Origin of the sequence: Oscillatoria sp. CS-180 (genome assembly GCF_028330965.1) — a bacterium.
Lineage (GTDB): Bacteria > Cyanobacteriota > Cyanobacteriia > Phormidesmidales > Phormidesmidaceae > Halomicronema.
The window spans coordinates 1-47,997 of sequence record NZ_JAQMUB010000090.1; the positions used below are offsets into that span (position 1 = coordinate 1).

General features: G+C 49.1%; 38 protein-coding genes. 20 read left to right on the top strand and 18 right to left on the bottom strand.

Annotated elements, in window-relative coordinates:
- Positions 1–335 precede the first annotated feature (335 nt).
- The 3 genes from PN498_RS23760 (at position 336) to ligA (ending at position 4,249) form a co-directional block, all read left to right on the top strand.
- Positions 336–1,373 carry a DNA/RNA non-specific endonuclease gene (locus PN498_RS23760; RefSeq protein WP_272065910.1) on the top strand — a complete coding sequence of 346 codons (1,038 nt, stop codon included), beginning with the start codon at positions 336–338 and terminating at the stop codon, positions 1,371–1,373.
- Positions 1,374–1,510: 137 nt separating this feature from the next.
- The gene (locus tag PN498_RS23765) at positions 1,511–2,083 is read left to right on the top strand and encodes a Uma2 family endonuclease (protein WP_272065911.1); all 573 of its coding nucleotides are present in this window, start codon (positions 1,511–1,513) and stop codon (positions 2,081–2,083) included.
- A gap of 90 nt (positions 2,084–2,173) precedes the next feature.
- Positions 2,174–4,249, top strand: a complete 2,076-nt coding sequence (ligA, locus tag PN498_RS23770; RefSeq protein WP_272065912.1) for an NAD-dependent DNA ligase LigA — start codon at positions 2,174–2,176, stop codon at positions 4,247–4,249.
- 25 nt (positions 4,250–4,274) lie between these two features.
- On the opposite strand, the gene PN498_RS23775 is transcribed toward ligA, so the two are convergent.
- Positions 4,275–4,586, bottom strand: coding sequence for a hypothetical protein (locus PN498_RS23775; RefSeq protein WP_272065913.1), 312 nt, complete (start codon positions 4,584–4,586; stop codon positions 4,275–4,277).
- A 276-nt stretch (positions 4,587–4,862) separates the two neighbouring features.
- On the opposite strand from PN498_RS23775, the gene PN498_RS23780 reads away from it, so the two are divergent.
- Together PN498_RS23780 and PN498_RS23785 are read left to right on the top strand one after the other, a co-directional pair.
- The gene (locus PN498_RS23780) at positions 4,863–5,468 is read left to right on the top strand and encodes a pseudouridine synthase (protein WP_334312284.1); all 606 of its coding nucleotides are present in this window, start codon (positions 4,863–4,865) and stop codon (positions 5,466–5,468) included.
- 238 nt (positions 5,469–5,706) lie between these two features.
- Positions 5,707–7,770, top strand: coding sequence for a serine/threonine phosphatase (locus tag PN498_RS23785; protein WP_272065914.1), 2,064 nt, complete (start codon positions 5,707–5,709; stop codon positions 7,768–7,770).
- Positions 7,771–8,156: 386 nt separating this feature from the next.
- Here the strand turns inward: PN498_RS23785 and PN498_RS23790 are convergent, their stop codons facing one another.
- From PN498_RS23790 to phnF, 8 genes are all read right to left on the bottom strand, one after another.
- Complete coding sequence (locus PN498_RS23790; protein ID WP_272065915.1) at positions 8,157–10,427, bottom strand: DUF4347 domain-containing protein; 2,271 nt, start codon at positions 10,425–10,427, stop codon at positions 8,157–8,159.
- Positions 10,428–11,743: 1,316 nt separating this feature from the next.
- Positions 11,744–12,280 carry a phosphonate degradation HD-domain oxygenase gene (locus PN498_RS23795; protein ID WP_272065916.1) on the bottom strand — a complete coding sequence of 179 codons (537 nt, stop codon included), beginning with the start codon at positions 12,278–12,280 and terminating at the stop codon, positions 11,744–11,746.
- 50 nt (positions 12,281–12,330) lie between these two features.
- A complete protein-coding gene (locus PN498_RS23800; RefSeq protein ID WP_272065917.1) occupies positions 12,331–13,479 on the bottom strand; it encodes an alpha-D-ribose 1-methylphosphonate 5-triphosphate diphosphatase in 1,149 nt (382 codons plus the stop codon).
- Positions 13,480–13,615: 136 nt separating this feature from the next.
- Positions 13,616–13,975, bottom strand: coding sequence for a sulfite exporter TauE/SafE family protein (locus tag PN498_RS23805; protein WP_272065918.1), 360 nt, complete (start codon positions 13,973–13,975; stop codon positions 13,616–13,618).
- A 27-nt stretch (positions 13,976–14,002) separates the two neighbouring features.
- Positions 14,003–14,836 carry a phosphonate ABC transporter, permease protein PhnE gene (gene phnE / locus PN498_RS23810; protein ID WP_272065919.1) on the bottom strand — a complete coding sequence of 278 codons (834 nt, stop codon included), beginning with the start codon at positions 14,834–14,836 and terminating at the stop codon, positions 14,003–14,005.
- 106 nt (positions 14,837–14,942) lie between these two features.
- Complete coding sequence (gene phnD, locus PN498_RS23815) at positions 14,943–16,004, bottom strand: phosphonate ABC transporter substrate-binding protein (protein WP_272065920.1); 1,062 nt, start codon at positions 16,002–16,004, stop codon at positions 14,943–14,945.
- A 91-nt stretch (positions 16,005–16,095) separates the two neighbouring features.
- A complete protein-coding gene (phnC, locus tag PN498_RS23820) occupies positions 16,096–16,926 on the bottom strand; it encodes a phosphonate ABC transporter ATP-binding protein (RefSeq protein ID WP_272065921.1) in 831 nt (276 codons plus the stop codon).
- Positions 16,927–17,145: 219 nt separating this feature from the next.
- Positions 17,146–17,868: a phosphonate metabolism transcriptional regulator PhnF gene (phnF, locus tag PN498_RS23825; RefSeq protein ID WP_272065922.1), complete on the bottom strand. Its 723-nt coding sequence runs from the start codon at positions 17,866–17,868 to the stop codon at positions 17,146–17,148.
- Between the two features lie 291 nt (positions 17,869–18,159).
- Here phnF and phnG point away from each other — a divergent pair, with 291 nt between their 5' ends.
- The 7 genes from phnG to PN498_RS23860 all read left to right on the top strand — a co-directional run bounded on the left by phnG (position 18,160) and on the right by PN498_RS23860 (position 24,809).
- Entirely contained in the window at positions 18,160–18,627 is a 468-nt protein-coding gene (gene phnG, locus PN498_RS23830; protein ID WP_272065923.1) for a phosphonate C-P lyase system protein PhnG, read from the top strand.
- Positions 18,628–18,629: 2 nt separating this feature from the next.
- The gene (gene phnH, locus PN498_RS23835) at positions 18,630–19,226 is read left to right on the top strand and encodes a phosphonate C-P lyase system protein PhnH (RefSeq protein WP_272065924.1); all 597 of its coding nucleotides are present in this window, start codon (positions 18,630–18,632) and stop codon (positions 19,224–19,226) included.
- 18 nt (positions 19,227–19,244) lie between these two features.
- Positions 19,245–19,688, top strand: coding sequence for a GNAT family N-acetyltransferase (locus PN498_RS23840; RefSeq protein ID WP_272065925.1), 444 nt, complete (start codon positions 19,245–19,247; stop codon positions 19,686–19,688).
- A 43-nt stretch (positions 19,689–19,731) separates the two neighbouring features.
- Positions 19,732–20,892: a carbon-phosphorus lyase complex subunit PhnI gene (locus tag PN498_RS23845; RefSeq protein WP_272065926.1), complete on the top strand. Its 1,161-nt coding sequence runs from the start codon at positions 19,732–19,734 to the stop codon at positions 20,890–20,892.
- Positions 20,893–21,027: 135 nt separating this feature from the next.
- Positions 21,028–21,945: an alpha-D-ribose 1-methylphosphonate 5-phosphate C-P-lyase PhnJ gene (locus tag PN498_RS23850; RefSeq protein ID WP_272065927.1), complete on the top strand. Its 918-nt coding sequence runs from the start codon at positions 21,028–21,030 to the stop codon at positions 21,943–21,945.
- Between the two features lie 525 nt (positions 21,946–22,470).
- On the top strand, positions 22,471–23,940 hold the full coding sequence (locus PN498_RS23855) for an ATPase, T2SS/T4P/T4SS family (RefSeq protein ID WP_272065928.1): 1,470 nt from the start codon (positions 22,471–22,473) through the stop codon (positions 23,938–23,940).
- A gap of 155 nt (positions 23,941–24,095) precedes the next feature.
- On the top strand, positions 24,096–24,809 hold the full coding sequence (locus PN498_RS23860) for a TIGR02466 family protein (protein ID WP_272065929.1): 714 nt from the start codon (positions 24,096–24,098) through the stop codon (positions 24,807–24,809).
- 6 nt (positions 24,810–24,815) lie between these two features.
- Here the strand turns inward: PN498_RS23860 and PN498_RS23865 are convergent, their stop codons facing one another.
- Positions 24,816–29,492: a glutamate synthase-related protein gene (locus tag PN498_RS23865; RefSeq protein WP_272065930.1), complete on the bottom strand. Its 4,677-nt coding sequence runs from the start codon at positions 29,490–29,492 to the stop codon at positions 24,816–24,818.
- 543 nt (positions 29,493–30,035) lie between these two features.
- Between PN498_RS23865 and PN498_RS23870 the strand changes: the two genes are divergently transcribed.
- Positions 30,036–31,856 (top strand): phosphodiester glycosidase family protein, encoded by a 1,821-nt coding sequence (locus PN498_RS23870; protein ID WP_272065931.1) that lies wholly within the window; start codon positions 30,036–30,038, stop codon positions 31,854–31,856.
- A gap of 5 nt (positions 31,857–31,861) precedes the next feature.
- On the opposite strand, the gene PN498_RS23875 is transcribed toward PN498_RS23870, so the two are convergent.
- On the bottom strand, positions 31,862–32,743 hold the full coding sequence (locus tag PN498_RS23875; protein WP_272065932.1) for a tetratricopeptide repeat protein: 882 nt from the start codon (positions 32,741–32,743) through the stop codon (positions 31,862–31,864).
- Between the two features lie 286 nt (positions 32,744–33,029).
- On the opposite strand from PN498_RS23875, the gene PN498_RS23880 reads away from it, so the two are divergent.
- A complete protein-coding gene (locus PN498_RS23880; RefSeq protein WP_272065933.1) occupies positions 33,030–34,265 on the top strand; it encodes a hypothetical protein in 1,236 nt (411 codons plus the stop codon).
- A gap of 188 nt (positions 34,266–34,453) precedes the next feature.
- Here PN498_RS23880 and PN498_RS23885 read toward each other — a convergent pair whose 3' ends face one another.
- Complete coding sequence (locus PN498_RS23885) at positions 34,454–34,954, bottom strand: sterol desaturase family protein (protein WP_272065934.1); 501 nt, start codon at positions 34,952–34,954, stop codon at positions 34,454–34,456.
- Positions 34,955–35,267: 313 nt separating this feature from the next.
- Here PN498_RS23885 and PN498_RS23890 point away from each other — a divergent pair, with 313 nt between their 5' ends.
- From PN498_RS23890 to PN498_RS28665, 6 genes are all read left to right on the top strand, one after another.
- Entirely contained in the window at positions 35,268–36,923 is a 1,656-nt protein-coding gene (locus PN498_RS23890; protein ID WP_272065935.1) for a DUF6930 domain-containing protein, read from the top strand.
- A 42-nt stretch (positions 36,924–36,965) separates the two neighbouring features.
- On the top strand, positions 36,966–37,115 hold the full coding sequence (locus PN498_RS23895) for a hypothetical protein (RefSeq protein WP_272065936.1): 150 nt from the start codon (positions 36,966–36,968) through the stop codon (positions 37,113–37,115).
- 68 nt (positions 37,116–37,183) lie between these two features.
- Positions 37,184–38,620 (top strand): 9,9'-di-cis-zeta-carotene desaturase, encoded by a 1,437-nt coding sequence (gene zds / locus PN498_RS23900; RefSeq protein WP_272065937.1) that lies wholly within the window; start codon positions 37,184–37,186, stop codon positions 38,618–38,620.
- A gap of 3 nt (positions 38,621–38,623) precedes the next feature.
- On the top strand, positions 38,624–39,076 hold the full coding sequence (locus PN498_RS23905) for an SRPBCC family protein (protein WP_272065938.1): 453 nt from the start codon (positions 38,624–38,626) through the stop codon (positions 39,074–39,076).
- Between the two features lie 14 nt (positions 39,077–39,090).
- Positions 39,091–40,932 carry a hypothetical protein gene (locus PN498_RS23910; RefSeq protein WP_272065939.1) on the top strand — a complete coding sequence of 614 codons (1,842 nt, stop codon included), beginning with the start codon at positions 39,091–39,093 and terminating at the stop codon, positions 40,930–40,932.
- A complete protein-coding gene (locus PN498_RS28665) occupies positions 40,883–41,110 on the top strand; it encodes a metal ABC transporter permease (protein WP_442951443.1) in 228 nt (75 codons plus the stop codon). The genes PN498_RS23910 and PN498_RS28665 overlap by 50 nt, the downstream gene beginning before the upstream one ends.
- Before the next feature lie 175 nt (positions 41,111–41,285).
- On the opposite strand, the gene PN498_RS23915 is transcribed toward PN498_RS28665, so the two are convergent.
- From PN498_RS23915 to PN498_RS23940, 6 genes are all read right to left on the bottom strand, one after another.
- Positions 41,286–42,089 (bottom strand): Uma2 family endonuclease, encoded by an 804-nt coding sequence (locus tag PN498_RS23915; protein ID WP_272065940.1) that lies wholly within the window; start codon positions 42,087–42,089, stop codon positions 41,286–41,288.
- Positions 42,090–42,173: 84 nt separating this feature from the next.
- Positions 42,174–43,520, bottom strand: a complete 1,347-nt coding sequence (locus PN498_RS23920) for a helix-hairpin-helix domain-containing protein (RefSeq protein WP_272065941.1) — start codon at positions 43,518–43,520, stop codon at positions 42,174–42,176.
- Positions 43,521–43,537: 17 nt separating this feature from the next.
- Complete coding sequence (locus PN498_RS23925) at positions 43,538–43,915, bottom strand: DUF2513 domain-containing protein (RefSeq protein ID WP_272065942.1); 378 nt, start codon at positions 43,913–43,915, stop codon at positions 43,538–43,540.
- The gene (locus PN498_RS23930) at positions 43,912–44,154 is read right to left on the bottom strand and encodes a hypothetical protein (RefSeq protein WP_272065943.1); all 243 of its coding nucleotides are present in this window, start codon (positions 44,152–44,154) and stop codon (positions 43,912–43,914) included. The genes PN498_RS23925 and PN498_RS23930 overlap by 4 nt, the downstream gene beginning before the upstream one ends.
- Positions 44,155–44,169: 15 nt before the next feature.
- On the bottom strand, positions 44,170–44,856 hold the full coding sequence (locus PN498_RS23935; protein WP_272065944.1) for a hypothetical protein: 687 nt from the start codon (positions 44,854–44,856) through the stop codon (positions 44,170–44,172).
- A 15-nt stretch (positions 44,857–44,871) separates the two neighbouring features.
- Positions 44,872–47,469, bottom strand: coding sequence for a DNA polymerase III subunit alpha (locus tag PN498_RS23940; RefSeq protein ID WP_272065945.1), 2,598 nt, complete (start codon positions 47,467–47,469; stop codon positions 44,872–44,874).
- Positions 47,470–47,997: the final 528 nt, after the last annotated feature.

Here is a 47,997-nt window from a genome sequence, read left to right on the forward strand (position 1 = left end):
CGGCGGGCGCGGGAAACTGGTTTTGGAACTTGGAAATAAGTTGCTTCAGCATAGTGCCTTGCGTTCTGTTGGTTTTCAAAATGAATGCCAGTGATTACTTAAAATGTGAGGCTGCCTGTAGAGCGTTCGCTACATAAAGATCTTATGAGAAACGCTAGGGACAAAACAAGCGCAACACATTTCTGTCCACCTAATATTTTTAAAGACTTGTGGTCAAGGCCGCAACAGTTCATGGGTAATCTCTGCTGTGGAGTTCATCAACAATAGTTGAGAGGTCCAATTTTTATCAGAAATAGTACATTTGTTAGAGCAACTCGTGAGGCAGCGATCGCACAATGTCTATACCCGTAATCCGTAATTGGCCCGTAATCCGTAATTGGATAGTGAAGCTAAGCTGCTTGGCGCTAGCAGGGTGTGGTCTTTTGCCGATGAGTGAAACGTCACCACTATCGCCTCAGATCAATTCGTCAGCGCTTCCTCCGTGCGTCAACGATGATTGTAACTGTGCTGATTTTCGAGATCAGGCGCTGGCGCAGACGGTGCTGGATGCCTTTTCAGGAGATCCGTTTTCCCTCGATCAAGACGGTAATGGAGCTGCCTGCGAATTATTACCTCCAGTCTCCTCAGGCAGCGATCCAGCAGTCCCGCTCAGTGATAGTCTTCACCTAGTTCTTGGCAATCCCAGTAATGCCGGATCAGGAAACTTGGACAATTATTTGATTGAGCGATCGCAGTATGCGCTGTCCTATAACCATGATCGTGGCATCGCAAATTGGGTCAGCTGGCAGCTTAGTGCTGACTGGTTAGGCAACACTGAACGCCAAGACAATTTTCGGCAAGATGGCGGTCTGCCCACGGGAGTTTATCAGGTGACGCCCAACGATTACCGCAATACGGGTTTCAATCGGGGACATATTGTGCCATCGGGCGATCGCACTCGCAGCCCTCAAGACAACAGCGCCACATTTTTGATGACGAATGTTTTGCCACAGGCACCTGCGAATAATCAAGGTGTCTGGCGTGAGTTAGAGGAAGCTAGCCGTGAGCAGGTCTATCAATATGACAAAGTGCTTTGGGTCACTGCTGGGGGATATGGCGATCGAGGACGAATTGCTGACGGTCAAGTGACCATCCCATCTCGTCTCTGGAAAATTATCGTGGTATTAGATCCCGGAGAGGGCGCAGAGAATATCGATCTAGGAACGCCCATCATTGCGGTCGATATGCCCAATCAGGATGCGGTCAATTCGGACTGGCGTGTCTATCAAACCACCATCGATCAGCTAGAGCTGGCTACAGGCTACGATTTTTTGTCTCAAGTTCCCAGCGACATCCAAGAGATTTTAGAGTCCTCTCCCTATGAGGTGAAATGAGGATAATGGTATTAGGCTGAGACGAGAAATTTAGGTGAGTCAGGATTCAGAAGCCAAGAGTCAGTATTTCCTGCTTCTGATGAGTACTGGTTCATTGTCTATGGGGCGATCGCTTTCAACGGTAATCGATAAGCATCATGGTTCAAACAACTTCAAAACTGAGTGCCTTTGCTGATTTGCTGTCTTATGACGACGGTACGGACAAGTGCTACGAGCTGACTTACGGAGAGTTGATTGAGGTGCCACCAGAATCGGACGAGAATGTAGTGATTGCCAGGGCCTTAGATCGTACTTTATCCGAGTTGGTAGGGTTTCGACGGGTTAGAACGCATCAATTAGCTGTAGAGATGCTGGGTCAGCCCAAAAACCGATTTCCTGATGTTACGGTATTGCGACCTGAGCATGTGGAGCAGTTGCAGGCACTGGGAAAGTCGGCTATTACGCTGGAAATGGCCCCGCCCCTGTTGGTGGTTGAAGTCGTGAGTCCAGGACGCGAGAATCAGCGGCGTGACTATTTTGAAAAGCGCAATCAGTACGAGTGGCGCGGCATCAGTGAATACTGGATTGTCGATCCTCAACAGCAGCAGGTGACAGTGTTTGCAATGGTTGAGGGGGCTTATCAGGAGACTGTCTTTGGCGTCGAGGAGGCGATCGCCTCTCCCACTTTTCCTAACTGGAAGCTCACCGTACAGGCAGTACTGGCTGGATAAGCTGTTATCAAAACACTTCTGGTGTTTCTGTTTTTGCCAGTGCTAAAGCCGTAGAATACCTTCCGTTAAATGACAGCTATCTTCCACACTATGAGTTCAAGTGACACTAGGGGCAAAACTGTAGAACAGCAGGTTCGTCAGCTCAGGGAACAGCTCCAGAAGGCGAGCTATGCGTACTACGTGCTGGATCAGCCGGTCATGGAAGATGAGGTCTACGATCGCCTCTATCGCCAACTGCAAGACCTTGAAACCGCGCATCCCGAATTAGTGACCCCTGACAGTCCGACTCAACGGGTGGGAGAACAGCCGGCAAGCCAATTTAATTCCGTTCGCCACAACATTCCGCTCTACAGCTTGGAGAATGCTTTTGGCCTAGAGGAATATCGGGCTTGGGAAGAAAAGTGGCGACGGCTAGCTCCCGATGTAGGTGAGGCGATAGCTGTGGCAGAACTTAAGATTGATGGATCAGCAATGGCGTTGACCTACGAGAACGGCCTGCTGGTGCAGGGACTGACTCGCGGCGATGGAACGACCGGAGAGGACATTACTCAAAACGTCAAAACTATCCGGTCTATTCCTCTCAAACTTCAAACAGACAATCCACCCCCGGTTGTTGAGGTGCGCGGAGAGGCGTTTTTGCCCCTGAGTGAGTTTGATCGCATCAACCAGCAGCGAGAAGCCAACCGTGAGGCTCTTTTTGCCAATCCTCGCAACGCCGCAGCAGGAACCCTGCGTCAACTGGACTCCCGCATTGTGGCCGACCGCCGCCTGGACTTTTTTGCCTACACGCTGATCATTCCTGAGACGACACAGCGACCCGACTTGGTATTGCCCTCAAGCCAGTGGGATGCCCTGAGGCTGCTACAAGATTTTGGGTTCAAAGTGAATCCTAATCGTCAGCGCTGTCAGACGGCGGACAATGTAGCTGCTTTTTATGAGGCTTGGTCAACTGAGCGGCACAACCTGCCTTATTTGACGGACGGCGTTGTCGTCAAGCTAGATGATTTTGCCCTACAGCGACAACTCGGTTTCACGCAAAAGTTTCCGCGTTGGGCGATCGCCCTCAAATATCCCGCTGAAGAGGTCCCTACCCAGATCAGAGACGTCACCGTTCAGGTGGGACGCACTGGAGCAGTGACCCCCGTTGCAGAACTCAACCCCGTTCAACTAGCGGGCACGACCGTTTCCAGAGCCACTCTGCACAACTCGGATCGCATTGCAGAATTGGATATTCACTTTGGCGATACAGTTGTGGTTCGTAAAGCTGGGGAAATCATCCCCGAAGTGGTGCGTGTGCTGGCGGATCTACGGCCTGATGACGCTAGGCCCTTCCAGATGCCGACTCACTGTCCTGAATGTGATGAAGTGCTGGTCAAACCTGACGACGAAGCGGTGACGCGATGTATCAATGCTTCTTGTCCGGCGATCGTCCGTGGCGCACTCATTCACTGGGCTAGACGCGACGCGATGGATATCAACGGGGTTGGCTCAAAATGGGTTGAGCAGTGGGTCGAACAAGGTTTGGTAAGCTCTGTCGCTGATTTGTATGATCTCACGGTGGAGAAGCTGCTGCCGCTGGAGCGCATGGGGGAGCAACTGGCGAAGAAGCTGGTGGAGGCGATCGCGGCTTCCAAACAGCAGCCCTGGTCGCGAGTGCTTTACGGACTGGGTATCCGGCATGTGGGTACGGTCAACGCTCGGACTCTGGCTCAGGAGTTTCCCTCGGTGGAGGCTTTAAGGGAAGCCAAAATTGAATCTATTGAAGCGGTTTACAGCATTGGTCCGGAGATTGCTCAGTCAGTTTATGAGTGGCTCCGTAATTCGGCTAATTGGCATTTGGTTGAAAAACTGAAGGCTGCTGGAGTTCAAATGGAGAGGGGACAAGCTGAGTTATCCCAATCACCTTTGGCGCAGCCATTTGAGGGCAAGACCTTTGTGCTAACGGGAACGTTGCCCACACTCAGTCGCAGCGAAGCAAAGGCTTTGATCGAAGAAGCCGGTGGCAAAGTCACTAGCAGCGTCAGTGCTAAAACCAGCTTTTTAGTCGCAGGAACAGAGGCCGGCTCAAAGCTTCAGAAAGCTGAAAAATTAGGTATCCCAAAGCTATCAGAAGAGGGCTTACAAAAAATGCTCAAAGCGCCAGATTCAAACGAATCTGGCGCTTAAAACGCTTCAATAGTACGACATAGCATTATCCAGCGGCTTGAGCAGGTCGCTGGGAGACGCTAGAAGACGTTGTCTTTGCTTTATCCTCTACGGGATCAACCGTAACAAACTCAATGTGGTTTACCAGGGTGGTCACGAAGGCAAATAGCAGGAATGGCAAAGACAAAACCAGAACCAAACCGACAGAAACAAGGGCATAGAGTGGTTGACGAGCACCCATCAAGCCCATGGCAGCTGCTAAGCTGATGAGAAGCACCACCAGCCAAGCAATCACCTGACCGTAGATATCGCCAAACGTCAGGGTACAGTTGAATCGATATCGCTGTAGCTTATCCATAATTTTTCTGAGACAAGTCCAATTTATTTTTCAGCATATCGATTTCATCTCAGAAGGCAGTGTTTCTCAACATTTTTGAACTTATCGAATAGAAGAGTTACATAAGTTGGAGTGGTGATATCAAGATCTTCTCGGAATAACCTGTAGCCTCAGATTCGGTCATTTATGGCCATAGGCCACGTTAACCCGCCCAGCATAGAGTGAATCCGTATTAAGTCGAAAAGATTAGTGAGAAAACCTGCAAAGCGATCGCATCGGTCTAGAGTTGCTCACAGAGTGTCTCGTGGGTCTCAAAAGCAGCCCTATCGCTACCTTATTTTTTATAAGCCGTATAACGTACTGAGCCAATTTACAGACAATGGTGGCGATCGCGCTACGCTCAAAGACTTTATTCCAGTTTCTGATGTGTATCCTGTTGGGCGATTGGACAGGGATAGTGAAGGTCTGTTGCTGCTCACTAACCATGGTCGGCTACAACATCGTTTGAGTGATCCTCGGTACGGTCATTCGCGTACTTACTGGGTGCAGATAGAGGGAACACCGGAGGAAACAGCTCTACAGCAGCTACGTCAGGGAATCTTGATTCAGGGGCATCGCACCCGCCCAGCCCAGGTTACCCAGCTTAAAGAACCCACTATGCCGCCCCGAAATCCTCCTATTCGCTATCGCAAAACGGTGCCAACCAGCTGGTTAAGCTTGGTTCTGCAGGAGGGGCGAAATCGTCAGGTTCGGCGGATGACCGCTGCTGTCGGGCATCCCACTCTCCGGCTGATACGAGTTGCTATCGAGCATCTAACGCTGGATGGTTTGAGGGTTGGGGAATGGCGATCGCTTACACCAGATGAACAACAGCGATTGCTAACGGAGAGTGCATTGAACTAACTGTTCAAATATCTCTTCTTGAACAGTCATTGAGAACTCCTGCGAATTTCCGGACCTCTATGGGTAAGTTAAGGAAGCTTTGATAGGGTTTGTGGTTATCATCTACAGAAAAACAATCTGAGTGACCTCGTTGAAAATCTGAATCCTAGACTTTTCAACTGCCATAAGGTTCTTCGGGTAAACTATGGTATCCAAACTTTTATAACGCTTCGCCAGATAGATACTTAGGTTCCTGGCTATGGTTGCTTGTCCAGAGTGTCAGTTTGAAAATCCGGTTCAAAATCGTTTTTGTCAACGATGTGGTAGCCCCTTGAAACAATTGCGGGCTGTGATTACCCCTACCCAATTCACAACAGCTGCGACAACATCACAGCCCAATGAAGCAATTTCATCTAGCAAAGCGACAGCCTCGGTCCTTTCTGTCGTTTCGGACGAATCCGCCGTTTCAACAACAGTCGGCCAACTACTGACTCAAGATAATTGTCTCAAAGGGGGCGAGCGATATCAGCTACGTCAGCCTGTCAATTCCCAACAGTCGCTGTCTTCTGAAATTGTGTTGGATATTCTCGACTGTGAGCCTGCAGCAGAGTCCCCATTCACACATTTGCTGAGTACGGCTGAGGAAGAGGTCTTCGACAGCTTAGTCCCAGCATTAGCCCTTCCTTATTGGAAGCTGCAAGAGCATTTTTTCCCAATGGTGCCTGATCTCCAAGCAGCTTGGGAAATTGACAATTACACGATTGTCATTCTAGAGGACCGCTCTACTTGGCGAACCTTGGCGGATTTTGAGACGTCTGAGGATATCGAACCGCTAGAACTGGTCCATTGGGTCTATGAAATCATCAATCTGTGGGATGCACTGACTGTCTTCGACGCCGTTCCTAGTCTGCTATCGGAAGACAACTTACGGATGGATGATGATCAAATCTTGTGCATCCAACGGCTGATATACGCTTCTGGTGGCAACACCTATACGCTCAAAGATTTGGGGTTGTTTTGGCAAGCGGTTTTACGCAAGCTCGACAACATTCAGATTTCAGCTTTAGAGAATCTAGTGGTAGACATTGGGGCTGGAGCTATCACCAACTTAGCCACTATCAAGGGCCTATTGGCGAATATTGCTGACAATCTTCAAGACAAAGCCGATTCTATGACTTCGGCAGATTTCACTGTTTCTGAGCTCGATGACGAAATGATCTCGGAGTCTGAAGCAGATGTCGATCTGTCATTTGAGGAAACTCCTGCTGACCTAGAGTCTAGTTTTGGTGATGAGGAAACGACTCAGCCTTCTCAGGGGGCGTCTCTATCCCTAAGGGAAGACGATAGTTTCTCGATTGCCGTTGATGACCTATTGCTTTCGGAAGAGGGTCTGGAAGACTTAGAGGAAACTGAGGGCTCTAGTACTGAGAGTATCGAAGAGAGCATTAGTGATTTGCCAACGATGGCGTTGCCGATGAAGCTGTTTCGGCTGGATGAAGTTGGCCGTACGCATGTCGGGCGCCAGCGATCGCACAATGAAGATTTCTTCTTTACAGAAACTCAGTTAAAGCGTATAGACAGTCCATCTGGAACTCATCTCAATGCTCGTGGGCTTTATATTCTATGTGACGGCATGGGAGGACACTCTGGCGGTGAGATTGCAAGTACCTTAGCGGTGAATACCCTGCGGGATTTCTTTGCTGAGCGCTGGACGACTGACCTTCCTGATGAGGCAGTCGTTAAGGACGGTATTCTCAAAGCGAATCAGGTCATTTTTGAGCGGAATGAAGAAGAAGGGCGATCAGGTAATGCCCGTATGGGTACGACCTTGGTTATGATCCTGATCTCAGATAATCAGGCAGTCATCGCCCATGTTGGTGATAGCCGTTTATACTGCTTGAATCGGCAAGGATTGTGCCAGCTAACAGTCGATCATGAGGTAGGGCAGCGAGAAATTAGTCGGGGTGTGGAACCTGCGATCGCGTATGCTCGCCCCGATGCTTATCAACTTACTCAAGCATTAGGCCCCAGAAACAACGACGAAGTTGCGCCCTCTATTAGTACTTTGTCTCTCAATCAAGATGCGCTTTTCATCCTGTGTTCAGATGGATTGAGCGACAACGATTTGATAGAGACCTATGCGGAATCTCATGTAGAGCCAATGCTACGCTCTCGTCACGATTTGGAAGATGGCGTTGCTGCTCTGATCGATTTGGCTAATGAGCACAACGGTCACGATAACATTACTGCGATCGCCGTCAGAATTAAGATGCGTCCTAATTTGGAAGCCGCTAAAGAGGCTGATCAATCTCTAGGGGGATAGCAAAAACAGATGCTTGCAGAGAATTCAGTACTGCGTCCACATGCAGGTTTTACTCAGGTTGCTTAAGTACGGTCCAAAGGGAACAGGGAGTAGCTGACAGGGAACAAAGTGCACTTGTATGGCTAAAGCTATAAAAGCCCCCTTTGAGTCTGTAAAACCTAGAGGGGGCTTTCAATAAATAAGAACTTTCATCAGCAAACTGTTCTGCCTTTAGGGATGGTGCAAGTCGGGCAGTACCCACCCTACCTGTAGACATTTTGCGTGAGTCTTATCGATGCCATGTAGTTTGTATTAGCCTGAGTTCATGGGGTCAACCCTTAAGAAGCTTCACTTCCAAGATTTCTGTTGAGCTATAACCAGGAACTCAAGATTCAAACAGCTGTGTTTTAGACTGCCGTTGAGATTGGCTCGGCTGGTCGACCTTCCTGTCGACCGAAGCGGAAGTAGTGCTCCATGCCACTGGAAAACTGTCCTGCTGCGATCGCCGTAGCTACGTCAGGATTAGAGCCAAGGTAAGCACTCTCATCAAAGAGCGGCCCTGGATCACGTGCTTCGCCCTGTCCGAATGGGACATAGTGTTCGAATCCAGTCGGGAAAGTGCCCGTGTTGACTGCGTTAGCGACATCGGGGAACGTATTCAAATAGAACGCTTCTTCGTAAAGCAACGTGTTGATTCGACCTTCGCTAGCCCCGTGCTCGATGTAATGGTCGAAACCGCTATCGAAATCGCCTGCATTAACAGCTGCCAAAACATCGGGATTAGAGAGTAAATAGTCTGAGGCATCAAACAGTGTGCTGGGATCCCTTTCCTCACGATGACCGAATGCAAGGTAATGCTCAAGACCACTACTAAACGAACCACTGTTGACAGCAGTAGCAACATCACCATTATTGGCTAAGTAAGTCGCCTCATCGTAATAGAGGCTGGGATTGCGTCCTTCGAGAACCCCGAACTTTACGAAATGCTCGAAGCCGTAGATAAAATCTCCAGCTGCAACCGCAGTATCGACATCGCCGTACAAACCTAAGTAGTAAGTCTCATCAAACAGAGAAGCAATTTTCAGTCCACCAATCTCTAAGTTGAGCGGTAAGGTACTACGACCTTCACTCGCTCCAAAGAAGCTATAGTGGTAGCCGCCATTGCTAAATACGCCGTTGTTAACAGCGGCCTGTATGTCTGGGTTAGTCAATAAGTAGACTTGCTCATTGAATTCAGCATTGCCGCCTTGATAAGGAATGCCCTCATCCATTTCTTCAAAGCGAACAAAATCTTTGAATTGGAAGACCGATACAGGATTGTCCCCTGCTACGGTTCCTACAACAAAAGTGTCTGTTGCTAAAAGCTCAAGTTGGCCGGTGTCGATGTTGAATACACTAACGTCAATACTCCAAGTACCAGGCACTGCGTCATCGGGAAGGTCAACATCCCACGTAAACGCATCAGCATCGTCATTACCCGTAATCAAAACGTTACTCGATTCTGGCCGAGTATCGAATGCCACAGCCATACCATTTGGATCCCGCAGAATAGCTTGAATCTCAACGTTCTGATTAGGTGTTACTGTCGTATCAATATCCGCTCTCAGTTGTACTGTATCGCCACCTTCATAGGTAGGCTGATCTGTATCAATTGTGTCTAAAAAAGCCGAACCACCTGGAGCAGTTGCGCCACTTTCATAGTTGACGACTAGTTCCGCCCTCTCGATCTCTGCTTCCCAATTAGCTGCATCGCCAAGAACGTTAATGTCAATTTGAACGAGGTTATTGCCACTTAGAACCAACTCATTAGGAACACGAAAAACTGACCTGAAGGTCAATTCGTTTTCCCCTTCCAAAAGACCCAATTCAGTGCCATTAAATGTGACAAGATTTGCCTCTCTTGGAGCATCAACGTCAAAAACAGAGAGGAAGAGAAGTGCCTCTCCTACGATCGCGTCAGTAGCTCCTGTATTGATGAAAAATTCAATGGGTTGAATTGCGCCCAAGTCTTGTCCAGTGTTGGTGTTTCTTGCGCTATTGGCTCCAATTCGAATGCCCTTACCGAAGTCTCCATCGGCACCCGGAACACCGCCGTTGCTAGCATTATCCTCTGTTTGTACAAAGACCTCAGTTACGAAGCTGCCGAAGTAGTTGTCTGCTAAGGCAGGGGTTACAAAAGACGATGCTTGGACGTGACCTAATTCGACATCGAGATTCCATGTGGCGCCTAGTGTGCGGTGACCCACTTTATGGGTAGACGCCGCAATATTAGCCTGAGTAAGCGATTGAATCTTCTGAAGGAATTCCTCACCTGCGTCACCAGCAGCAACGTTACAACCGTAGATAAAGAGATCGCGAATCGGCCAAGACTTGAGCTGTTCTGAATAGTGATTGAGTGTGCTTAGACTGAGCTCGCTATTTCCCAGGGAAAGTGTACCGGGAGCACCATGGGAAACCAAATGAAGCGCTTCGGGGGCAGAGTTCGTCGATCGCAGTAGGCTAGTGATTTGCTCAACACCATCTTGAGTATTGTCAAGCAAAAATACGTCGTTGTTTTCGACGGCAATATCTAGCAGGATTTGTAAGTCATCTATATTAGAGTCAACAATAATCCAACTTTTGGGTGACGGATGCGCTAGTGTGCCTGCTCGCATAGTCGAAACGATCTGATTAGCCATAAATGAACTCCTAGGTTAACTGATATCCCAAAAACGATTTCCTTGGGATGGATTTTTTTCTGCGGAACCCGCATTATCTCGCACAAATATAGTGTCAAGGTAGATATTCCCTAATCTCTGATTAATAAAAGAATACACTATGAGATCAGGGCACTTTCATAGAGAGTGTTGAATTTCATGAAGACTTCAAGGGTAAATCGTTTTTATACATAGCATTTCTAGTTTCACTTTTGAAAATTAGTCCCCCTTTTGCAAGAAGCTTTGTCAGTTAACTTAAGCTATTAATCAACCTATAAATTCGAGGGGTTGCTGGGCTATTAGTAACAAGTTAGTTTGCTGAGTACAAGGCTGCGTATGGTTGTTCTTGCTTCCCTTTGCTTAGAGTTGATATTTTCACAAGTGTCCATGTGATAGCATTAAACGGCTCTTCCAGCTTATGGAAGCTTTGAAAATTGATTGAGTAAAAATACTCAATTTTGGAGGCAACTAGTGGAATTTTTCTGTTGAATCAGTTAAAAGCTTTCATGAAGATAGCTTTGATTTGTCTCGGAATTCCTCAATGTAATTGTTGCGAAATGATGAATCTTATTTGGATAATCCCTCTTAGAATTAACAAGAACCTTGTTAAGTCTAGGTAAGGCTAGAGCAAGCTCTTATAAAAGAAGAGAGTATGACTTCCTTTCATAATCGCCCATTCAAGTGCTTGTGAATTCACAACTCATCCTGATGGCGGATAAGTCGATCATTATGACCAACTTCATTAATCCGTAGTCCTTCATGGAAACTGCATAAGTATGCTCGGTAATTTTTACTTGCCAAAGAGCTTTCTCCACTCAGATCGCTCAATCAGGATTCTTTTAATAAATTCTGAGGTAAACTTCCGAGTGCAGTTGCTCACTTAAGAATCGCAGTATTTTTACAGGTGATGAGATGACTATTGACAAACCTGCTTAGTCTGACTAAACATGATGTCGAGTTTTATACTAAGCAGAACAGAGCTGAAAGAAGGCTTATACTCTGAATAAATGACGTGTTTTGTCGTAAACAGATCAGCTGGAAACGCGTATCGAAATTGAAAATATTTGACGAAAAATTTGCCGTTCAGTCATTACTCCGACTGAATTCAGGTTGTTGCCTCGCAGACTGTTCTGCACGCCCAAATCTACTGCACTATCCCTATGGCTTTGTCGTTAGTTGATAGCTAAGGAAAGCTTAAAACTCGTTGGTGAATCTTAGGCAAACCTAAGTAGGGTTCATGCAAGTTGATAGTCTATTAGCAATTAGCAAATGCTATTTCTTGTAATAGTGCTATCGATTTAGACGATAGCAGCCTCTTGTAGAACAGTAGTGAAGTGACTGAGGTCTGGGGTAGGCAAGTTGGGGATTTTGGCCAAGTCATCCCAGCGCCTAAGTTGAATAGCCTCTGGAGCGTAGGGTTGCTGAATGAATTGAGCTGCCGCTGCGTCAGAGAAAATGCCTCCCTGGAGCTCCAAGCTGCGTTTTGAGGCGGGGGACAAGGCGTTCCAGTAGCTTGGGTCGATCGCACAAAGATACCGCTTGGCTGCTACATGTAAGCGAATGGGTGCCGTGACCGCAGTTGGAAAGCGTTTTTCAAGGATGGGGATTGCTCGATATTCGTGGCGATCGTCAATACCCCGAGCTGTAACTCCCTCACCTAAACGATGCACAAGATGTCCAAAGTCGTGCAGTAGGCATGCTGCAATCAACTCTGCCGATTGGCCTGCCTGTTCCGCCAAGGCCGCACACTGGAGAGCATGTTCAAGCTGACTTACGGCTTCTCCACCATACTGAGCGTTGCCGCGATCGCGATAGATCTCAAGGATGATGTGCATGATTCAAAGGATAAGGATGAAGATCCTACAAAAGGTGAGGCGACGTCTGATCAGGCGACGCGCCTTCCTTGACAGGTCACGGAGATCAGTCGAGGGGCAACGCCGTCGTGATGAACGGTGATGAAGTCGGCTCGCTTGCCGATTTCCAGACTGCCGCGATCGCTCTCCAACCCAATGGCTGTGGCTGGATTGAGTGTAAAGAGTCGTGCAGCCTCATATAGCGGTTTGGCCTGGGTTTGCGAAATCATAAACATTGCCTGCAAAAGGCTCTGAGGCACGTAGTCGGAAGAAATTACATCGACTAGCCCATGCTCAATCAGCTCCATTGCCGAGACGTTGCCAGAATGAGATCCTCCCAAAATTAAATTGGGTGCACCCATGAGAATCTGTAAATTGTGAAGATGAGCTTCCTTGGCGGCTTCTAGAGTGGTCGGGAACTCGGCGATTTGTGCGCCTTCTTGAACAGCCTGCTGCACATGATCGACGGTGGCATCATCGTGACTGGCTAGATAAATCTGGTGGTCTCTGGCAAGGGCAACGAGTTGATTGCGATTCTCTTCAGCATGCTGCTGTTGGGCAGTGATGCGATCGCGGATAAAATTGTCCATTTCTTCAGCGCTGATGCCGTGTTTGCCTTGGTAATACTCTTTGTATTTGTCTACCTGAGCAAACTGGCGTTGTCCAGGGGTGTGATCCATCAGCGAGATAATGGAGAGTAGGGGATCGTCAGCATAGGCTGCTGTCACCTTGTGCACTTGGTCGTAACCCAGTTCGCATCGCAGGTGTAACCGATGATTCACGACTAGGCGTCCGGCTTGCTGAGCCTGATGAATGGCTTGAATCATCGGATCAAATTGGGTCATCCGTAGCGAGTCGGGCGTGATGTCACCTACGGCGATCGCATCACACACTGTTGTTACCCCCGCAGCTGCTAGGTCGCGATCGTGATACACCACGGCTAAGTCAATCGGCCAACGCACTTTGGGACGGGGGGAAAGTCGCTGCTCGAAATTGTCTGTGTGGAGTTCAACAAGTCCGGGCATAAGATAGCGCCCTTGCCCATCCTGCCCCTGATGCACAACTCCTGGCTGAATATCGGCAATGAATCCGTCCTTAACCGTAACCGTACCGACAAATTCTTGGTCGGGGAGTTGTAGACGATAGTTTGTGTAGACCTGTTCAGCCATAGTGAAAGCCATCCACGATTACAACAGTGCACCGAGCTTCAGCCGCAGCGTAGCCTCTGCCACTAGATTTGTCTAGACCTCTTGATCACAAAACGTCTACAGGATTTGCTTGAGAATTTGCCTGGCTTGATGACGGTAGGAAAACCGTTTAGCGGATCATTTGCAGACCCAGGAGAATCATCGCGGCACCAAAGACGCGACGCAGAAGCTGTTCGGGCAAATCCACTGCAAACTTTGCCCCAATGAGTCCGCCAAACACAAAGCCCAAACAAATCAGCAAAGCTGCTCTCACGTCCACATAGCCCTGCTGAAAATAGGTCCAGGCACCTAATAAACCAATTGGAGGAACCAGCAGCGCTAGGGTTGTCCCCTGAGCGTAATGTTGAGAAAACCCAAACAGATAGACCAGGGCGGGGGTAATCAAAACGCCCCCGCCGATGCCGATTAGTCCACTCAGTGTGCCGACGCTTAATCCCAGTGCTAAGTAGAGCACCCATTCAAATCCCATAATCAGCCTTTGTCCCTAACGTTGAACTTATACAAGTCGATTTCGAATACGAGCCGAGATGGTGTCGATAATCCCGACCGTGACCACTAAGATTATTAGAATGGCACAGACGTTTTGATAGTTGAAAGCTCGAAAGTTTTGATAGAGCGTGACTCCGATACCTCCAGCGCCTACAATTCCAAGTACTGAGGCCGATCGCACATTGGATTCAAATCGGTACAAAGCAAATGAGGTCCAGAGGGGAATTACTTGGGGAATCACGCCGAAGATGATTTCCTGAATTTTACTAGCTCCAGTGGCGCGAATGCCTTCTACAGGACCGGGGTCGATCGCTTCAATGGCCTCTGAAAAAAGCTTGCCAAGGGTGCCTGCAGTATGGACAAATAGCGCCAGAACTCCGGCAAAAGGACCTAGTCCTACGGCGACGATGAAAATAAGTGCAAACACCAGTTCATTAATGGCTCGCATGGCATCTAAAAGTCGCCGTACTGGAAAGACAATCCAGTTAGGACAGACATTTTCTGATGCCAGGATGGAGAGAGGAATGGCCACAATCACGGCTAGTAGGGTGCCCCAGATGCCCATAGCAATGGTTTCGATAGTCGCTTGGAAGTAGTTCCACCAGCGGGTGAAATCTGGGGGAAAGAATTTGCTAACTAAATTCACCATCGATCCGGTCCCTTCAACCAGCTCGACAAAGCTCAAGTCACTTAATATACCCGAGTAGATCAAGATTGCAATGGCGAGAATGAGACCCAAAACGCTCCAAACGTTCCAAAAGCGTTTCTTTTTAGCAAGCACTTGGCGAACTTCAAGAGAGTAGGAAGCATTTTGGGGAATAAGCGGCTGGGTGTTTTGCATGGTCTAGGAGGAGGGATAGCTTGTCGATGGAGATTGCTTTAAGAACAGTGAGGGACAGCCTACTGGGGTGTCCCTCACAAGTCGCCTTGATTGCTTGAGATAGCAGCTACTTCAGTTCAGCCAGCTGCTGCTCAAGCTCTTCAAGCTTTGCCGATTTATCCGCGTCGTTCAGCACGTCATCGTTCTTGACCTCTTCCATCTGCTTAGCGATATCCAGCTCTCGGATGGTGTTCCAGTCTGTATCTCCAGCAGGGTCGAAACCAGCCCAATCAAGAGGACCTAGAACGGTCTCATCTTCAAAGTTATGGAAAAAGTCTTGGAACTCAGTTTTCAAGCAGTCAGGAATATCGGACTTGTAGGCGATCGGGTCACTAGGAATGAGAGGCGAAGTCCAGATGATCTGCACCTGCTCATAGGCTTCGGCGTCTGTTTCCTGCAGGCGAGCCATTGATTCACTGTTGTTGGTGGCTACATCCACCTGGTTGTTGGCAACGGCTTGAGCAGTCGCTTCGTGACTACCAGAAAAGACCAGTTCGCTGAAGGCTTCTTCTGGGTTAACGCCGTTCTGTGCGAAAACATAATAGCTAGGAACCAAGAAGCCAGAGGTCGAGTTGGGGTCGTTGAACGCAAAGGTGAGGTCGCTAGCGTTATCAATGACGTACTGATCGCCATTGCCTGTTTCAACATCAATTTCGCCAACAATGGGGTTTCCTTGGTTGGTGATGAGGTGAGCGTAGTAGCCTTTGGAACCGTCGCTGGCAACGGTTTGGGCAAAGGCTTCTGCACCAGAACGCTTAGCCGCTTCGATGTAGGACTTACCACCGTACCAAGCAATTTGAATTTTACCAGCGCCCATTGCCTCGATGACGCCTGCGTAGTCTGTGGCATAAAAACCGTTGACGGGGCGACCCATTTCTTCAGACATGCGGGCTAGGAAGGGTTCCCAAAGCTCCTGCAAGTTTTCTTGAGACTCTGTAGAGATGATTCCAAAGTCGATCTCAGCGATATCGGGGGCACAGACGCCTCCCTCAGCAGTCGCGTCAGCCGCGTCAGCCGCAGCAGGTTCGGTCGCTTCAGGGGTGGGGGCACCGCTACAGCTGGCGATCATCGCTGTGCCAACAACCGTGCAGGCCAAGCGAGCAGACCATCGCTTTAGAACAGATGTCATTTGAGCAAATCCTCAGATTAAATAATGATTGGACGGGGAACCAGTAGCAGACAGGGGGTATCTACACTTGTGTGAGAACTTCGAACGATGTCTATGCCTTAGCCGCAGAGAAGACCTCAGCGTGACCACTGAGGACCAGCTCTTCAGCCGCAGCACCATAAATCTCATTGAGTCGAGCGTCATTCAGTTCAACAGTGCGACCGTCAAATCGAACAACGCCATCTCGCAAAGCCACAGCTCGGTCAAAATAGCGACGCACCATTTGTACTTGGTGCAGCGATGTGATGATGGTGATGCCTTCGTCGCGGTTGAGATGAGTCAACAGCTCCATCACCTTACGAGCCGATTCGGGATCCAGAGAGGCAATAGGCTCGTCAGCCAGGATGATTTGAGCACCCTGCATCAGGCAACGTGCGATCGCCACCCGCTGCTGTTGTCCTCCTGACAACGAAGACGCTCGCTTGTAAGCTTGTTCTAAGATGCCAACTCGCTCCAGCGCGGATAATGCCCGCAGTTTCTCGGACTCAGAAAAGTGGTGAAACAGCGATCGCCCCAAAGAGACCTTGGACAGATTTCCAACCAGAACGTTCTCTAGCACCGTCAGACGGTTGACTAGGTTGAACTGTTGAAAAATGAATCCAACTTGACTCCGCAACCGACGAGCTTTGGAATGTAGCTTGCCATTTGTTTGCAACGGACTGCCAAAAATTTCGACCATGCCCTGATCGGCAATCTGTAGACCGTTGAGGTTGCGCAGCAAGGTTGATTTTCCTGAGCCAGAGGCCCCAACCAAAGCAACCATTTCACCAGAGTTCACCTGCATTGTCACGCCTTTCAGGGCGTAGAGTCCTCTAAAGGCTTTTGAGAGCTCCTGAGTGAGAACAGCAGGCATTGGTGGGGATGCATTTGCAGAAGTTTGCATTATATTTTTCGAATAACTGAATCCCAACCATGAGGTTCGAATCCTCTTAAATCTCTAATAGAGGTTAAGAAGGATAGATGTCTATATGAAGGAACAACAAACCCTCCTTATATTCAGACCCAATATTTAAGAGTAGATACAAGGAAGATTAATTCTTAGTGAAAATATCAGACTCTAGAAGGATTCATTACTGTTGAAAACTTTTGCTTGAGCACTGGATTAACTTTCGGTGTTGATGATCAGTTCCATGCGATCGCCTCGAAACCGAGTGATGCCATACTCAACAACCCGGCCAGACTGATCAACATTGACTGATTCTGATAGCAAGATAGGGCTGGTGACAGGCATTCTCAACAAACGGGCGTCATTGGGTCGTGCTATACGAGCTGATAAACGAGTTGATCGACGGATGTGATCGCACCCATATTCCTTCCGCAGCATCTCTGAGATGGAGTGATAGGTTTTGCAATGGGCTAGCAGGTTCGGAAATCGCTCCCCCGGAAAGTGACCACTGGCTAAACTCAGTGGGACTTCATCTGTCAGGCTAAGCCGCTCATAAACAATGACCGGATCACCGACCGGAATTTCTAATTGCTGAGCGGTTTTGGCATCCGCTCTGATTTCACTAACCTCTACGATTTTGTACTTGGGTTCTATGGATTGTGCTTTGAGCGACTCATTGAACCGAACTCGCTTGCCAATAGGAACTGTAATCGGTGCCGAGACGACAAATGTGCCACGTCCCCGTTCAACATCAACGATGCCTTCGTTACGTAAAACTTCCATGGCTCGCCGTAAGGTATGTCGGTTCACACCAAAACGCCCACTCAATTCCGTCTCCGTCGGCAAGCGATCGCCTACCTTAAAAACCGATTCTTGAATGTTCTGGCGTAGCTCACTCGCAATTTGTAGATATAGGGGTAAAGCTTCTTGACTCATCATCAGTTCAATTCATCGGGAGGCAGCAGGAAAATCGAAAATAAAGGTGCAGTTTGTACGAATTAAGCGTAACTGAAGAGACCATAGACATTAATATTACTCAATGCAAAAGAAACCCATTGTCATGGTGTGAAAACGGTTCAACCTCCCAACAAATCGTAACCTTAGCAGTAAGAACTTTTGAATGTCGTCTAGCCAACATCAACAGACGTTTCCTAGGCCATAGAATGTGAGATAACTAGAAATATGTCTAGATGTCTAGACATATTTCTAAAGCTGTTGATTGTACAGATTATGACGAAACTAGTACCATCAGCGCCGCGAAAAGTTTGGATGGCTATTTTGGCAAAAGCTTCTCCAGCGAGTTTAGAGAAATGCTTTGCATCTTTGAACTCTGTGCCTAACTATCACTTCTTGCGATCGCCTGAAATCGGGCTGACGATGGTGCGGGGGCGCATGGAAGGCACAGGGCAACCGTTCAACTTAGGGGAAATGACGTTGACGCGATGCGTCGTGCAAATTGCTGGTTCGGCAGGCGAAGCCATTGCTGGGTTTGGTTACGTTGCAGGACGATCACAACGTCATGCTGAACTGGCGGCTCTCTGCGACGCCCTACTCCAGCATCAGGACTGGCACGAGACAGTCTATTCTCAAGTGATTGAACCTTTGCGGCAGGCTGCCCGCGATCGCCATTCTCAACAAGAAGCCCAAGTCGAGGCAACTCGCGTTAATTTCTTCACCATGCCACGGGGAGAGGGGTAACCATGCTGACTCAACTGCCGGGCTTTCAGGACTCCGTTCACGATAGTCAGCAGACCTTTCGGGCGTTGCTCAATGCCCTGGCTCGGCCCGGCGTTCCTCAGGCGATCACCGCCGCGATGACCCCTCCTGCTGGACTGGTTCCGAGCTGTGCTGCTGCGGCGCTAACGTTGATAGATCTTGAGACAGTCGTCTGGCTTCAGCCTGAGATAGCCCCGTCTGTGCGAGGTTGGCTGCTGTTTCATACCGGATGTCGGTTCACCAATGTGCTTCGTGAAGCTGACTTTGCCTTCATCCCAGAGGTGACGTCCTTACCTGATCTTCGGACCTTTTGTTGGGGTAGTCCTGAATATCCTGAAGCCTCTACAACACTCTTCCTGCAATGCGCTAGCTTGTCTGGTGGGGTTCCGACTACGCTTCAGGGCCCCGGAATTCAAACCACAATTCGTGTGGATCTCCCACTGCCGGACCGTTTTTGGCAGCAATGGCAGGTGATGACCACCCACTATCCTTTAGGACTTGACATCTGGTGTTTTAGCGAGCATCAAGTACTGGGATTGCCCCGAACAGCCCAATGCAGCCATTCTTCTGAGGAACTTTAGAGTCTACGAGCAGCCCCAATGACGTTACACATTCGTTCTGCTACCCCTGCTGACTTGCCTGCTGTGCTGCGCCTGTATCAGCAGCCAGATCTAGACGACGGTCATGTTTCGTCTTTGGACGAAGCGGAGAAATTCTTGCAGAAGATTGACCAATACCCAAACTATTGCATGTTTGTCGCTGAGGCAGATAATCGAATTGTCGGCACTTTTATGCTGCTTGTCCTGGATAATTTGCTTCATTTAGGGGCTGCTTCTGCGATCGTAGAGGCAGTTGCCGTCGATCCGGAGCAGCAGGGGCAAGGTATTGGTCGGCAAATGATGCATTGGGCTATGGCAGAAGCCAAGCGTGCGAGTTGTTACAAGCTTGTCCTTTCGTCGAATCAAAAGCGCGATCGCGCACACGCATTCTATGAGTCTTTAGGGTTCACTCGACATGGCTACAGCTTCTGGGTAGAGCTTTAGCCATGTTCCCATTTCCCTGTTTCAAATCAATAAAGAGGCATTCATGGCTTACGTTGCAGTCAAGGGAGGAGAGCAGGCTATTCAAAATGCTGAAGCCCTGCTGAAAACGAAGCGAAGAGGCGATCCTAACGTTCCAGAATTATCTTTAGCGCAAATTAAGCAACAGATGCAGTTAGCGGTTGATCGGGTCATGGCCGAAGGTAGTCTTTATGATCCTGACCTAGCAGCATTGGCCATTAAGCAAGCTTGGGGCGATTTGGTGGAGGCAACCTTCTTACTTAGGGCCTATCGCACCACCCTACCGCGTCTCTATTACAGCCAGCCGTTGGATACGAATCGCATGACGGCACAGCGCCGGATCTCTGCCATTTTTAAAGACGCTCCTGGGGGTCAAAAGCTTGGGCCCACGTTTGACTATATTCATCGTTTGTTGGACTTTAAGCTCGCCGCTGAAGATAACCACTTTACCTGTTCTTCCCAAGCGGCCAATTCTGACCATGAATTCATACCGCGAGCTACTTCAACCCTAGTCCAAGAAGGACTCCTATCTACGCCTGCACCGTCTCACTCTGACGGTGCTTCACCGCCCTATGACATTACTCGTCAACCATTGGAAACACCTGTGGGTCGCGATGCTCGTCTCCAGAATTTGACCCGCGCCGACGAGGGTTTTTTGCTTTCGATGGCTTATTCTACTCAGCGGGGCTATGGTACCAATCATCCTTTTGCTGGAGAGGTTCGCATGGGCGAAGTAGAGGTTGTTATTTGTCCCGACGAGCTGGGCTTTGAAGTGGCGATCGCCGACATCACTATCACAGAGGTGCAGATGGTCAACCAGTTTGCAGGCAGCAAGAATAATGCACCCAAATTCACTCAGGGTTATGGTCTCACCTTCGGCTATAACGAGCGCAAGGCAATGGCGATGGCACTAGTTGATCGGGCGTTGCAGGCTAAGGATTTGGACGAAACCATGAGTGGACCTGCTCAAGATGAAGAGTTTGTCTTGTATCACTCCGACAATGTCGAGGCTCAAGGGTTTGTCCAGCATCTAAAGCTGCCTCACTACATTGACTTCCAGTCAGAACTGAACTTAGTTCGTAAACTTCGCCAAGAATACGACCAGCATCATGGATCAGATCCAGTTGCACCACCAGACTCTGGTGCTGATTCGACTGCTGAAACGGATCAGGACTCTTTCGTCTAGATGGTCTACAGCTTGTTGCGCCCGTTGTGTCTGTTGCTGTTTATTCCTGTCTAAACTATGGCCTCTTCTAACACTAGCTCTGAGACTGTCCAGCCCTCTGTAGCACCACGCTCAATGTCAGACTCGCCTTCTCAGATGTCTTCTCAATCTGCTGCAACGTTTACTCCTCAGCAATCCTGTTCTCCCGAGCCAGGCTTTAACTTTGCTTATCTAGATGAACAGACAAAGCGGTCTATCCGTCGAGCAATTCTGAAGGCGATCGCTGTTCCAGGGCACCAGATCCCGTTCAGCTCCCGTGAAATGCCGATGTCTTACGGCTGGGGGACTGGGGGAATTCAGGTGACGGCCTCGATTATTGGTCAGGCAGATACTCTGAAGGTGATTGACCAGGGTGCTGACGATACTACAAATGCTGTTAATATCCGCCGCTTCTTCAAGAAGGTCTGTGGCGTTGCGACCACTGAGAGAACACCAGAAGCATCGATCATTCAGACGCGGCACCGAATTCCTGAAACGCCTCTGGCAGACGGGCAAGTTATGGTTTATCAGGTCCCTATGCCAGAGCCGCTGTTTTTCATAGAACCGTCTCGTACCGAAGCCAATAGAATGCACGCTTTGGAGGAGTACGGCCCCATGTATGTGAGGCTTTATGAGGACATTACTCGGTTTGGGCACATCACAACGGCCTATGACTATCCGGTACTCGTGGGCGATCGCTACTTGATGAAACCCAGTCCGATTCCCCGGTTTGACAATCCCAAAATGCATATGAGTCCGGCTCTACAGCTTTTTGGTGCGGGACGAGAGAAACGTATTTATGCGATTCCTCCCTATACGCGGGTTAAAAGTCTCGACTTTGAGGACTATCCGTTCACCGTGGAAACTTGGGAGCACAGTTGTGAGTTTTGCGGTTCAACAGAGAGCTATCTAGACGAAGTTGTGGTGGATGACAACGGTACTCGGTTGTGGATTTGCTCCGACACTGATTACTGTCAACAACGGCAGAAAACCCAATCTGCATCAAAGCCTAAGACGGCGTTTGCTCAACGCTGATCAAGAATCTGAAGCAAGGCAGCGCACCGACTGTGATGGCAAGATCTGTCCTGTAATATAGCGGCATGCATTTGCATCAAGCACACCCATTTCCAGTTCTCTAATTCCCTCTCCCTTGAGACACTGGATGTGCTTGACCAAGCGGCACCGGGCTATATGCGAACGGACGAGGACATCTGTAAAGTTGAGATAAGCCTGAATGGGTGTCACAGTAGTCCTCAAAAACTTTGAAACACCGAAATCGTGATCAAAACAACTTTTAGAATTTACGTGCCGTAGAAATTACGTCAGTCATTCTTATCTTTTAAGAAATCTTTATGCTTCATGAAATGTGATGCGTGCAATTCCTGAAAGAGATGTTTTGTCCTGAAACACCTGCTATAAAGGCAATAATAAGTAGTCAGCAATATTGTCTATTTCTACTAAATTACAGCTGCTAACATCAGGTGCTTTTTATAACACTGTGTACCTAAGGTGTCTGCTTGCCCTAAAGGCATGTCCCTTAGTTATTTATCAACAGCAATCATGCCAAGCCCTTTTGAAGATCAACAGTCTGCCTCCGAATATGATGGTATCGATGCGCTAGAAGATGCTTCGTTGATATCTGATACGGATTTGCTCGACCTGAATCAGGTCTATGTTCTAATTGACAGTATTTTGCCCTTTGAAGCTTGCCTTTATTATCAAGTTCTACCCCTGTTTATCGAGGGCAGCCGCCTAATTGTTGGAACCGTTAATCCCGATGACCCAGCAGCTTCTGAATATGTCAAAAAGCAGCTCTCCTATATTAATTACTCCATTGGCTTTAGAGAAATTCCCTCTGATTGGCATCGAGATTTACTGTCTAGATATCTAAATCACAACGCTAAACATCGGCAAAAAAATCATCCAGAAACACTGCGCCTAAACGAGCCATCGAAGGAGTCTGTCCCAGATCCAGAAACGCCGTTGCCGAATCAATACAACACTCAACAGACGTTCATTGTTGATCAGCCCGAGGAACTTTCTGACCACGAACCTAGCTTCCCAAATGTACCTCTGAAGATTGATCACACGCTCGAAATTGAGACTTTAACTTCTGAAATTGAGACTTTGGCTTCGGTTGAAGAGGATACGGACGTTAATGCTGCTGAGGCAGAATTGTTAGCGAGTTCAGATGTTCCCTTAAGCACTCCTCCGCAAAGTGCTTCTCCGCAAAGTGCTTCTCCGCAAAGTGCCCTTCCGCAAGATGTTCATGCAGAGGCTCCTTCACAAGTCCACGTTGAGAATGTGCAGTCCTTGGAGCAAGATGAAGTTCCCTTGCATTTAGAGATCAATACCCAGTATCGATATGTTTCCAGTACTCGATTGTCGACGTTGCCTCCCAAAGAACTGACCCAAGCCCTATTGAGCAAAGTGTTAGACGAAGGCATTGGGCGACTCTATTTTGAACGTCAGAACAGGACTGGGCGGGTTTTGTGGAGTCGTGATGGCATTCTTCAAGCGGTGGTTGAGTCTGTCGGCGATCGCGTCTTTCAGGGCGTTATCAACGAATTCAAACTGCTGACTCACCTGTCGCTGATTTCCGTCAAAAAGCCTAAGCAGGTGGAAATTGAGCGGTCTTACGAAGGACAGCGCATTTTATTAAGATTGAAGGTGATGCCTGGGGCCTATGGAGAGGAGGCAACGCTTCAGGTCTTACGAGGAACAGCGCTGCGCTTCTATCAGCAGCAGCAGATTGATCGGTTGGGACGAGATGCGCTGAATGCAGCACAAACGCTGCAGAATCGTCTCAATGAGATTCGCGATCGCGCCCGCGTTTCCATCAGTTTCACGACGACGAAATCAGAAACATTACCGGCCATTATTCAGCTTTTAAGGCAGATGGAAAGTCAGATCAAAGAGATTTTGGCGGCATACGAAAAAGATGAGATTCCTTCTGATGTGAAAACCAACTATGCCCTTCAGGAGAACCCGCCGTCATTGTCTCAACTGAGAAACTCCGATAAAGGATGAATTGATATAGCCGTTGCTAGTTCCATTAGGACAAAACGCCGAGCCATCTGGCGATGGCGCTAAGCATCTAGACGCTGTTGGGTGCACAAGACTGGATAGCTAAAGCTAGAAATCAATGTAAGCTTGATTCGAAACTCAAAGCTCATCCCTTTTAGATGCCGATTGATACTTGGTTTCCGCTAGCCATTTACTATGAAGACGTGCAGGATTCGATAGAGCATAAAATGTCTCTGCTCTCAGCTATTTTCCAACTGGAAGAGGCTGTTCAAGAGCGACGTAATTTTCCTGAAATGGCTTGGACAGGTGACTTACATGGCGTCCACAATATTCACCAGAACCCACAGTTTAGCTGGGTTGTTGGACAGGTCGAAAAGCACGTCGTGATTTATCTCAAAGCGTTGGGGATCGATCTTGCCAAGATAAAACCGTATATCCAACGAGCTTGGCCGGTGATTTCTCGACATCAGCAAGAAGTTGGAATGCATAGCCATAATACAGCGCATGTCAGTGCTGTTTATTACGTCGCAGTTCCATTATCTGGCAGCGATGAAGCTGGCTGTCTCGCGTTTGTAGACGATGCTCGGATGAACGAAGTCAGTCCCGGACTGGGCAGCGAGAACACAGACGTTATGGCGAATTGGACACCATTCAATCAGGAGCAGGCGCTCTATGCCCCTGTAGAAGGTCGTCTGATGGTCTTTCCGGCAAAACAGCGCCATGGAGTTACCCTCAACCACACAGAAGCGCCAAGGGTATCCCTATCTTTTGACATCGTTCTGACAGCAGCAGTAGGGGTGTCTGGAGCCTACGAGTTTTTGACACCCCCCATTCAGCTATGGCGACCCTTCTCAGATCGGGCTGAAGAATAAGGAAAACTAGACAGAACTAAGAACCTTGTCTTCGGCAACAGCATCTAAGTTGGCTTCGGGCGTCTCGGCTTCTGAAGGCGGCACAACCTGCCAGAATTTTGGCAAATAGGTCTCCCAATCGGCCAAAATGTTGGCAGCCCTTTGACTCCCTGTCCGCTGGGCATGGGCTTCAATCATAGACTTCAGCTGCTGAACGCCCGCCTCTGTAATCACCCGCTGCACTTTGACGATTTCGGGATTGACGCGCGTAGGGAAGCTGCCTGCCTCGTCCAAGAAGTAGGCTAAGCCACCCGTCATGCCAGCGCCCACATTACGGCCAACAGCCCCTAATACGACAATCACGCCTCCTGTCATGTATTCACAGCAGTGGTCGCCTGCCCCTTCGATTACGGCCTGTCCTTTGGAATTGCGAACCGCAAAGCGCTCTCCTGCAATGCCCTGAGCATAGAGGATACCGCCCGTTGCACCATATAGGCAGGTGTTGCCAAGGATGACGTTTTCCGCTGGGTCGTAGGTCACACCGTCGAAGGGCCGAATGATCAGTTCTCCACCGTGCATGCCTTTACCGACATAATCGTTAGCCTCGCCGATGAGTTGTAGCGTCATGCCAGGTAGGTTAAAGGCGCCAAAGCTTTGTCCAACGGTGCCCTCAAAGGTTAAATCGAGATGTCCTTCAAAGCCTCCGTTGCCGTATTTCTGAGCGATCGCTCCTGAAACTCTAGCGCCTATCGTACGATCCGTATTGGTAACCTTAAAGGTCTTCCTGACAGTGCTTTGCTGATCAATGGCCGCTTGGACCTCTGCATCTGCTAGCAACTCATCGTCTAGAACAGGACCATTGCTGTGAATGTCACCGTGGTTGAGCCAAGCTCTGTCTTCACTGACATCAGGTAAGTTGAGCAGTGCTGCTAATGTTAGCGAATCGGTCTTCGCTAGCTTCGCATCTTCTCGGAAGCAGAGTAAATCCGTGCGGCCAACAATGTCTTGCAGGGAGCGGAAACCCAAACGAGCTAGCAGCGATCGCACCTCTTCAGCAATGAAGTAGAAGAAATTGACCACATGTTCAGGAATACCGGTAAAGCGCTTGCGTAACTCGGCTTTCTGAGTTGCGACGCCGACAGGGCAATTATTGGTATGACAAACCCGCGCCATGATGCAGCCCTCTGCGATCATCGCGATGGAGCCAAAGCCATATTCTTCAGCCCCCATGAGTGCTCCCATAATCACATCCCAACCTGTCTTTAAGCCGCCGTCTACCCGTAAGAGAACGCGATCGCGGAGTTGATTTTCCATCAGCACCCGATGCACTTCCGTCAATCCAAGTTCCCAAGGCAGACCAGCATGTTTGATAGAGCTAAGGGGGGATGCGCCTGTGCCGCCATCATGTCCCGAAATCTGGATGACATCAGCGTTGGCTTTAGCAACTCCGGCAGCAATCGTCCCGATACCAATCTCCGCAACTAGTTTGACTGAAACTCCTGCCTTAGGATTGATTTGGTGCAGGTCAAAGATGAGCTGAGCCAGATCCTCAATGGAGTAAATGTCATGGTGAGGGGGAGGCGAAATCAGCGGTACGCCAGGCTTTGAACGGCGCAGCATAGCAATATACGGGCTGACCTTTTTACCGGGAAGCTGTCCTCCTTCACCGGGCTTAGCTCCCTGTGCCATTTTGATTTCGATCTGTCTGGCGTGCATCAGGTACTCCGGCGTGACGCCAAACCGCCCTGAGGCTACCTGCTTGATAGCTGAACTGGCTGTATCTCCGTTGCGAAGTCCTTTCAGATTGGGGTAGAGGTCGGACTGCCCTGCTTCATTGATATTCTCTAGCACTTTGAAACGTCGAGGATCCTCACCTCCTTCACCCGAATTAGATTTACCGCCAATTCGGTTCATGGCGATCGCTAAAACCTCATGAGCCTCCTGGGATAGCGCTCCTAAAGACATCCCGCCAGTGCAGAAACGCTCCATGATGCTCTCGACTGACTCGACGTCCTCAAGTGGCACAGGAGTACGATCTTGTGTCAAATCGAGCAGGTCTCGCAGAGCAGTCGGAGGACGTCCCGCTAGGTGAGACTTGTAGACTTCGTAGTGGTCATACTGCTTGGTGTTCAGTGCTTTATGAAGCGACTTTGTTAGGGCTGGCGTATTCATGTGGTATTCGCCCTTGGGCATAGCTTTCACAAAGCCCATGTTCTCCAAGCGCTTTCGGTTGAGTTCAGGAAAAGCTCGCTGCTGGAAGAGATTGGTTTCTTGGGCCAATTCTGCAACTGTGAGTCCCCCCAAACGGGACGTGGTTCCCCGGAAGGCAATCTCTAACAAGTCAGGTCCAATGCCAACCGCCTCAAAAATTTGTGCTCCCTGATAGCTTGTGATCAGAGAAATGCCCATTTTGGAAAGAATTTTGAGTAACCCGTTTTCAACAGCCTTACGGTAGTTTTCCTGTGCTCCGTTGAGGGTGGTTGCAGGAATCTTTTCCGTCTCCATCAGTTTCTGAGTTCGGCTATCGTGCCACCAGTGACGAACAGATTCCAGGGCTAAGTAAGGGCAGACGGCGCTGGCACCATAGCCAATCAAGCAAGCAAAGTGATGGGTACTCCAGCATTGAGCTGTGTCTACCACGATAGAAACCTTCATTCGCAGGCCTTGACGAATCAAATGGTGATGTATGGCTCCTGTTGCCACTAAAGGGGGAATGTAAGTGATTTCTGGCGTTAACGTACAAGGCTGTCCGTCTGTGTCAACGCGATCGCTAATGATAACAATTTCATGACCTGCCTCAACTGCCGCTGTTGCGCGATCGCACAAATCCTGAATCGCAGCGTGCAGCCCTGTCGGGCCGCCAGTAACTTCATAAAGTGTAGATAGGGTCGCTACCTCAAACTCAGACTGACGTACCTGACTCAGTTCAGCCTCGTTCAGCAGCGGCGTTTCCAACTTCAAAAGGCGGGCATATTCAGGATGTTCCTCTAGCAGATTGCCGCGCTTGCCCAACTGGGTTTCCAGAGACATGACTAGCCGCTCCCGTAAGGGATCGATGGGGGGGTTTGTTACCTGTGCGAACCGCTGCTTGAAGTAGTCGTACAGCAAATGCGCTTTCGTTGAGAGGACTGCCAGCGGAATATCGTCTCCCATACAAAAGGTGGGTTCTTTGGCCTGAGCCGCCATGTCTTGAATGATCATATCGACATCTTCAGCGGTGTATCCGAAGGCAGTTTGTTGCTGCAAGAGCGTTGTTGCTTCTAAACTTGTCTTTTCTGAGAAAAGCTGAGGCTGAATAGTTTGTCGATAATGAGTCAGCCAGTCACCGTAAGGCTGTTGATTGGCGACCCGCTGTTTAATGTCCCAATTCTTGAGAATTTCCTGGGTCTCGAAATCAACCGCGATCACCTGACCAGGGCCTAAGCGTCCTTTTTCGACAATCTTCTCAATGGGAATGTCAACAACCCCAGCTTCAGAGGAGACAATGATGAGGCCATCAGAAGTCACAATGTAGCGAGCTGGACGCAGACCGTTGCGATCTAGGGCGGCTGCCACCTGTTTGCCATCTCCAAAGGCAATTAAAGCAGGACCATCCCAAGGCTCTTGCAAACCACTGTAATAGTCGTAGAAATTCGTGATCTCAGGATATTGCTCTAAGTCCGGTTGGTTGCGGTAGGCCTCTGGCACCATAACCATGAGTGCCTCTAAGGGACTCCGGCCAGTGCGTACCAATAGCTCCATGACGCCATCCAGGTTGGCAGAATCACTGTTGTCTAGGTTGACAATTGGCAGCAGTTCTTCAATGTGTCCTTTCCAGACCGGATGAGTTAAATCAGCTTCTCGCGCTTTCATCCAGTTGATGTTGCCAACCAGCGTGTTGATCTCACCGTTGTGAGCAATGAGTCGCATGGGATGCGCTAGCGGCCACTTAGGCATTGTGTTGGTGCTAAAGCGGCGGTGGTAGATCGCAAATGGAGTGACGTAATCCGGATTTTGCAAATCAAGGTAAAACTGTCCTAAGACCTCGGAGCGCACCATTCCTTTATAAATGATTGTCCGCGTAGAAAATGAGCAGACATATGTTTCCTTAAGGGCCGTTGCGATCGCTGCATCTCCTTCCCAACTCGTAATCAAGCGGTGAATGCGCCGCCGCAGGCGATACAGTTCACGCTCTAATTCATCCCCTGTCGCATCATGGGACTGCACCAGGAACTGCCCAATTCGAGGTAGATTCTGCTTCGCGAGCAAACCCAGAACTTCAGGCTGTACAGGAACATCACGCCATCCTAAAACCGTAAAGCCTTCCGCCGCTGCCGCCGTCGTGAAAGATTCACGGGCGATCGCCGCCGCCTCAGCCTTCTGAGGTAGAAAGACCATAGCGACTCCCGTCGATCCGGTTTCGAGAGCAGTTTGCACTTTCTGGGCCTGGGCCCAATCGCGAAGCAGCGCCCAGGGAATAGCCGTCATAACGCCAGCTCCATCACCGGAATCTTTGTCAGCACAACAGCCCCCGCGATGCTCCATGCAGCTGAGTGCCCCCAACGCCTGTTCTAACAACGTAAAGCTGGCGCGGCCATATTGATCGGCAACAAATCCGACTCCGCAGGCGTCTCGTTCTTCCACAATCGAACGAGGCCCCCACTGAATTACGGTATCAGCGGTTGGGTAGCTAGACTGATTCAGATTCAACGGTGTATTTCCCATGAGACGGCTCTTAAACGTGGTGTCTTAAAAACAAAAACGAAAGTCGCCTTGTTAGCGACTCAGGTTTACCTTTCCTCGGTATGGCAATGTAACAAGGCTTAATATGCCTTAAAGTTGAGATGTTTGAAAGGTCATTGGGCAACTCTCAAACGCCTCTAAAAGCTGAAGGGGAACCCCATCGGGCGATCGCCTGAAGACCCCAGCAGAAAACGAGTTTACCCGCAATGCTTATTCTCAAAGCATGGGGTCACAGTTGCCGCTCGGTTCTCTAGAGCTTTACAACCGGGCAGACTCAGCGATCAAGAGAATACTCTGTCATGACGCCTGGATAGTTGATTATACCGCTCTATCCCTCCAATGCCGACATCCCAAGAATTGCTTTCTCAACATGTCAGAGAGGTATTACATTTCCCCCTATTTGGGAGAATGAGAACTGGTGAGGATAGTTCAGTCTGAATCAGAACGTCGCTAGTCTGCTGTACGAGAGATTACGCTTTTTGAGGAAAACCACTGTTGAGTCAGAGAAATCTATAGGAGGTATGAGTGGGACTACTCGGATTTTGGCAAACCTCAAATGCCATGGTGTGTTCTGTTTTGCTAACAGGTTTAACCGGAATTGGGTTGACCGTTTCTGTTAGTATGCAGTCCACTACGGTCGCCCTAGCCTCGCAGAACAAGCAGACTGCTCAGCATTTGGTAACTCCCATTGCTCAGTCCCCTTTAGCGAGTGGGGGGATGACGATCACCTTAGGGGACAAAACGCTACCAATTCCCTGGGACAAGCGAGGCGATCGCATTGGCGTTGCCGATTTGCCGCTGCTTCATCATTTAGGAATTGAACTCCAAGATACTTCAATCGCTGCGGAACAACCTCTCCTATGGTTTTCTGAAACTGCGACACCGGTTTCTGCCTGGCATCGCAATGGCTATCGCTATCTTGATTTGACTGACTGGGCTGCCGCGCAGGGATGGCAGTTGGTTCCAATCGGCAGCAGTCTCCGGATTCAGGCTCCTGCAGGAAAGATTACGGCTGGACGTCGAGGCAGACAAACCTGGGGTGATCGCCTCGTGCTGGAAGTCGACCGTCCGGTGATGTGGAGTTTCGTTGAAGAGACCACAGCGTTTACGTTGACAATTCAGGCAGAAGCTGATGGAGCCTTTAGTTCAGCGGCCTTGATGGGCCAGAACGGCAATGTTCTGAACACACTTCAGGTGGTTCCCCGTGGCGATCAGGTGGAGTTGAGAGGGACTTTTGACGAAACAGCTCGACCCCGCGTCTGGAGCCTGACGAATCCTCATCGTATTGTGGTCGATATTAGTCAAGTTGATGTCGTGCCGCGAGACATTCAGTGGGCACCCGGTGTGCGGTGGCGGCAGGAATACATCACTGTTGGCGATCGCGCCTTTCCAGTTCATCAAATATGGCTTGATCTATCTTCGGAAACGCAGCTACAGCCTATCTGGTCTAATCCTGTTCAATTGCCTGGCATCACTCCGTTGGTCACAATGGCCGCCAACAGTCGCGCGGCTGTGGCCATCAACGGTGGGTTCTTCAACCGTAACAATCAGCTTCCGTTAGGTGCGATTCGCAGTAATAGCCAATGGATTTCGGGTCCAATTCTGAATCGAGGGGCGATTGCCTGGACGCCTGAGGGCCAATCTGCACTAAGTCCACTGGCTTTGAGCTACGGACTCACCACCGCTCAGGGGGAAACCTTTCCGGTCAACCACATCAACAGCGGCTATGTTCAAGCGGGCATTGGTCTATACACTGCCGCTTGGGGCCGCACGTATACGCCTGTGAGCGATCGCGAAACGCTGGTTACGGTTAACCAAAACCAAGTGGTGCAACAAACCGTCACAGGAGCTGCCAATACAGGAACCTACTCGATTCCGCCTGAGGGCTACGTCCTGGCGCTACGATCCTTCAATTCTGCTACGCCGTCCCTATCTCCCGGAACAACTGTGTCGCTTAGTCCCGATTTGCGACCGCAGAGATTTGCTGAATTCCCGTTTGCGATCGGAGGTGGCCCAATTTTGCTTCAGAACGGGCGGATTAATGCTGATGCCAGGGCGGAGGGGTTCAGTGATGCGTTTGCGGCCCAAGCAGCTCCTCGCAGCGTGATTGCGACGACACCCAACGGAAACATGATCCTGGCAGCCATCCACTACAGCCCCGGCGGTCGTGGTCCAACCCTTCGAGAAACTGCCCAGATCATGCAGCAGTTAGGTGCTCAGGATGCATTGAATTTAGACGGCGGCAATTCTGCAAGTCTCTATTTAGGAGGCCACATGATCAACCGCCATCGAGCCACTGTAGGACGGGTTCATAACGGCTTAGGGGTGTTTTTAGGACCGCCATAGCCTCATTACTCGACAAAGTTGCCGTCTTCTTCTGTCTCAGGTGCCGCGCTGGGTTCAACGGTGTCCACATCAGGGGCTAATGTTTCTGGTGTTTCTCCACCCGTGGCGAGCTGACGAACTTGATCCTTATATTGATCAGGCGCTAGCTCTTCAGCCTGTTTGAACAATACGGCAGCGTCGGGTGCTCTATCGATGTCTCTTAGCACGAGAGCCTTAGCTAGAAGCGGACGGAAATCTTCTTCGTCAGCAGCGATCGCCTCGTCATAAATACGCAACGCATCATTAAACTGCTCTTCTTCAACGAAGACTTGAGCCAGTAGCAGTTGAACTGAGCCAACGTCAACCGTACCAGGGCTAACTTCATTAGTCTGAGGTGCGGCTTCCAGGGTGTCTTGCAATAAGCCAACGGCTGCTTGGGGGCGCTCTTGTTCAATCAATAGCGCGGTCAATCCTTGTAAAGCGTTCATATCGCCAGGACGCTGAGTGAGGACAGTCCGGTAAGCATCAGCAGCCCCCTCTAAGTCCCCAATGTTTTGCCTAGCTTGCCCTAGCAGAACTCGATACTCAGGCACCTCTGGATTAAGGTCAGCCAATCTCTCAAGCGGTTCAATGACTCCTGCAATATCCCCAAGCTGAATACGGGCATCCACCAGTCCCTGAATGGCCGTCTGATTGTCAGGTTCTCGCTCTAAAACGGCTTCATAGCCTCTTGCCTGAGCCTCCAGTTCATCCTGTCTATTGGACGCTTCCAGCCCACCACCATGGGTTGCCGTTGCGGGGCGATTGCCGTGCCCGGAGAAGAATGGCAGTATCGACAGTGCCACGAAAGCGCCCACGGCAACAAACAACACGCTAATAACCAGCCAGCGATTGCGCTTTACAGCCACGAGAATGATCCGAATTCAACCTGCCCATCTTAGCGTTTTCACTCAAAAATCCAGGTCATGTTTCAAGATGAAAATCTCGATAACTTTACGAGTCCACAATAAAAACATTACGGATTAAACATAGAGAAGCTCGGAAAAGAGGGTAAAGATAAATCATTGCCCGTATCCTTAGGAGAGGAAAGGGGCATCTCGCGGGATGCGAATTGCGGTGCTAACCTTGAGGGAATAAGCCCCTTTTCTGTCTGCGGGTGGATGGGAGTTTTTAGGTAGGAGGATTTCGAGACCCATGAGCGCAGCGGAGCATCAGTTTTCCAAGATGTCGTCTCAGTCAGACAGCAAACCGATGGCCCCACCTCAGCGACCATCGCTGTTACAGCCTCCTGCACGGCCTCAGCGCCCTTCCTCCAATCGCGCTGAATCGGAAGCTGTGACGCCTCCAGCGCCGGAGACTACTCCAGCTAAACCCAAGGTCGATAGCGTCGATAGCAATGAAGCCGAAGCGGCTATCAAGCCGCCAGAAGCGGTTCCTTCCAAATCTGCTTTTACCAACCACCCTATCGCGCCTCCCAGTGAACCAATGCAATATCGAGCAATTGGTTTGATCAAGGGGACCTATCAGCCGTCTGAAGAGCAGCTCAACCGAGGTAAGATTCTTGCCGATGATGGAGCGGTCATCGACTCGGTTTTGTTAGGCCGGATTACGAGTCTGATTAAGAAACATATCGATCTTCAGAAATCGCACTTATGGGTTGTCTATCCCCTTACACGTCAGGCGCTGGAGGAGTCTGAGCAGGACGATACGAACGGCAGTTTGCACTTGCAAATTGTCGGCATTTGGGAACCTGAAACGTTGGGAATGCCTGGTGAAAACCCCAACACAGGATCATCTGACAATCCTGATGATTTGGATGAGAAGATTGCTGAACCCACAGAGTCTCTGGTTGATCCGGAGCCTGTAACGATATTGGAAGCCGATCAGGAAGCCGCGACTCAGGCAGAGGATACTGATGTGGCGATCGCTACAGAAAACGCGACAGAAACTCTTGATATAGAAAGCCCTGACGTAGAAAGTCCTGATCCGAACGATCCTGATACTGCTGAAAGTGCTGCTGTAGAGCTACCGACGCCGGAAATTCCGTCAGAAAATTACTTCTCCATTCGAGGCGAAGTTTTGAACTATGACGAAGACAAAGAGTTAATTCTGGTCAAAATCGTGCAGGGTGCTAAGCGTAATGGGAAGCCACCCAAAGCCTTCAAATTGAACGTATTCGGAAAAATCTCCGGCAAAACGGTGGGTTATTTCTGGGAACTAGAAATAGAGCGTCAAGGAGAAAACTTGGTGCTCACTGACAGCCGTGCAATAGGCATCGTTCCGCCTAAGAAGAAGAAAAAAGGTGGTAGGCCATCTGGTCCCAGACGGGGACGGCGTCCTGGAGGTAGTGCAGGGCGTCCTAAACCTGCTCCAACAAAAGATAGACCCAGAATTCGACCATCGGCTCCGGTCAAGTCAAATCCGTTGTAAAGTCCAGCGAAGACGAGCCTGCTAACTTTGACCGGTCCATAGGATGCTCTCAGCACCCAGTCATTCTGGTCGGTTCATCTAGCTTCAAGGTCACTGCAACTGACATTGCTTTGTCTCAGATGGTCAGAAACCTCAGAGTTTTGTCGCGGAAGGGTTCATTGATGCTTCCGCTTTTATCCTTTTGCCTTTTACTGTAGCTGCGATCGCCGCTTCAAAAGCCGTAGCTGTTTTAACCACCATTCGGCAGGCTTACCGTAGAAAGCAAAGATATCACCGAACGCCTTGTTAGCATAGCGGTGATGGATCCAGTGACGTTCGGGCGTCGTGATGTACAAAGCTTTACAAATTTTCTGTAGCCAATAAGGCGTGCGATAGGTCAACGAGAATTGATGTCTCCAGAGCACATGAAGTTCTGCTAAAAGAAGACCTAGCCCAACTCCCCAAGGTGAAAGCTTCCACAAAATGGGAATGAACATGAGATAGGGAAAGGCGCTTAAAAAGCCGTCAATCAAAGCAATTGGTTGACGATTCTTAATCGCATATCGAACGAAGCTACGCTTTGGGCTATGGTGAACAATGCTATGAAATTTCCCGAATACGTGCTCAGGGACGTGGTAGCCAAATGTCGCTACAAAATCTCCCAACAATAAGAGCAGTCCAGCTGCCCCAAACAGCCGTAGCCAATTCATAATATTTTCTCCAGCACTCTCATAGTCTGGTGGAACGCTACCAGCTAAATGTTAAAGAGCACTTAACACTCGATTTAGAAGTGATTTAAGTGATGCTTTCAACAAAGCGTTTTGTCGTAAGCTCTTCTAAACCGTTAAGGACAACCATTGCCACAGCGCGGCTACAAGTTAGACCAACAATCCAGTAGAAATTCAATAGTCAAGATTGATGGATGCTCTTTTTGCCCACGCTAAGTTTGACTTGTGTTAAGGAGAACTGATAATCCTCCGGTGCTGGCCTTTCTTTTGCTAAAACCATCTAGCAAGGAACTTGATGACAAATCCCATGTATACTCTCAGTCCATTTACCTGCGCTCGCCTAAAGCGACTTCCCAAGCAACCTGCTGTGTGGGAAGGCGATCGCCGTCCGATTTCTGAGGGCATGTTGGACGCCTTTGGCTATGACGGTACTACGCCTGAGGGTGAAGATGAGGCAAGCGACTGCATTCTTTGGGTAGATGGCACTGAAGGGGCTTTGCGGGCAGTTACGATTATTCCAGCTGACACTGGGCATGAGGCCGTTGTTAGAACCCTGCTACAGGCGATGGAGCATCCGCAGGGTGCCATTCCGCCTGCTCGTCCACACAAGATTGTGGTGCGCGATCGCGAAATACATTTTTTTCTCCGAGGCGCCTTGCAGGATCTCGATGTCACCGTTGATCACGCCGACACATTGCCCATCATCAACGAAATATTTGAGAGTTTGCAGCAGCCCGAAGAGTCGGATGAAGCAGCTTTGCCCGATGACTGGCAAAAAGTGCTTAACGAGCAAGCTCGGCAGCTTTGGGATAACGCTCCTTGGAATAATTTAGGCGATGATCAGATCCTGAAAATAGACCTTAATCGGTGGGATCTAGACACCCTCTATGTGTCTGTTTTAGGTATGGCTGGACTTGAGTATGGGCTACTCATTTATCGCTCTCTGGAATCGCTCACGCAATTTCGGAAAACAGCTATGCTCGACACGTTGAGCACTCGGCAAATGCAGCAGGCTTTCTTATCTCAAGATTGCCTATTTCTCAACTTTGACCTGGTTCAAGATGAAGCATCTTCAACGCTACTGCCCCTGCCGTGGATGCAGTCTGCCCCTTCTGAGGTGATTCCTGAATTCGGGAGCCTACATCCTTTGGAAGGGTTGAGAACAGCCCTTGAATTGGAGGAGGCAGCAGCGCTTAGAGTCTGTCTAGAAGGATTAAACTCATTCTTTGAAGAATACGAATCTGCTTTGAGCGGAGCTGATTTCCCTGATCTTTCTCACGACTATAGGGTGACCGATCCCATTAAAGGCGAGGCTTTGAAGGTCTCTATCGCGACCTGTCCCACCATTACGGCCCAGCTCGCTGTCTCAGAGGGTATTGGTGTCGATCCGCTCTCGCCGATGGAGTTTCCTCGGTTTCGCGATGACTACATTCCAGAAGGGGCGATGGTTTTGTTGACGCGCCTATCTCAGAAGACATTTGCTCCCTTGCAAAAAGGCCAACATTATCATGCGATCGCTAAGCCTCCCTTCAAAGGCAAAATGATGCCTATTGTCATCATTCAAACGTCTCGCCCTAAGGCACAAAAGTTAGTGTCACAATTGCAGGCAGCTGGGGAAGTTCAGGCTGTCTGTTTCAATCCCGGGGGAGATCCGATGACAGGGGATACCCTCCAGTTGGGATTGCTACATACAGGTGATAGCGACTTCCACCTATTTATCGAAATCTTAGAAGACGATTCCCACGACAGCGAGTTGCTGGAAAAGTGGCATCAATGGTGTGAAGAATCCAAAGGGGTTTGTGGAGTCATGATTGCCTCTGGCATCACGGGAGCTGCCAGAGGGAAACCTGGACCCAAAGAAAAAGTTGCATTCTTCGAAACAGTCTTTAAGACACCTGAAGAACTGAACTTACCGCCATTGCAAATGAGTTACGCGCTCGATTGGGAGTAACTAGCAGATATTTTGTCTGCTCATTTGGGGTGCAGGGCAGGGTTGTTTAATTCATCTGAAGCGTGGTCACTTAAACTGACCGCGATCGCAGCGTTGATTCCTGAAAGTGCTGCCTTAGGTTTGCTGTCTGGGCGTGGAGCAATTCAGCAGGTCAATTCCGAGGCTTGTGAAACGGCTGAATCATCGAAGTAACTTCAACTCAGTTGTTCTGAGAATGCTTCGGCGATTAAAATACGTAAAGTTATCTTCATAGAGGGCACATGCGGGTTGCAATTGTTGGGGCAGGTCTGGCGGGTTTATCTACAGCAATTGAACTGGCCGACCAGGGGCATGAGATTGAGATTTTTGAGTCTCGTCCTTTTGTTGGCGGCAAGGTTGGTAGCTGGATTGACAAAGACGGCAATCATCTGGAGATGGGCCTTCATGTTTTTTTTGGCTGCTACTACAACCTCTTTGAGCTGATGAAAAAGGTGAATGCTTTTCAGCATTTGCGGCGGAAGGAGCACACGCATACTTTTGTGAACCGGGGAGGTAAGACTGGAGAGCTTGATTTCCGCTTCATTACAGGTGCTCCCTTCAACGGACTCAAGGCATTCTTCACCACCTCCCAACTCTCGGCGGCGGATAAGGCTATGAACGCGATCGCCCTGGGAACTAGCCCCATTGTTCGTGGTCTAGTGGACTTCAAAGGGGCAATGAAAACCATTCGCGAACTAGATCGCATTAGCTTTGCCGACTGGTTCCGCAAACACGGGGGGTCCAATGGCAGCCTCAAGCGCATGTGGAATCCTATTGCCTACGCATTGGGCTTCATCGATACTGAGAATATTTCGGCCCGCTGTATGCTGACAATTTTCATGTTCTTTGCAGCAAAAAGCGAAGCGTCCGTTTTACGAATGTTGGAGGGATCGCCCAACGACTTTTTACACAAACCTATCCTCAACTACCTACAAGAACGCGGTGCAAAAGTGCATACTCGTCGGGGAGTACGGGAAGTCTTGTTCGAAGATAGGGGTAATGCAACTCACGTCACGGGCTTGGCGATCGCCAATGAAGACGATATTGAAACAATAACTGCCGATGCCTATGTGGCTGCCTGCGACGTTCCCGGCATTAAGCGACTGTTGCCAGAAGCTTGGCGACGCTGGCCCGAATTCGACAATATCTACAAGCTTGATGCCGTGCCTGTCGCCACGGTACAGCTCCGATTTGACGGTTGGGTTACCGAATTGCAAGATTCAGCTGCCGCTAAGACAGTTGCCCATCCTACCGGTATGGACAATCTGCTATACACCCCTGATGCGGACTTTTCATGTTTCGCTGATATGGCCTTAACAAGTCCTACTGACTACTATCGGGAAGGAGAAGGATCACTGATGCAATGTGTCCTGACGCCTGGAGATCCTTTCATTCGTGAAAATAATGAAGCGATCGCTCATCACGTGCTCAAGCAAGTGCATGACCTCTTTCCCTCTTCACGGGACCTCAACATGACCTGGTACAGTGTGGTCAAATTAGCGCAGTCGCTCTATCGAGAAGCGCCGGGGATGGATCCTTACCGACCCAATCAGGTAACTCCTGTAGATAACTTCTTTCTTGCGGGGAGTTACACCCAGCAGGACTACATCGATAGTATGGAAGGCGCTACCCTTTCAGGCAAGCAAGCTGCCAAAGCAATTCTGGAACGTATGAGATAGATTATGTCTGACTGGCTGGAACACAGTGTATTAGTCGAGGTGGATGCTCCAGTCGAACTGGTGTGGTCGCTCTGGTCTGACCTTGAACAAATGCCCCGGTGGATGAAATGGATTGAGTCGGTCACCATTTTGGAGGACAATCCAGATCTCTCTCGCTGGAAACTGGCGACGGGAGGCTTCGAGTTTACTTGGCTTTCCCGCATCACCAAGTTGATTGATCATCAGCTGATTCAATGGGAAGCGGTAGATGGTTTACCCAATCGAGGTGGGATTCGGTTTTATGATCACAAGGGAAAGAGTGCAGTCAAGCTCACGGTGGCTTATTCTATCCCTAGCTTCATTGGCAAGCTAATGGATAACCTGTTTTTAGGTAGGATTGTTGAATCTACTCTAAAGGCAGATATGGACCGTTTCCAGAAGTACGTCATCGTTGTTCAGAATCGGCAACAGTCATAAGACTTTCAGGACACATGGGGTCTGCTTCTCAAACTCTGGCTCAAGCGCTGTCCAATTATCATGTACTCTTTGCTGATGCCTTCTCAAATCTTGGGACGGCGGCTGAGCGGCGGTGGTATGCAACTGTCATTGTCAGTCGATTGATCTTGATTTATGACTTGCAAGTTGCTGGTTTTTTAGGTGAAGGCGATCGCTGGTACCTGCACACGAAGCTAGGTCAATTTTCTGAAACCCAGCCTGGTGAATTCTTCAAGCGTTTTCTAAAGCCTCTTTGTCATCAGGGATTAGCGCTGCCGGTTCAGGAGTGGCCTCGTGCACTTCAGCAAACCATTGGTGCCGTTCCCTACTTGGGTAGCCGACCCTTTCAACCCTACTCGCTGGAGCATCGGGTAGACGTTGATCTTCCCGATGACAGTATTGAACAATTTTTAGGCTGGTTAGCTGAGCAGCCCTGGTCACGGGAATGGATCTCGCCGCAAGAACCCGACAGTATCACTCGCTCAGTTCTAGCTGAAGCGTATGAGTACGTCTTAGCGGCCCAATTTGGCAGAACGGTCACCCTTTCTTCTGAAGTGTTAGAGGCCAACTGTAAGCTAGTGGATGCCCATATCCTCAAAGCTATTCAAGTCCAGGTCTTTTCTACAAATAAGCCCATGGATTCGTTGGACGCGATTCTAACTAAGCTTGACGACGAAACATGTCAGGCGTTGGTTGGCAGTATATTACCCAGCATTACGATTCTTGATCTTGCATGCGGAGCCGGATGCTTTTTGGGCAGCGTTCTACGGCGATTACAGCATGTCTATCAGTGCTGCTGGAAACATGCTCAAGTCTCGTCTAACGACTTTCTGCGGGATTGGGTGCGATTGCTCAAAAGCACCTCCACGTCTCCTGAATGGACATGGACTTATCACATCCTGACACACAACCTCTTTGGCCTTGATGCAAAACCAGAGGCCACACTCATTACCCAGTTTCAGCTTTGGTTGATGCTGCTTTCCACTGCAAATGTCTCAGACGACTTATCGCCTCTACCGGATTTGGATTTCAGCATCACTACGGGTAATGCCCTCGTCGGCTTCATTCACGTCGATGAGGAAAGTTTTGACCAAATTCGTCCTAAGCGAATGGGGAAATCATCAGCGTTTGAGGCTAAGTCTGAAACTATTCTGCAAGGCGACTTGTTGCAACCCTTGGCAGCAGCAAGCTATCGGGACACGCTAGCTGAGAAGAAGATTCGTGTAGAGCATTACCGAGCACAGACTAGGGCAATGGGTTTAGAGGGAGGGATTCCGGACTACGTTCAAACAGAATTTCTGCGCGATCGCATTGATGACGTCAATCAAGCCGTTCAGCAAAAGTTGAATCGTTTGCTATTCGAAACTTTCAGCCGCAAACTCGGCATTAAGATTCAGGACTCATCCCTTTCAGGCAAAGCACAACCCAAGCGGCTGTTGTCTTTAGAGGATATTGAAGCCCTACACCCTTTTCATTGGGGCTTTTGCTTTGACGTAATCTTAGAGCAGCAAGGAGGGTTTGATATTGTTTTGGCTCATTATCCAACTGGGACCTTGCGTCCGAAGATAGAGGAGTTTTACAACGAGCACAGAGACTTATTTCAGAAGCATCAGATTGAATGGGTTGATTTCAAGCGATCGCGCCGCGATATCCTGAAAAAATTTCCCGATTTGGCTCACCTATGGAATGCCTATACCGGAAAAATTAGCTGCATAAAGGACTATGTTCGTCGTAGTCATGACTATCAGCTACCGATATCACCCACAGCAGGTCGATCAATTTTCTTGGATGAACTCTACAGCCAACGGTGTAGGGTGCTCAGGAAAGTCGATTCATAGCAAAAGTGAAAGGGTAAGGGCGACAGGGTTAAAGAAGGCCGGTATTCAAACTGTAGGAGTTATTCCCATTGTGGCCTTGATGATAACGCCATCGACAACCGCCTATCTGCCGGTCAAGGAACTGAACTGGATGATAACAGGCGCGATTTTGGGGGTTCCAGGTATTCTCCACAGGTAAGTATGCAAGCTACTACTGGATATTTATTGCGGGCCTGCGATCCCCTTGTGAGAACACAAATACTTGTGTTCTCACAAGGGGAGTTGCTTGCCGTTCAAGACACTTAAAAGCATAGGTAGAACGCCTCTACAGATTTGGCGCTGACTTCAGCGGCTAGCGATTGAAAAACTATAGATTATGGTTCTTCTGCTTCTTGCTGAAGTTGTGCTTTAAGTCGCTCAAGTTCTGCTTCAGCCTGCTCGGCCCGCTGTCGTTCTTGTTCGGCTCGTTGCCGCTCTTGTTCGGCTCGTTGCTGCTCTTGTTCGGCCCGCTGTCGTTCTTGTTCGGCTCGTTGCCGCTCTTGTTCGACCCGTTGCCGTCCCTGGCTGACTAGTTCTGCTGGAGTCGGCACTAACTGTCCATCAGTATCAAAGAAACGTAGCACTCCCTCGTGAACGCCTAAATACAATTCAAGTTGCTGGCTCCATAAATGGCCACGTTCATTGACCTGAATCAACTCATATCGACCATCAAGCAAATGATATCCCTCAAGGTCAGCATGGTCTGGGTCAAACAAAAAATAATCAGGCGTGCGGAATGTGTTTTGATATAGCTCCTTCTTGAGACCTCGATCTACCTTCTTGGTTGAAGAGGACAATATTTCAACAATTAGGTTGGGGTACCGACCATCCTCTCCCCATACCACCCAGCTTTTTCGAAGCTTATTCTCTGTGCCTAAAACAACGAAAAAGTCAGGTCCCCTAAAGTCCCTAGACTTGATTTGTTGTTCGTTGTAATAAATGGTCAAATTACCTGAAACATAAACATCCTGGCGATCGCCCCAAAGCTCACGCAGGATATTGATCAACAAGCTTATCTGATCGCGATGAAAGTCACTCTCCAAGGGTGGCTCGTCACTCCATAAATCTGTTGGTGGGCACTGGACAACCTCTGTCTCACTAAAATTTGTCGTGTCCTGAACCACAGTTGATTGCGACATAGGCCATGCAGGGTCTTCACAATACGATCACCATTATCCTAGCTAATAAGCTAGCAGGTCTCTCGTCCTTTTGAGTTGGCATTCTTAGGCTTTGATTAAAGGACTCATTCGAGCCTTGAAATCCGCTCGCGATAAGGCATTGACTGTTGCCTCTGGATCTTTCACTCGGAACTGAGCACCCAAGCGAATCAGCCGACGATTTTCAGCTTGACCAATGATGGCAATGACCGGAACTCGTGCATATTTGGGGTCATCTCCCTGATTGCTGCGGATCACATTACGAAGACGATGTTGCTGCTCAATATCAGAGGCGATGCTGGGATCCAGATCTACCATCACCATCTGAACAGATTCAATCGGTTCAGCATCGTCCACAATAAATTGAATTTGATCGTCGCGTCGATCGCACTTACCCCACACCATCAATCTCGCATCTGGCTGAATGTACTGCCCAATGCGCTCATAGGATCGGGGAAAGACGACACCTTCTACACTGCCAGAGAGGTCTTCTAGCATGACAATTGCCATGCGATCGCCTTTCTTCGTCACAATTGGCTTCACGTTGGCGAGCATGGCGATCGCGCTCAAGGTGATATTGTCCGGCAGACCTTCCAGTTCACCCAAATTGATAGGAGCTAGAATTCGAGCTGGTTTCTGTACCGATTTCAAAGGATGGTCAGAAATATAAAAACCCAACAGTTCTTTCTCTTGCTTGAGTTTTTCTTGGGGTTCAAAGTCAGCAACTAGCGGAGCTTTGGGAGCCGTTTCAAACCCACCGCTTGGTGCAGCGGCTTCAGCACTACCGCCCAACATATCCAACAGATTTCCCTGCCCAATTGCCCGGTCTTTTGCCCGACTTTGTGCCCAATCCAGCACAAATTCTAGGTCGTGCATGAGCTGGTTGCGGTTGGGATTGATGGGATCAAAGGCACCAGAGAGAACTAGGGCTTCTAAAGCGCGACGGTTGACAGCGTGTAGATCAACGCGATCGCACAACTCTGGTAATGATTTGAACTCTCCGTCTTCATCACGATTTTGCAAAATACATTCAATCGCGCCCTGCCCCACATTTCGTACAGCGGACAAACCAAATAATATCTGCTTGCCTTTCGGTGTAAAGTCCACCCGCGACTCATTGATATTCGGTGGCAACACCTCAATACCCATGCTGATGCAGTTGGCGATGTGCATCTGCACCTTGTCCTGATCCCCACTGTTGGAGGTCAGCAGCGCCGCCATATATTCAACGGGATAGTTCGCCTTCAGATACGCTGTCTGAAACGTGACAAATCCGTACGCCGTCGAGTGGGATTTGTTAAAGCAATTGGATGCGACTAATCCATTTTCTAATAAGAAACTGTGGTCTTGCTCAACCCCAATGTCATAAACCGGCTGCACACCCAACGACTGACGACTAATAATTTTAACCATGTGCTCTACTCCCAAACTTAAAGCCCAAAAAATTCAAGGGCAATTTTCGTTAAGACCCCTTTAGTAACTGCCAAAGAGACATCACCGCCGTTGTTACCAATGGAGCTGCTGAACTTCTTCCAGATTTTTGGATTCTTCGCATTTGCAACGAACTCATGTCCTTCGTTCAGAAGCCTAAATATTACATAGTGTTCTACTTGCTTTACACCCATCCAATTTGGCGCGATTACCATTTGAGCTTCTATCAAACCAGCTTCTTCCAACAGTTTGACGTGCTCAGCAACAACCTCTTCCTCATAACCATCAATTTCTAAGGGAGAGCTGAGATCTCTTCCAGGAGGGAGATCTTCGACTTTAATCAATATGGCTCTCCAAAGCTCTAAATCGCGTTTCATAGATTCTCAGACTGCTCATATGTAAATTGATTGATCGCTTCAAGCATTCCTTCTGAATAAGGCTCAAGCACTGTTGCACAGACGTGCAGATCTGCGAGTGCTTGTACGAACTCTTCTGATTCGAGATTTGCTGTTTCAAGAACTTGAATTGCTTGAAGCGCTTTTTCTAACTGAGGTCGATACTCTGTTAGATGGCGTTTGAAGCCAGTCATTGATTGTTCTGACAGTGTTTGAGTCATAACACACATCGCTTTTTAAGCCGCTTTGCTGAGAGTATTCAGGCGATCGCTCACAATTGTCTGCAAAATTTTCACGATGATTTCTGCCTCCAGCTTGCTGCCGTATTCCCGAGAAGATTCGAGCAACAGGAAGGGACGATCGCTATCCATACCGCCGACCTCTCCCCTGGTAAACGTCCACACGTCAGCGATGGTGTAGCAGCCAAAGATAATCTGGGGATCTTGCCCTTGACTGTCTAGTTCCCAATTCATTCGAGCCGCTGCCAACATTTCTCCGTAAAGCTGATACTGAGGATTCTTAGCTTCAATACCCCGTTTAGCTTCTACAACAACTAAGTAGGGTGCCTCCAAATCTCCTGCAAACCCGCTGCCCAAGACGCCGTCAGCCACTCCGTGAATCTCAAAAGAGGGATAGCTTCCATTGATAGGAATCTGTGACCAAGCGCGAACAGAGTCTCGCTCGGCCAGCATAAGCAAAGGATAAATCGCTCGCGCCCAGACCGTTGCCTCATTCATTAATTGGGGGCGATCGTTTCGCAAGCGTGCTTGAATATCAGCTATCTGTCGCTGCACGCTTCCCGATAGGACTATGTCATCGACATCTGTCCAGGAATAGGGCTGTATTCCGTCATCTTGAATACTCACGAGGGTTTTCAGGCTAGACAGCGTCAAGTTAGAGCATGAAAGTTGTACCTTGGACATTCCGATAGCCTCCGACTACGCAGTCTGTAGAACAACCGGGCGAGACGCTTCGACTTGTTTTAACGCTAGCCCCTTTTGGAAGATTTCATCAATAGGCATCATTCCCCCATCGGTTGTCATGAACTTATGGTCAGCTGTAGCGCGAATCACCCCGCCATCTTCAAGCCGATACTCAAAAATCTCTTGTTGCCCTCTATAGTGCCATTGAGCGATCGGCTGTGTGTAAAGGAAACCATTTGAATCAACACTATATATATGGCACTCAATCTGTTCTTCAACAATGCGACCAATTTCTAAAGGACCGTATTCTACAGTGAGTAGCTTCGTATCTGCGCTGAGGCAGTACTCTGCAAACTTCACCATCTGATCCCACAGTTCTTCAACGACCTTTTTCGGGACACCCTTTTCGACTGACCCGGCGATGAACTGTCCCTTGTGCTTCTCCATCTCGGCAACTTTTTTCTTACCCATTGCTCGCCGCAAAAGGTCAGCTTGTCCCAAGGAATAGCCCGCCATATCCTGAGCAATTTTCATGATCTGTTCCTGATAGACCATGATTCCGTAAGTTTCACTCAGAATGGGCTCCAGAATGTTGTCGGCAAAGTCGATCTTTTCTCGCCCGTGTTTACGATTGATAAATTTAGGAATCAGTCCAGCGTCGAGTGGTCCGGGTCGGTAAAGGGCTAATACCGATGAGATGTCCTCCAATCCGGAGGGCTTCAGGTCGCGCACAATCTGCCGCATTCCAGAAGACTCAAGCTGAAAGACGCCACCCAAATCTCCCTTTTCCAAAAGCTTGAACGTCGCTGGATCATCCATTGGTAGGTCATCCATATCCAGCTTGCGGCCTTTACCAGATTCCACTAATTCGACCGCACGCTGAATCATCGTTAGGTTGCGCAGTCCCAAAAAGTCCATCTTCAGAAGACCGAGTGCCTCTACGTCCTCCATGTAATATTGCGTGATGACCTGACCATCGTTATTACGCTGGAGCGGCACAATCTCGTCTAGAGGATCCTTGGAAATGACGACTCCAGCCGCGTGTACACCAAATGTTTTGTTGGTTCCCTCAATTCGCATTGCCATATCGAGCCAGCGCTGCACATTGGGATCTTTTTCGTAGCGTTCTTTGAACTCAGGTGCGGGCGTATCGTCAGATACCATGACTTTGAGCTTGGTCGGTTTACCTCGTGATACCGGGATCAGCTTAGCCATGCGATCAGATTCGGCATAGGGAATATTTAGCACCCGTGCTACATCCTTCAAAACCGCTTTTGAGGTCATACGGTTAAAAGTGATAATCTGGGCAACCCTTTCTTTGCCATATTTCTCCGTCACATAGTCAATTACCTCATCTCGTCGTTCGATGCAGAAGTCCGTGTCAATATCAGGCATCGACTTCCGCTCTGGATTCAAAAAGCGCTCGAAGAGAAGACCGTGATGAACAGGGTCAATATTAGTGATACCCATGGCGTAAGCCACCAACGATCCTGCTGCCGAGCCTCGTCCGGGGCCTACTGGAATATTGTTTTCTCGTGCAAATCGGATGTAGTCCCACACCACCAAAAAATAGGTAGGAAACCCCATCTGGATCATCATGTCAATTTCATATTCGAGGCGATCGCGATATTCCTGATCAATATCCTCATAGCCGTTAACCTTCATCCGCTTGACGAGGCCATCCCGCGCTACATAAGCCATGTAGTCCTCAGCCCCGTTGAACTGTTCGGGGATCGGAAAATCAGGAATTCGAGGCTGCCCTAAAATCCCTTCATAGGGTTCAACTTTCTCAGCAACTTCGAGAGTATTCTGAATCGCCTCTTCAATGACATCATCTGCCAGATGGTCGCGGAACAACTGCCGCATCTCGTCGGCTGACTTTAAATACTCAGTGCCGCTATATCTCAGACGTTTGTCTTCAGTTACTAATTTTCCAGTCTGGATGCAAAGTAGCGCGTCATGGGCTTCAACGTCGTTACATGAAATGAAGTGAGAATCATTAGTACAGACGATTTTGATGTCCAACTCACGGGCAATCTTGACAACCTCAACATTGACAATTCTGTCTTCAGGTGAACCATGATCCTGAATTTCTAGATAATAGTCGTCGCCAAAAACGCCCTTGTACCACTGGGCAACTCGACGAGCAATTTCAGGTCGATTTTGCAGAATCGCTTGAGGTACTTCCCCACCCAGGCAAGCACTCGTTACAATTAGCCCTTCACGATACTTTTCCAACAAGTCTTTATTGATGCAGGGACGTGAAAAGATACCCCGTCCCTGCATCCCTTCTAAATGGGAAAGGGTTGTGAGCTTGACGAGGTTTTTGTAGCCCTGAGTATTCTTGGCCAGAATTACCTGGTGATAGCGGGGACGCCGTTGTTGCTTATCAATATCCCCGTTGATAAGGTACATCTCGTTGCCGATGATCGGCTTCACGTCGTTCTTTTTGCAGACTTTCAACAGTTCAACTGCGCCGTACATAACGCCATGATCAGTCAAGGCGATCGCAGGCATTTCTAACGCCTTAGCCTGCGCCACCAAATCCGGTAGCTGACTCGCCCCATCCAGCAAACTGTAGTCGCTATGAATATGCAGACCCACAAAAGACATGAAGCCTGATCCTCAACCTAGTACAAATATATGTTCAAAGAGACTCACTTTGCTATGAGCGATCGTTCATAACAAAAAGATGACCACACATTAACTGATCATCTGCGCCATATCTAGACTATATGTGGGGATTCTTCATATAGAACCCCTAGATGTGGAGTGTGATTGCTCCTGAAATTCATTTGCACGGTGTTTCAAACACTTTAAGCAGCCAATGCAAGTCAAAATCGTTCCAGTCAAGGCTGTATCGTGTCATCACACTACGCCAATGCCTAAAAAGACTTTCATTCAGTTCAGAGAAGTTTTCTTTAGCTCAGAACATCAATATGCCTTGAAAACCCCTGAGACGTCAGATTCCAAGGCATACAAATCATTTTCGCTTTTGATGTTGACAGTAGAAGTGGTGGTAGTTATATTGGTAAAGCGCTCAAGGGAGTCAGCGCTGCGGGAGTAGCGATGGGTTCTTTGAGGAAAGCGAACCTCGACAGATTAATATTGAAAGCCAGAAAACCTAAATAGGTTCCTGTC

Bases quoted from the DNA above. Each gene is read 5' to 3' on its own strand.
- PN498_RS28665 (WP_442951443.1), top strand. From the start codon at position 40,883: ATGAACTCTACAGCCAACGGTGTAGGGTGCTCAGGAAAGTCGATTCAT.
- PN498_RS23905 (WP_272065938.1), top strand. From the start codon at position 38,624: ATGTCTGACTGGCTGGAACACAGTGTATTAGTCGAGGTGGATGCTCCA.
- PN498_RS23800 (WP_272065917.1), bottom strand. From the start codon at position 13,479: ATGGCTTTCACTATGGCTGAACAGGTCTACACAAACTATCGTCTACAA.
- phnF (WP_272065922.1), bottom strand. From the start codon at position 17,868: ATGATGAGTCAAGAAGCTTTACCCCTATATCTACAAATTGCGAGTGAG.
- phnC (WP_272065921.1), bottom strand. From the start codon at position 16,926: ATGCAAACTTCTGCAAATGCATCCCCACCAATGCCTGCTGTTCTCACT.
- PN498_RS23855 (WP_272065928.1), top strand. From the start codon at position 22,471: ATGCCAAGCCCTTTTGAAGATCAACAGTCTGCCTCCGAATATGATGGT.
- PN498_RS23850 (WP_272065927.1), top strand. From the start codon at position 21,028: ATGTCTTCTCAATCTGCTGCAACGTTTACTCCTCAGCAATCCTGTTCT.
- PN498_RS23910 (WP_272065939.1), top strand. From the start codon at position 39,091: ATGGGGTCTGCTTCTCAAACTCTGGCTCAAGCGCTGTCCAATTATCAT.
- ligA (WP_272065912.1), top strand. From the start codon at position 2,174: ATGAGTTCAAGTGACACTAGGGGCAAAACTGTAGAACAGCAGGTTCGT.
- PN498_RS23840 (WP_272065925.1), top strand. From the start codon at position 19,245: ATGACGTTACACATTCGTTCTGCTACCCCTGCTGACTTGCCTGCTGTG.
- PN498_RS23865 (WP_272065930.1), bottom strand. From the start codon at position 29,492: ATGGGAAATACACCGTTGAATCTGAATCAGTCTAGCTACCCAACCGCT.
- PN498_RS23885 (WP_272065934.1), bottom strand. From the start codon at position 34,954: ATGAATTGGCTACGGCTGTTTGGGGCAGCTGGACTGCTCTTATTGTTG.
- PN498_RS23765 (WP_272065911.1), top strand. From the start codon at position 1,511: ATGGTTCAAACAACTTCAAAACTGAGTGCCTTTGCTGATTTGCTGTCT.
- PN498_RS23920 (WP_272065941.1), bottom strand. From the start codon at position 43,520: ATGGTTAAAATTATTAGTCGTCAGTCGTTGGGTGTGCAGCCGGTTTAT.
- PN498_RS23795 (WP_272065916.1), bottom strand. From the start codon at position 12,280: ATGCACATCATCCTTGAGATCTATCGCGATCGCGGCAACGCTCAGTAT.
- PN498_RS23940 (WP_272065945.1), bottom strand. From the start codon at position 47,469: ATGTCTTTTGTGGGTCTGCATATTCATAGCGACTACAGTTTGCTGGAT.
- PN498_RS23915 (WP_272065940.1), bottom strand. From the start codon at position 42,089: ATGTCGCAATCAACTGTGGTTCAGGACACGACAAATTTTAGTGAGACA.
- phnG (WP_272065923.1), top strand. From the start codon at position 18,160: ATGACGAAACTAGTACCATCAGCGCCGCGAAAAGTTTGGATGGCTATT.
- PN498_RS23790 (WP_272065915.1), bottom strand. From the start codon at position 10,427: ATGGCTAATCAGATCGTTTCGACTATGCGAGCAGGCACACTAGCGCAT.
- PN498_RS23785 (WP_272065914.1), top strand. From the start codon at position 5,707: ATGGTTGCTTGTCCAGAGTGTCAGTTTGAAAATCCGGTTCAAAATCGT.
- PN498_RS23760 (WP_272065910.1), top strand. From the start codon at position 336: ATGTCTATACCCGTAATCCGTAATTGGCCCGTAATCCGTAATTGGATA.
- PN498_RS23775 (WP_272065913.1), bottom strand. From the start codon at position 4,586: ATGGATAAGCTACAGCGATATCGATTCAACTGTACCCTGACGTTTGGC.
- phnH (WP_272065924.1), top strand. From the start codon at position 18,630: ATGCTGACTCAACTGCCGGGCTTTCAGGACTCCGTTCACGATAGTCAG.
- phnD (WP_272065920.1), bottom strand. From the start codon at position 16,004: ATGACATCTGTTCTAAAGCGATGGTCTGCTCGCTTGGCCTGCACGGTT.
- phnE (WP_272065919.1), bottom strand. From the start codon at position 14,836: ATGCAAAACACCCAGCCGCTTATTCCCCAAAATGCTTCCTACTCTCTT.
- PN498_RS23930 (WP_272065943.1), bottom strand. From the start codon at position 44,154: ATGACTCAAACACTGTCAGAACAATCAATGACTGGCTTCAAACGCCAT.
- PN498_RS23925 (WP_272065942.1), bottom strand. From the start codon at position 43,915: ATGAAACGCGATTTAGAGCTTTGGAGAGCCATATTGATTAAAGTCGAA.
- PN498_RS23860 (WP_272065929.1), top strand. From the start codon at position 24,096: ATGCCGATTGATACTTGGTTTCCGCTAGCCATTTACTATGAAGACGTG.
- zds (WP_272065937.1), top strand. From the start codon at position 37,184: ATGCGGGTTGCAATTGTTGGGGCAGGTCTGGCGGGTTTATCTACAGCA.
- PN498_RS23805 (WP_272065918.1), bottom strand. From the start codon at position 13,975: ATGGGATTTGAATGGGTGCTCTACTTAGCACTGGGATTAAGCGTCGGC.
- PN498_RS23880 (WP_272065933.1), top strand. From the start codon at position 33,030: ATGAGCGCAGCGGAGCATCAGTTTTCCAAGATGTCGTCTCAGTCAGAC.
- PN498_RS23935 (WP_272065944.1), bottom strand. From the start codon at position 44,856: ATGTCCAAGGTACAACTTTCATGCTCTAACTTGACGCTGTCTAGCCTG.
- PN498_RS23890 (WP_272065935.1), top strand. From the start codon at position 35,268: ATGACAAATCCCATGTATACTCTCAGTCCATTTACCTGCGCTCGCCTA.
- PN498_RS23845 (WP_272065926.1), top strand. From the start codon at position 19,732: ATGGCTTACGTTGCAGTCAAGGGAGGAGAGCAGGCTATTCAAAATGCT.